The following is a 46,219-nucleotide window of genomic DNA, read 5'->3' as shown; positions in this document are numbered from 1 at the left end:
GTATAGCAGGATTGGATCTCTATATTCAAATTACGAATTGAAGATAGTATAATTATTATTACTTTTATCTAAAATTCAGAATTATATTTATACAAACTAATTTCAATCCACATCATTTAACAAACAGCTCAAAGTCAACAAGCTGTCACTTAAATGAACATCCTCCATCTTCACATCCTCTGGCACAATGAGATCGACAGGAGCAAAATTCCAGATACCTTTCACCCCATTTTTAACCAAAATGTCGCAAACCTTTTGTGCGTTATTACTTGGAACACATATTATGCCTATATCTATAACATTTTCTTTCAAATACTCAGGCAAATAATCAATATCATTTATCTCAATATCTCTAATTCTAAGGCCAATGAGTTTAGGATTTATATCAAATATAGCTTTTAATTCAAAACCTAACTTTTCAAATCTGGTATAATTAGCTATAGCCTGACCTATATTCCCTGCTCCTATTATTGCTGTTCTGTATAATTTTGTAAGTCCAAGTATGTTGCATATCTGACTATACAATTCACTTACATTATATCCATAACCCTGCTGACCAAAATCTCCAAAGCAATTTAAATCCTGTCTTATCTGGGAGGCTGTAAACCCTATTTTTTCACTCAATTCCTTTGAAGATATTCTATCCACATCATTTCTCATTAAATCGCCTAAATATCTATGGTATTTTGGTAATCTTTTTATAACAGCCATCGATATATTTTTCTTTTTATCCATAAAGCACCTCGTATTTATAAAATTTAGTGTATCATCTATTATTGTATCTATTAATAAAATAGTCCTAAATGATTTATTTCTATAATTTATACTATTATTTAATTATAACATATGTCAATAGTTTCTTTTTTATTATTTTTATATTTACTACCATTTAATATATCTATATATTTTAATAAATTAGGGCTACAAAAAAATCATTATACATAGTAAAATGTTAATGATCAAGGAAGGTGTTATTATTCATGATAGTTTTAAGCTGTAAAAATATCCATAAAAGCTATGGGATAAAAGTTATACTCGGAGATGTAACTTTCAATATAAATGAAGGAGATAAAGTCGGCCTCATAGGTCCAAATGGAACCGGCAAGTCTACCTTGTTCGACATTTTAACAAATAAATCAAACTATGATAGCGGAGATCTGTATATAGATAGATCTAAAACTCTAGGGTATTTAACCCAGCATCTGTCTTTAGATTCTTCAAATACAATATATGATGAAATGTATACTGTATTTGAGGATCTTGTTAATCTTGAAAAAAAACTTGATAAATTGGAATCATTAATGAGCAAACCCTATGATACAGCCAGAAAAGAATATCACAATAAGCTGATAAATGATTACACTACCTGCTCAGAGCTTTATTCAAATAGAGGGGGATACACTTATAGGGCGGAAATAGGGAAAACCCTAAAGGGACTCGGTTTTACAGAGGATGAATACAGCACACCTATAAACGTGTTAAGCGGTGGTAAAAAAACGCGTGTGGCCCTTTGCAAGCTTCTCCTTACAAAACCCGATATACTTCTACTTGATGAACCTACCAACCATTTGGATTTAGATGCCATAGAATGGCTGGAAGATTATTTAAAAGCTTATAAGGGCACTGTAATACTGATATCCCACGATAGATATTTTTTAGATGCCATAACACATTCAACCATTGAGCTCATAAATGGTCATATAAATTATTATAACGGCAATTATACCAAATATCTTGAACTTAAAAAAAGAAACTATGAAATTCAATTAAAAGCATATAACATACAGCAGATGGAAATAAAAAAGCAGGAAGAAATTATCAAAAAATACAGATCATTTAATAGGGAAAAAAGTATAAAAGCAGCAGAAAGCCGGGAAAAAATGCTGAATAAATTAGAGAGAATAGCTCCACCAGACAAAGATAAAAAAATTAAAAATGTAATATTTAAAACCCAGCTAAACAGTGGAGATGATGTGCTGCAGGTAAAAGATATGAGTAAAAGTTTCAACAATAATATTTTATTCCAGAATTTAAACTTTAAGCTAAAAAAAGGTGAAAAAACAGCAATTATTGGCGAAAACGGCTGTGGCAAAACCACTCTTTTCAAAATAATTATGGGAGAAATTAAAAAAGACACTGGCATATGTCTACTAGGCAGGAATGTAGAAATAGGATATTATGATCAGGAGCAGTCTGATCTAGATCCTGAAAAAACAGTCTTAGGTGAGATATGGGATAAATTTCCTAAACTAACTGCCACAGAAATACGAAATTCGCTGGCTAGTTTCCTTTTTACCGGAGATGAAGTATTCAAGAAAATTTCATCTTTAAGCGGTGGTGAAAAATGTAGAATAAATTTATTAAAGCTGATATTATCCAAAGCCAATTTTTTGCTTCTAGATGAGCCTACAAATCACCTGGATATAACCTCTCGAGAGGCTCTGGAAGAAGCATTGTTAAATTATAATGGCACTTTACTCGTAATCTCCCATGACAGATATTTTTTAAATAAATCTGTAAATAAAATATATGAGTTAAAGAAAAATGGCATGAAGGAATATCTCGGAAATTATTCCTATTATATTGAAAAAAAGAACAATCCATTGAGATTTGAGAAACAGGAAAAAAATAGAGGTAAAACTAAAACTCAGATACAGCATGATAAAAAAAAGAAAAGAGCTCTTGAAAAAAAACAACATGAAAAAAAAGCTGAAATAGATTACATTGAAGAAGAAATATCAAGTTTAGAGAATTTTTTGTCAAAATTACAAAAAAAATTGTGCCTAGAGGAAGTTTATTCTGACTCCAAAAAAAGCAGCGAGATAAACAAAAAAGTTCTGGACACACAGAGTAAAATAGATGACCTATACAGCAGATGGGAAAAAATGCTATAAGTTATGCCAATTTTTAGATCATTTTTAGGTACGGTATAAAAACCATTTTTCATGAGAGAGCTCTACCGTACCCATAAGATCGACTAAAACTTTTTCAATTAACTTACTTTCTATATTTTCCTATCTTCTCTTCCATAGTAACTCCGGAGGGTCTATAATCTATTTTCACTACAGATGCCACCCTTGAAGCCCCTTGCTCCACACATATGGTTTGGGCAGTTTCCACTATTTTTAAAAGCTGACTCAATTCTCCCTCCATAGTAGTTTCCATAGGTCCTACCTCATATTTTACACCACAGGAATCTATATATTCTATTACTTTATCAACTACACCATAAAGATCCTTCTCTTCAACTACAGGTAAAACCTGTATACTCACATTTGCCAATGCCATAACATCAACCTCCTATTGTCAAATTATCATAGCTCTTACTACATTTTCAAAAGACTTTTTAATTTTTTTACATTGTTTCTGCTTATCGGTATCTCAGATTTTTTCTCATCATCCATTACTAATTTATATGTGCCATTAAACCAGGAATACAATTCTCTAATATTATCTATATTCACTAAAAAACTCCTGTGAGATCTAAAAAAATTAGTTCTTTCTTCTATTTGACCTAAAGTATATCCCACTAAGTAACTATCATTTTTAACCTTCACATAGGTTTTATCATCTTTTATATAACAGTAGTAGATATCCTTTACATTTACCAGTATTATCTTACCCTGCCTCTCACAGGGTATTTTCTTAACCAGTTTTTTTTCCTTATCCATTTTATCTATCAATTCATTCAAAATATCCTTTGATATTCTCCCGTCCTCTGTATTTTTGTCATCACTTTTCTGCATAAGCCTATCTATGGTAATAGCTATCCTTTTTTCATCAAAGGGTTTCAAGACATAATCCAACGCATTTAACTCAAAAGCTTTTACTGCATGTTCCTCATAAGCAGTGACAAAGATTATATCAACATGTTCATCAAATCTTTTAATATTCTTAGCAACTTCCATACCATTTTCCACCGGCATATTTATATCTAGAAATACCGCATCAGGTTTTTTTGATTTTACAAGTTCCATGCCAGTTTTACCATCATATGCAATTCCCTCTACAGATATACCCTTGTGCTGTGATATTATATAATTCAACTCCTCTGCAGCAGGTATCTCATCTTCTACAATAACACATCTCAATTTATCCATTTATTGATGAAACCTCCCTCATCGATATTAAAAAACTAATCTTGGTTCCATTATTTACAGATGTTTTTATATCAAGCCCATGATCCTCTCCATATAACAATTTCAATCTCTCATTTACATTTTTCAGCCCTATACCCGGCCATTTAGTTAAAACTTCATTTAGTCTTTCTTCATTCATCCCCACTCCTGTATCTGTTATACAAAAACGTATTTCATCATTTTCAAAAAATGCCTCAAGGTATACTTTCCCGCCTTCCGGCTTAGGCAATATACCGTGTTTTATAGCATTTTCCACAATCGGCTGAAGCACAAATACAGGCACTTTCTCATCCATCATTTCATCCGGTATATCAATAATTAACTGTAATCTATTACCAAACCTAGCTGTCTCAATGGAAAGGTAGGATTGAATAAATTCAATCTCATCTTTCAGATAAACAAAATCCTCCTGTCTTTTTAATGTTTGCCTAAAATAATTGGACAGATCTATTATAAGCTCTCTGGCCTTTGAAGGATTTGTTCTGCAAAAAGAAGCTATGGTATTTAGTGCATTGAACAAAAAGTGTGGTTCTATCTGAGCTCTTAAAGCTCTAAATTCTGCCGTAGATGCCTCTTTAGCCAATTTATTCAATTTATATAGTTCTATCTGGTTGGATAGGAGATCACTTAATTCTTTCCCAAATTGTATGAAATAGGGATTAATATTTTTCTTCAACCTCACCCCCAATCCAAGCACTCCTTCAAAACCTGAGTTGGGTATTTTAAATGGAGCACAAACAAAAAACATGGATTTACCATCATATTGCAGTTCAATAATTTTATAATCAGGTGATTTATTGTATTTTTGTATCTCCTGTCTTAATTTTTCTTCATGTATACTAATTCCAGAATAAGCTAAAAATCCATTTTTATCTCCTATAAATATGCCATCTGCATTGGTCATCTCATATATTATTTCAGAAACATTTTTTGCCGTTTTTTCGTTAAGTCCCTTTCTCATATAATTTACAGTTTTTTTTGTAATATTAAGAGCTCTCTGTGCTTCTATAGCACCAATTCTATCGTATTCCTCCTTTGCACTTTTTATTATATTTATAAAAATTACTGAACCTAGAGAATTTATGAGAATCATAGGTACCGCTATAATCTCTACTAATTTAAGGGCTGAACTAAACGGTCTGGAAAGTATTAAAATTATAATCATCTGACAGCATTCTGCCGCCACTGCTCCAATAAATACCTTCTTAAGATTAAAACCTTCATCTTTCGAGAGTTTTTTTATAAGTCCTCCAACCAATCCTTCTGCCAAAGTGGCAACTCCGCAGGAAAGGGCAGTAAATCCTCCTAAAAAATATCTGTGAGTTCCTGCTATAATTCCAACTATCACTCCAAATACAGGCCCCCCTATATACCCTGCTACTATAGCTGCTATAGGTCTTGTATTTGCTATGGCATCGTGCAGTCCAATATATCCTGCTTGTATAGAGCCCATTGGCCTGATATTATCCATAGCATAGGGCTCTACATTTACTCCAGTATAATTACCTATAATACCCAATAAACTGAAAAACACTATAAGTGCAATTTTATCTATGAATTTCAGCTCACCTTTAATCATATTTTTTAAAACATGAGATTGATTGTATATATATGCAGATATAGCTATAAGTGCCATACTTTCAAGCAATTGAATATATATCAAAATTTACCACCTCTAAAAACTGCATTAGCCGACTTCTAGCATAACTCTAATACTTTTGTTCCTATAGTGCGCCAAAGTCCAATCTCCTGCATTATTTGTTCAAAACACAAATTATTTATATATAATTATATAACAAAATTAAACTTATAGCTAATAAAAATATCATTTTAAAAAATGTCACTTAACCTTTTATTTCGACTCTTTAATATATTTTTTTATCAATTCGGAGAATTTAGATAGAAAAATTAATAGATTCATACTATCATTATGCATGGAACAATTAGTCACTACATGTAAACCATTAAGTATTATATGTAAACCATTAAGCATTAATTGTATTTATTTATTGAATCTTAAAGGAGGTTGTTTTATGAACTCAATAGTACTTGTAATTATAGGTGCTCTTGTATTAGTTCTAGGTTACAGATTTTACGGCTCCTGGATCGCAGCTAAAGTATTAGTTTTAGATGAGACCAGGGAAGTTCCATCTAAAAAATTTGAAGATGGTCATGATTACGTTCCCACTAACAAGTGGATATTATTAGGCCATCATTTTGCTGCAATAGCAGGTGCAGGACCATTAATTGGACCAGTTTTAGCAGCCCAATTTGGTTATCTGCCAGGTACGCTGTGGATTTTAATCGGCGGTGTATTAGCTGGTGGAGTTCATGACATGGTAATTCTATTTGCTTCAGTTAGACAAGATGGACAATCCATTGCCGAAATTGCGAGAAAAAATTTAGGCGAAAGAATGGGTTTCATCACATCAATTTCAGTTATATTTATATTGATAATTACTATGGCAGGCCTTGGTCTTCCAATAGTGAACNGCGAGAAAAAATTTAGGCGAAAGAATGGGTTTCATCACATCAATTTCAGTTATATTTATATTGATAATTACTATGGCAGGCCTTGGTCTTCCAATAGTGAACTCACTTTACAACAGTCCCTGGGGTACTTTTACAGTTGGCTTTACCATTCCAGTAGCAATTTTTGTAGGTATCTATCTTAAATTTATAAGACCTGGTAAGATAGCTGAAGCTACCGTTATCGGTATGGCACTTATAATATTGGGAGTTGCGTTAGGACCTTATATCCAGCACACAGCTTTAGCTCCATATTTGACATTTAACGTTAAACAGATGTCTCTTATCCTAGCTATTTATGGTTTTTGTGCTGCTGTTTTGCCTGTATGGCTTCTGCTTCTTCCAAGAGATTACCTAAGCACTTATATGAAACTTGGTGTTATAGCACTTCTAGTAGTAGGTATCATACTAGTTAGACCGGTTTTGAATATGCCAGCAGTCACTCAATTTGTATCTGGAGGCGGACCTATAGTACCGGGTAAGGTATTCCCGTTCGTATTCATAACTATAGCCTGCGGTGCACTGTCGGGATTCCACTCACTTATAGGTTCTGGTACTACTCCTAAACTTATTTCAAATGAGAGGGACATACTCCCTATTGGATACGGCTCTATGCTTATAGAATCTTTTATAGCATTGATGGCTCTAATAGCTGCAACATGTCTTCCAACTGCTGATTACTTTGCTATAAACTCTGCACCAGCAGTATTTGCAAAACTTGGAATGATTCCAAAAGAACTGCCTATGCTTTCACAAATGGTAGGAGAGCAACTAGCTGGAAGACCAGGCGGAAGTGTATCCCTGGCAGTAGGTATGTCTTATGTATTTTATAAAATACCGGGCATGAAAGGATTAATGTCTTACTGGTATCATTTCTGCATAATGTTTGAAGCACTATTTATTTTAACAACTATAGATTCAGGTACCAGAATAGGCAGATATCTAATTCAGGATCTTGTAGGTAAGATTTACAAACCACTTGCAAAGAAAGATTCGTGGTTTAACATAATATTCTTTAGTTTTATTATGTCATTTGCCTGGGGATACCTTCTCTACACCGGTAATATATCAACTATCTGGCCTCTATTTGGTGTAGCCAACCAGAGTCTGGCAGCTATAGCCTTTGCCATAGGTACTTCAGTACTCATAAGAATGGGCAAGAGAAAATACATGCCTCTTACAGTATTGCCTATGACCTTTATAAGTATAGCTACTTTAACAGCATCTATTGAAAATATAACAGGAAACTATATTCCAAATGGTAAAACTTTACTTACAGTATTATCCTTCGTGCTTATAGTTATACTAGTAGTTATACTCTATGAAAGCATCAGACACTGGATTTCAGATTTAAAATCCGGAAAATTTGATAAAGTTAGAGAAAATAACGCCGTTTAATAATGATATAGATCATAATATAATTTTACATGCGGGTTGCCCCAAAAATTGTTTTGGGACAACCTTTTTTATAAATAATCTTAATTCTCAATTCTATGCAGCTGAGGTTTTCATATATCATTTACATTGGAATTAATACCGTTCATATATCTTTTTTGTCATTTCACCCCATATTAGCTGAATTGATTGAAAATTCATGTTATAATGACATTAACATTATATGTTAAATAATTTATAAGGGGGAATTTATATGAACTCACTGGTACTGGTAATCATAGGAGCTCTTGTACTCGTCTTAGGCTATAGATTTTACGGTTCATTTATAGCCGCTAAAGTTCTGGTCTTGGATGAGACAAGAGAAGTGCCATCTAAAAAATTTGAGGATGGTCATGATTACGTTCCCACTAACAAGTGGATATTGCTTGGACATCATTTTGCCGCAATAGCAGGTGCAGGACCATTAATTGGACCAGTTTTAGCAGCTCAATTCGGTTATCTGCCAGGTACACTGTGGATTTTAATCGGTGGTGTATTTGCAGGTGCTGTCCACGACATGGTAATCCTATTTGCCTCAGTTAGGCAAGATGGTGAATCCATTGCTGAAATTGCCAGAAAAAATTTAGGGGAGAGAATGGGATTTGTAACTTCTATAGCAGTCATTTTCATATTGATAATAAGTATGGCAGGCCTTGGGCTTCCTGTTGTCAATTCACTTTACAACAGTCCCTGGGGTACTTTTACAGTTGGCTTTACCATTCCAGTAGCAATTTTCATAGGTATTTATCTTAGATTCTTAAGACCTGGTAAAATAGCTGAAGCCACTATTATTGGTATGGCACTCATCATACTGGGAGTTGCATTAGGACCTTATATCCAGCACACAGCCTTAGCTCCTTTTTTAACTTTCAATACTAAACAAATGTCACTTATTTTAGCTGTATACGGTTTCTGTGCTGCTGTTTTACCTGTATGGCTCCTACTGCTGCCGAGAGATTATCTGAGTACTTATATGAAACTCGGCGTTATAGCATTACTGGTAATAGGAATTATATTTGTAAGACCTACTCTTCAGATGCCGGCACTCACTAAATTCATAAGCGGAGGGGGACCTATTGTACCAGGCAAGGTATTTCCATTCCTATTCATAACCATAGCCTGTGGTGCATTGTCGGGATTCCATTCACTTATAGGCTCCGGTACTACACCTAAACTTATTTCAAATGAAAGGGACATACTTCCTATAGGCTTTGGTTCAATGCTCATAGAATCCTTTATAGCACTGATGGCACTGATAGCTGCAACATGTCTTCCAACCGCCGACTACTTTGCTATAAACTCCGCACCGGCCGTATTTGATAAACTTGGAATGATTCCAAAGGAACTGCCTATGCTGTCACAAATGGTAGGAGAGCAACTAGCTGGAAGACCCGGAGGCGCTGTATCACTGGCAGTAGGTATGTCTTACGTATTTTACAAAATACCGGGTATGGAAGGATTAATGTCCTACTGGTATCATTTCTGTATAATGTTTGAAGCGTTGTTTATTCTAACAACTATAGATGCAGGTACCAGAGTAGGCAGATACTTACTCCAGGATCTTTTTGGAAAGATATACAAGCCTTTTGCAAAGAAAAACTCCTGGGCAAATATAGTATTATTTAGCGTTCTTATGTCATTTACCTGGGGATATCTTCTCTACACCGGCAATATATCAACAATCTGGCCGCTGTTCGGTACTGCAAATCAAATGCTGGCCGCTATAGCTTTTGCCATTGGTACTACTATAATTATAAAGATGAAAAAACAGAAATATGCCATGATAACCGTAATCCCGATGATAGCTATATCCATAATAACCATTACAGCTTCCTTCTCAAATATATTTGGTAACTATATACCTAAGGGCGAAACACTTCTAGTTGTACTTTCCATAATACTTCTGCTGCTGCTTGTAGTTATAATCTACGAGAGTACTAAAGTATGGCTAAGGGATTTAAAAAATGTTAAAACTGCCGATAAGGATACCGTAGTATAAAAATCAATCCACAATGTGAATAAAATTTTATTCACATTGTGGATATTTACATATCTATTCAAATAAATTTATCAAATTTTTGAACATGCTTTTATTTTCTTTTATCTTCTGTTCATTTCCAAGAACACATATGTTGTTTTTGATCATTGCACTGGAAATAAGGTCCGAAAATTTTCTTATGTCTTCCACTTTAGTATCCAATATTTCCTTTCTCTCTTTTTGTAAATCTTCGTAAGTTACATGCCTTATATAATTCTCTGCGGCACGTTCCCCTTCCATTGAAGGTGAAAGCGGAAAATCCAAATTAGATATGGTTCCTATTATATATTTAACCATCTGCCTATCATCCGCATTAAAATTTTTGAAAAACTCTCCAGCTCTATCATATATTTCAACAGTATTTCTTAAATTTGGATCCCTGTAAGATGTAAAAAACATATTTCCATTTCTCTGAAAAGAGGCAAAGCTGCCGTAGGCACCTCCTTGAACTCTCACCTGATTCCACAGGTATTCATAATTTGCTATGGATTTCAGGACCTGCAGACTTCCACTATAAGAATATCCAAGATCTATATAATTATAGGCCTTAGCCACATATTGTATTTTGGAAGATGTCATAAGTCCCTCATTTTTGGCTTCTAAATCAAGTTTATATGGAATTTTATCAAATCTATTATTTTTAAATTCAGATATAAGCTCTCCTGCGTTGTCTTCAAAATTATTATAATCTCTTTCATCACAGGTTATATTCAAAAGCAAATTATCTTTAGTAAATATCTCCTTAGAAACTCTTTCTAAATTATGCCTTATTTCGTCTGCTTTACTTTCAAAATTATTTTCCAAATCAGATATAAATTTATAAAATTCCAGTCCATTCAGCATATCTTCATACTTACTTGCAGGTGAAAAATATGAAGATACATGATTTGCAACTACTATATGACCCCTTTCAAAAATAGTCATTTCAATTCTGGACTTAGTCTCCTGAATTATCTCCCTCAACCTTTTTTTCTCATCAAATCCAGTATGATTTATTACTTCCTTTAATATAGAAAGCAATTTCGGCAAATTATTTATAAGAACCTTTGAGCGTACTATAAATTTAGGATAAAATTTCCTGCTGCTCCCATTCTTTGCAAAAGGCTGTGAAAAATAATTTATTCCACCTGTATATATATTTATTTCTTTAGCTAGATCTTCATAATAATAATTTTCTGTACTTACCTTTCCAAGTACAGTACTTAAAAGCGATATATATGGAATAAATTTTTCTTCGACGCCCTCTGTATTGAAATACAGATTTATATAATAGATTCCATTGGTAAATATAGGATAAAACAGTACTTCTACATCCTGTATTTTTTTATTTACAAGCTCAAGTTTTTTGGCATCAGGTTTTATATCTTTCAGGGATAAAAGAGGTATTTTCATAAGATTCTCCCTGCCGTCCCTCTCCATCTGTCTCTTTTTCAACTTCATTGTATCTTGAATTATTTTTTCAATTTCATCTTCTGAAAGACTATCCTTAAAATTTTTTAATTTTTCTTTTAACAGTTCATCCTTTCTTTCTTCAAGACCTCTTTTAGGCTTAATTACCAGTATAGAACTGTGATTGTTTTTTAGGATGTGCCTATCAATAAGCTTTTCAAAATAACCATTATCCAGCTGCGATTTTATCTTATTTAATACTGACTCATAGGTAAGGTGGATCCATGGCTCACTATCATACAGCCAGCCATCCATACATTTCATTCCATATATAAGCCCTTTTGGATACCCCTTATAGTCTGCTTCCCTGAGCTGAAATTCCTTTATATTTATAGAAGCCTCCATCAGCTTTTTATCCATACCCTTATCTACGATATTTTTTAACGTTTTCTCAACTATTTCTTGAAATCTATATTTTTCTTTTTCATTGGAGCCCTTAACTACTATTCCAAACATGGGCTGAAGTATACCAGATTCAAATACACCAAATACATCTTTGCCTATTTCAGCATCAATCAATGCCTTTTTAAGAGGTGAAGATGGAGTTTCCAAAAGCATATGTTCAAGTATATCAAAAGCTAAATACAATTCATTATCCACAGCCGTCCCAACAGAATAATTCAAACTCAAAAAAGTTTTATCTTCTTCTTTTTCCGCACTCGAAACAGGATATTCTGTCACCATCTCTCTACGCTTATGAAAAGGTTCCTGCACCAATACATCAGAATTCACTTCTCTTCTATTAAAATAGTTTAAATACTCACTGTCCAAAAATTTAAGTTTCTCCTCTATATCCATATCACCATATAGATATATATAACTATTGGAAGGATGATAGTATTTACTGTGAAAATCCAGGAACTGCTGCTGTGTAAGCTGTGTTATAACCTCAGGATCACCTCCAGACTCCACTCCATATTGAGTATCCGGATAAAGTGATTCAAGCATTTTCCTGAATAATATAGATTCTGGAGATGAAAAAGCTCCCTTCATTTCATTGTAAACCACACCTTTATAAGCTATATCCTCTTCCTTACTATTCAATTCATAATGCCATCCTTCCTGCATCATGATTTCAGGATACTTATATATATTAGGATGAAAAACTGCATCAAGATAAACATCCATGAGATTTTCAAAATCCCTGTCATTTACACTTGCAACTGGATACATGGTTTTATCAGGAAAAGTCATTGCATTTAAAAAAGTATTGAGAGATCCCTTTACCAATTCCACAAAAGGTTCTTTCACTGGAAATTTTTTTGAACCACAGAGTACAGAATGTTCAAGTATATGAGGTACTCCTCTGCTGTCATCCGGTGGAGTTCTAAAACTTATGGAAAACACCTTATTGTCATCCTTATTTTCTAAAAAGAACAGTTTTGCACCACTTTTTTCATGATAAAAAAACATTCCTATAGAATTTATGTCCTCTAATTTTTTCTGTTCCAGCAGTTTAAAACCACTGTAAATTTCCCCTACATGCATATCACCGATTCTCCTTTACATATACTCGTGAAGCTCTCTGCCCCACGGACTTGATTTTTCCTATTTCTTAATCCAATCCTCTAATTTATCATAGCACTCCAGTGCCTCTCTATATCCCTGATTATACAATTCCGTAAGCTTATGTTTATTTTTTTCTATTCTTTTCACTTTCAAGGGCTGCTTGGGTCTGATCACAAAAACACTTCCCTCTCTTCTAAGTTTTTCTATATACCTTAAAGTATGATTGTATTTTCTATGTCTGTTTATCATGGCTTCTACCAATCCACTATAGTTAGAATATAATCTTCTGGCCAAGAATTTCATCTTGAAAGGCTTTTTCACATAATCTCTATTTCTGGTTAAAATAATTATATTCTTTTTATTGCCATCTTTTATAGATTTTTCTATGGGTATGGGATCAGAAATTCCCCCATCAAGCAAATTCAACCCTTTGAATTTTACGATGGAAGCCATAAAGGGCAAGCTGCTGGAAGCCCTTACGGCATCAAATATATCACCGTCCTGACATTTATTCTTCTCAAAATATACGGGTTTTCCAGTGTCACAGTCTGTAGTGCCAACTATAAATTTTTCTTTTGATTTATTAAATGTGTCTACATCAAATATCTCCAGCTTATTTGGTATTTCATTGAAAATAAAATCCGCTCCAAAAATTCCCTTTTCAAATATAAGATTTCTGCAGCTTAAATATCTGGGATCATCTACATAATTTATATTTATTCTTTTATTTCTTCCCTTTTGTCTTGAAAGATATGAGCACGCATTACAGGCTCCCATGGAGACCCCTATAATATAAGGTAAATATAAATTTTTTTCCATAAATAAATCCAGTACTCCAGCAGTATACAGCCCTCTCATTCCTCCACCTTCCAAAACCAATCCTATATTCTCCATATACTATTTTGCCCCTCTTTCGCCCGTTATTATATATATTTCCCAGGTAAAATTTTATTATTAATATATTATTTTAGCACATATAGGTGAGTTAGTGAAGGCGTAAAAAAACAAAGTAGACTGTAAATTGTGAACTAAATAGGAAATGGGCACTCCTGAGAAATTTCAGTGGTGCCCATTACATTATAGAAACATCTTTTAGAATTGTGTTATTTCAATTTGACTAAAAGCTCACCGGTTCTAACCCTCTGGCCTTCTTTTACAAACACACCTTCAACTACTCCTGAAGTAGTTGCTGTAACATTTGTTTCCATTTTCATAGCTTCTATTACAATCAAACTCTGTCCTTCCTTAACTTCACTTCCGGTCTTTACAAGTGTCTTAACAATATTTCCCGGTATACTTGCTCCTATTTCCTTATCATTATCCGGATCTGCCATCACAGATGAATTTTCCTGAATTACAGATCCCGCAGAGAATGATTTATCTTTTATTCTTATGTCTCTCTTATTTCCATTTATTTCAAATACCAAAAATCTATATCCCTCAGAATCAGCTTTTGTAATATCCAGTAATTGTACATATAAACTGCGTCCTTGACCCATCTCAACTTCACAAAATTCACCTTCAGAAAGTCCATAGAAAAATGTGCTGCTTTCCATATGACTGAGATCCCCAAACTTGTCTACATAGTTTAAGTAATCTTCAAATACATCAGGATAAAGAGCGTAGCTGATAATTTCATTTCCATCAAATTTTCTCTTGTATTTTTTACTCAAGTGTTCTTCTATCTTCTTAAAATCTTCAGGCGGTAGAAATTCTCCTGGTCTGCCAGCTAAAGGTTCTTCTCCTTTTAATACCAGTTTTTGAAGTTTCTTGGGAAATCCTCCCATAGGCTGACCCATCATACCTTTGAAATAAGAAACCGTAGAATCAGGAAAATTTAAACTCTTTCCCTTTTCATATATATTTTCCTCGTTCAAATTATTTTGCACCATGAATATAGCTAGATCACCTACCATTTTAGATGATGGGGTCACTTTGACTATATTTCCAAGCATCTTGTTTACTCTGGTATACATATTCTTTACGTCTTCAAAACGATCGCCTAGTCCAAAACTCTCCACTTGAGGCTTTAAATTAGAATATTGACCTCCAGGGATTTCATATTTATATATCTCTGCAGTACTGGATTTAAGACCTGATTCAAACTGGCTGTATACAGGCCTTACATCCTGCCAATAATCTGATATTTTTTGAAGTTTATCAAGATCAAGCCCCGTATCCCTTTCCGTATTTTGAAGTGCTGCCACTACGGAATTAAGTGACGGCTGGCTTGTAAGTCCCGACATGCTGCTGAAAGCAGTATCCACAATGTCAACTCCTGCCTGAGAAGCCATTATAAGCGTTGCAACTCCATTTCCCGTAGTATCGTGAGTATGAAGATGTATCGGTATGGATATCTCATTTTTAAGGGCTTTTATGAGTTTATAAGCTGCATAAGGTTTCAAAAGCGAAGACATATCCTTTATTCCCAGGATATTAGCTCCCGTCTTCTCTATATCTTTAGCTAAATTTACATAGTATTCCAATGTATACTTGTCTTTATTACTATCTAACACATCTCCCGTATAGCACATGCAGGCTTCAGCTATTTTACCTTGATTTAAAACTTCATCTACAGCAACCTCCATACCTTTTAGCCAGTTTAGAGAATCAAATATTCTAAACACATCAATACCTGAATTAGCAGACTGCTTTATAAATTCTCTTATTACATTGTCAGGATAATTTTTATATCCAACTGCATTTGCTCCCCTTAAGAGCATCTGGAATAATATATTAGGTATTTTTTCTCTTAATTTTTCAAGCCTTTCCCAGGGTGATTCCTTCAAAAATCTGTAGGCTACATCAAAAGTAGCTCCACCCCACATTTCCATGGAAAATAGATCCTTTGTCAATACTGATTGGGCATCTGCTATCTTTAACATATCCCTGGTTCTCATTCTCGTAGCCATCAATGACTGATGAGCATCTCTCATAGTGGTATCAGTGAGCAAAAGCTTTTTTTGAGACTTTATCCAGTCAACAAGCCCCTTCTGACCCTTTTCATCCAATATCTGCTTGGTTCCGGTAAGCTTCAGTCCTTTTTCTACAACTGGTACAGTTGGAACATTAAAGCTTGGCTTTTTACCATGTGTCCCATTTATCACTTTTTCCCCTATAAACTTCATTATTCTAAGATCTTCATCAGGCTTTGGATCTATGTTAAACAGTTCAGGAGTATTTTCAATGAAATTAGTATCACATTCACCTCTGTGGAATTTTTCATTGTTCAGTACATTTATCAAAAATCCAGCATTTGTCTTGACACCAGATATGACAGTTTCCTTTATGGAACGTATTGATTTTCTTATCGCATCTTCAAAGGTTCTTGACCAGGATATATTTTTTACAAGAAGGCTGTCATAATATGGGCTTATAACTGCTCCTGTAAATCCACTTCCACCATCCAATCTTATTCCAAAGCCGGACCCTGTCCTATACATGTCTATTCTTCCAGTATCCGGTGCAAAATTATTCAGTGGATCCTCTGTAGTGACCCTGCACTGTATGGCATAGCCATTTAATTTAATATCATTCTGAGAATTTATACCTATTTCTTTTGAATTAAGCGGATAGCCTTCAGCTATAAGTATTTGGCCCTGGACAATATCTATTCCTGTAACCATTTCACTCACTGTATGCTCTACCTGAATTCTGGTATTCATCTCTATGAAATAGTGATTACCGCCTTTATCTACTAAGAATTCCAGTGTTCCTGCACTTCTATATCCTACAGTTCTTGCAATTTTCAGTGCATCTTCACATATCTCATTTCTCTTTTCCTTTGACAGAGCTATAGCCGGTGTAAATTCTATTACCTTTTGATGTCTTCTCTGTATGGAACAATCCCTTTCATACAAGTGCACTATATTGCCATATTTATCACCAAGTACCTGAACCTCAATATGTTTAGGGCCTTCAATATATTTTTCAATAAATATGTTTTCTGAGCCAAAAGCCTTTTTTGATTCACTCTTTGCACTGTTGTATGCCTCTATAAGATCTTCTTCTTTTCTGACTATTCTCATGCCTCTTCCGCCGCCGCCAGCTGCTGCTTTAATCATGACAGGATACCCACAAAATTTTGCAGATTCCAAAGCTTGCTGTTCTGTTCTTATGGGTTCTTGAACTCCGGGTATGGTTGGCACTCCGGCTTTTTTTGCTACAATCTTGGATTTTATCTTATCACCAAGCATCTCCATCATATTTGAAGTTGGTCCAATAAATTCTATACCAGCTTCCTCACATTTCCTTGCAAATTCAGAATTTTCTGCAAGGAACCCATATCCCGGATGTATTGCATCTACCTTTTTCTTCAGAGCTATATCTATTATCTCATCAATATCCAGATATGCCTCTACTGGATTTTTATCTTTCCCTATCAAATAGGACTCATCAGCTTTAGTTCTAAAAAGAGATCTCTTGTCCTCATTAGAATATATCGCTATGGTAGTTATCCCTAATTCCTGACAAGCTCTGAATATTCTTATAGCAATTTCCCCTCTATTTGCCACAAGTACTCTCTTAATTTTTCTCATAGATTACTCATCCCCTTTATAAAAATTATATATTTTTGTATATTTATTAGCTTATACCATTAAATTTGAGCGATACAATATTATTATATATAAGTAATAAAATTATTTCAATTGAATTATTCCTATTTTATTCATTCATATATTAATTCCGACAAAATTCTAGCTAATGTGTATTTCATTCTATAACTGCCGTAGATTACAGCATGTTTTCTTTTATAAAACCAAGTGCTCATCTGCAATTCTTTTAGATTCAAAAAATCAGTGTCAATACAAACTATTATATATCCTACTAGCAGTTTTGTAAATAGTATATTATATATATTATTTATGTTACTTTATATCATGATAAAATATCCAATAGTGTGTCACAATTAAAATTTACTACATCCACCGCAAATCGAAGATTTGGGCTCCAAACTTAGGAAACTCCACCTCCCTTCGGTCCGGCGGAGTAAGCGACTCGCACCAAATCGAAGATTTGGGCTCCAAACTTAGGAAACTCCACCTCCCTGCGGTCCGGCGGAGTAAGCGACTCGCACCAAATCGAAGATTTGGGCTCCCTGCTTATCTTTCTCCCAATTTTAGATTGGGAACTGCATTTAAACTCAAGGGACTTGTATTTCCTTTGATATATTCAAAATAAGCCGCACTTCCTATCATAGCTGCATTATCAGTACATAATACAAAATCAGGAAACATGACCCTTATATTATTATCATTTCCTCTTTTTATCAAGGTTTCCCTAAGGCAAGTATTGGCTGCCACACCCCCTGCTACAGCTATTCTATCTACATGCTTTAAACTACATGCCTTCAATGCATTATCCACTAAAAAACTCACCACAGCTTTCTGAAAGGAAGCTGCTACATCAGCCCTATTTATGATCTCTTTTTTCATTTCCTTTCGATTCAAATAATTTAACACAGAGGATTTTAATCCACTGAACGAAAAATCGAGGGAACTGTCATCATGAAAATTTGCCCTTGGAAATTTAATAATTTCCGGATTACCTTCTCTGGCCAATCTATCAATTTTAGGTCCTCCCGGATATCCCAGTCCAATAGCTCTTGCCACCTTGTCATAGGCTTCCCCGGCAGCATCATCCCTAGTTTGGCCTAATACCTCAAATTTTCCATAATCTTTCATATAAACTAAGTAAGTATGCCCTCCAGATACCACCAGACACACAAAAGGCGGTTCTAAATCCTTATACTGTATAAAATTAGCACTTATATGGCCCTCTATATGATTCACTCCGATCATAGGCCTATGCAATGCATAAGCCAGTCCCTTCGCATATTGAAGACCCACAAGGAGTGCACCTACAAGCCCTGGACCATAAGTAACCCCTACAGCATCTATATCCTTGAGCTCAATTTTAGCTTCTTCCAATGCCTGTTTTACTACTATACTTATAACCTCTATATGCTTTCTAGATGCCACCTCCGGCACCACACCTCCAAATTTTTTATGAATATTTATTTGCGAAGATATTATATTTGAAAGCACCTGTCTTCCGTCAATCACTACAGCTGCAGAGGTTTCATCGCAGCTGCTTTCAATAGCCAATATTTTTATACCCTTATCCATAAACATTTTTACCTTTCCATTTAAATTATCTCATATTTATATCTATATCATTGAATTATACTACTTATTTTTTTTACAGTATAGTAGGTTTTAAATTTAATTCTTCTAGCATTTCCACTTCAGATTAGAACACATATGATATAATATATAATAAAGATTCATACAATCTTTAAATCTTACTAATATACCGAGGAATAAAGTATGAATAAATCCTATGCTAAAATTATAGTAAAAGGCTCTCCCATAACTAAGTCCAATTTCAAATTATTCAATATAAAAGGAAGAGCTATTTTACCTTATAATTCAGGTAAATACCACGACAGATATGCACTGTATGAAGAACAGATAGCTTATGAATGCAGGAGTCAAAATCCCGGAGTGATTATATCAGAATCTCTAATAGCTGTATTAAAGGTGTATTACAAAAGTAAAAAAAGGCACCCTGATACCAGCAATATAACTAAAAGTATATTTGATGGAATTGAAAAGAGCGGCCTTATAATAAACGATGCCCAGATTCGTAAAATAATTACAGAGGAGTTCTATGATAAAAATAATCCCAGATTTGAACTAGAATTATTTGGTGAAAGCCATTATAATCTAAAATATTCTATTTGTGAAAATGACTTTATAGAGGAAAAGATAAATTATTCACCTCCTCCCAATAGAAAAAAAATTTATAAGAACAGCATTAAAATACAAAATCCCAAGGAGAACACCTCAGTGCCCAAATGTCAGATCTGCGGCAAATCACTTCAGCATGATGAAATTATATCTGCCAACAAAGGTAAAACCTTAATATGTAAGAACTGCTTCAACAAATTGTTCAAATAGCATTAATAATAATCAAGAAACCAATAGAGCTTTTCACTGAACAATGAAAAACTCTATTTATACTATTTTTTGAAAAAATTGTCGATTATTTTTTCCGCCATTCTCTTTTCTATATTGGCTTTTACAACCAACATAATTACAATCACTATGAGTTCATCTAACTTTTCCCCTGAATTCTCACCAGAATTATCACAACCTCCATCTAAAATATTCTGTTTTTCAATTTTACTCTCAAAGTCCTCTACAAAGGTCTTTACTTGACTGTCTTCTATCTTTAAAAACGTCTTATATATATTATTTAGATTCTCTTCATCATATTGTCCCGACATTATAGAATCTACTATAGGGGAAAATAAGCTCTGGATATCACCTATGGATAGAATTTGTTTTAAATAATAAATCAATATGATTAAGATCATATGCTGCCTGGAATATTTTTTCTTCTCAGGAGGCATAAGTATACCTGCTTTAGTATAGTTGTTTATCATAGTTTTAGTAATAGTTCTGTCTTTTTTATCTCTTTTCAAATAGCCTAATTTATCTTCAATAAAAGTAGTAACCTGATCCATATATAGATCTATATCCGGTATGTTTTCAAGCTTTAACTGTTTAAAATTTCCAAGTTCTTCTATCAATTTTTCCAATGTTTCTCTACCCACATCAAATCCTCCTACTTTATAAGTACTAAATGCAATATACATGTAAAAGCCTCTCGATAGCTAATAACATTATTATAACATAGAAGAACTACATCCTTAATTTAAAAAGTTATATTACCGGCCTTAATCTAAAAAAGCGTAGAAAATTTCTACGCCTTCTAGCTTATGCTGTCTTATCATTTGCACTGTCAACTTTTTTAGTTGCTATAATATTCACCCCCGAATCTGCTACATTTTTAAGTATAACATCTCCTATATTTATAGGGGCTTTAACCACTATTCCCTTCAATGCTCTTATGCAGTCGAATATCTTTTCCTTTGGTATGTCTCTTTCCGTCTTTACAGGGACAACATCTATTTCTCCGTCTTCTACATATACGGAAGAAGTAACTATCCTGGTAGGACTAGTACATTCCTTTTTCCCGTATTCTTCTCCTCTTTTACAGGTATTCCCCGTAACTTCTATGACTTTATCTCCCTCTAATTTAACCAAAAGCTGACATCCCATAGGACAACCTATACAGGTCAATTCTCTTTTATTCATATTCTTACTTCCTTTCTACCTTTATGGTTATTCTTTTACAATTAGGATATTTATCTAAAAGCTCTCTGGTAAGTTTGACTTTCTCCATTTCTCCCGGGGTGAGTATTCTCTTTTTTATATGCATCTCTCTAACATCATCAAAATACACCGATATAAAGCTATCCTTAAACACATCTCCCACTCTAAATCTAACATCTATTGATTTTTCCACATTCTCAGGGTTTATAAACTGAGGAACTGTGTATCTAATCCCATCTACAGCCAAAACTTCTATTTTATTACCTTTAAAACTTTCTCCCCTTACATATTTAGCAGCACTTTTACCTGCATTCAAACTCTCTGCAGTAACATTGTCAACTAGGTCATGGACATGAAGTACATTTCCACAGGCAAATATTCCGTTTACATTGGTTTCCAAGCTCTCATCTACTACAGGACCTCCTGTTATATTTGACAATTTTACTTCAGCTTTTCTGGAAAGTTCATTTTCAGGCAGAAGTCCTACAGATAAAAGCAGGGTGTCACAGGGTATATATTCTTCCGTGCCCTTTATGACCTTTCTATCTTTTCCCACTTCGGCAATAGTTACGCCTTCAACTCTTTCCTTGCCTTTTATATCCGTCACTGTATGACTCAGCTTCAGCGGGATTCCAAAATCATCCAGACACTGAACTATATTTCTCTTAAGCCCACTGGAATAAGGCAAAAGTTCTACTACAGCCTTAACCTTTGCACCTTCTAAAGTCATTCTTCTGGCCATTATAAGTCCTATATCACCAGATCCAAGTATTACTACTTCCTTTCCCGGCATATACCCTTCCACATTGACAAATTTTTGAGCTGAACCAGCTGTATATATACCAGCACATCTGCTTCCAGGTATATTTATCGCTCCTCTTGGCCTCTCCCTGCATCCCATGGATAGGATTATGGATTTAGCTTTTATCTCAATTATGCCCTCTTCTTCATTTACTGCTGTTATAATTTTATCCTTATTTAAATCAAGTACCATGGTATTTAATTTATATGGAATGTTCATGTTTTTCACTTTGTCTATAAATCTCTGAGCATATTCGGGGCCTGTAAGTTCCTCCTTAAAAACATGAAGTCCAAATCCATTGTGAATACATTGGTTCAGTATACCCCCAAGCTGATTTTCCCTTTCAAGTATCAATATATTATCTATGCCTTCTTCTTTAACCGATATAGCTGCTGCAAGTCCTGCAGGACCGCCGCCTATTATTACTACGTCATATTCTCGCATATTTAAAACCTCCAAATCATCCTAATTTATCCAATTCACAATTTACAATGCACAGTTTACAATTTAAGAAGATTTTTGACTGCACCGAAAGTCAAGCAAATTTGATATTTAAGCTCTGATATTTAGACTGATACATTCTCTTTATCTTTTCCCACCAGTAAGTTCGAGTGCTCTCCCGATTTAGTCACTTCCTGAGGCGAAATTCTAAGCTCCCGTGCCAGAATTTCAACCACTCTAGGTCCACAGAAGCCTCCCTGACATCTTCCCATACCTGCCCTGGTCCTCTTCTTTACACCATCCACACTTCTTGCTCCCAGCGGTCTTCTTATAGCATCTACTATTTCACCTTCTGTAACAGTTTCACATCTGCATATTATCCTGCCATATTTAGAATTCTTGGCAATTATTTTCTTCCTTTCCTGATTAGTCATCTCTCTAAATTTAGGTATTCCCTTCCTTATTGGATTAAACTTGTCATTTTTTTCAGGTTTCAACCTATTTACTATAATGTCTTTAATCACAACTGCTATGGCAGGTGAACTGGACAATCCTGGTGATTCAATACCCGCTGCATTTATAAAATTAGGAGCATCTTCTACTTCTCCAATCACAAAATCACCTGTACCATGGGCTCTCAATCCTGAAAACGATGTTATAACCTGCCTCATAGGTAATTGATTTACACTGAGAGATGCCTTTGAAATTATGAAATCAAGCCCTTCGCTGGTAGTATTTAAATCCTCCTTGTCATCTATATCTTCTGCATCAGGACCTATCAAGAGATTTCCATCTACTGTAGGGGTAACCAAAACTCCCTTTCCCATTTTAGTAGGTAACTGGAATATTGTCCTGGAAACGGTATCTCCCACCGCCTTGTCAAACAGACAGTACTGTCCTCTTCTAGGAATTATACTCAATTTATTTTCACTTACCATGTTATTTATTTCATCGGAAAATACTCCTGCTGCATTCACTACAATTTTACTCTCTATATTGCCTTTATCAGTTTTTATTAAATAGTTTCCCCCACTTTTAACTATAGAAGTCACTTTAGTATCCAATTTAAACTCCGTTCCATTTGTAAATGCATTTTCAGCCAGTGCGATGGTCATTTCATAAGGGCAGACTATTCCACCTGTTGGAGCATACAGTGCAGCAGTTACATTCTTTGATAAATTAGGTTCCATCTCCCTCACTTTATCTCCATCTAATATTTCAAGATCAGGTACTCCATTCTCAATTCCCTGCTGTTTTAATTTTTCAAGATCTGCAATGCCCTCTTTATCGAAGCAAACTACTAATGAACCTATTCTTTTAAACGGAAAATCCAACTCTTTAGAAAGTTTATCGAACATTTTATTTCCCCTGGAATTCAATTTTCCCTTCAAAGTACCAGGCTTAGCATCAAACCCTGCATGAACTATGGCACTATTGGCTTTGCTGGTTCCGTTTCCAACATCAAAATCTTTTTCTACAACACATACATTAAGTTTATATTTGCATAACTCTCTTGCTATGGAACTTCCGATAACTCCGGCCCCTATAATGGTCACATCAAACATAAGACAATACCTCCTTAATAAAGTAACTTTCAGATTCAGGTGAATTTCACCATAGAAGTAGTTAAAAAGAAAAAGAGCTAACCTCAAGATATATTATAATATATCTTAAAATTTGGCTCTCTTTTTACTCTGCCATTTATTATATTTTCTTATACGCCTTCAGTATATCATACAAATATCCAATATTCAATAGCAAAAAATAACAAATTCATTGTAATCAAGTATTACTTGTAAGCAATGCTTTTTTTCTCATAAGCTCTGTGGTGCTTATATACTATAAAATAAGACATTGCTACCAATACAGCTCCTCCAACTATATTCCCAAGGGTTACAGGTATGAGGTTATGTACAACTCCCATTCCGCTTATTATTTTATCCTGTGACAATCCTGAAGCTGCGACAAAAGAAGGATTGGATTTTGCAAAAATTCCCGCCATTAAGAAATACATATTTGCAACACAATGTTCAAAACCGCAGGTTACAAAAGTCATTATGGGAAACCATATTATCATTACTTTACCCACTATATCCTTGGCTGCAAAAGCCCCCCACACAGCAAGGCACACTAAAAAATTACACATTATTCCACTGCAGAAGGCAGTTCCAAAAGGCAGTGCAGCTTTTGCAGATGCTACCTTTATAACCGTTCCTCCTAATTTCCCACTGCTCAGCCCAAAAACCCCGCCTTCAAATACCAGAAAAGCTACCAGTACTGATCCCACAAAATTAAATATATAAACAACTATCCAGTTTTTAATCATAGATTCAAAATCTATTTCTCCTCCTGCTAAAGGTACCACCATAAGACAATTTCCCGTAAAAAGTTCTGCTCCGCATATAACTACCAATATAAGTCCCACAGGAAAAACAGCACCCCCAGCAAATTTTGCAAGCCCGACATTGGTTATGCTGTGAGATACTACTGCGGAAACAACTCCTCCTACTGCAATAAACGCTCCTGCCAGCGTCCCCAGTATAGCTTGCTGGGAAATATTGAGGCCTGCCTTGGTACATCCGGCTCCTACTGCAGCATCACATATTTCATTAGGCTTTAACATATTACTTTCCATACAAATTCCCCCTCTTTTAAACCCCTGTATTCAAACTAAATATCCAACTTCATCATAGTTCCTATAGCTACATCTCCTACTACTGCCAAATCCTCTGCTGTAAAGTAAAAAAGTACATTGCTATTAAACAGTATCTGGGAAGAGGCTGGGAACTCTTCATCATCCTTCCAGATCGCAAAGATCACATATATATTATTTAAAAATTGAAATTTATAGGCAGCATCACCCATCTCCACTTTTTCTGCTCCTAATTTTTCAAATATTTCTTTAAACCTTTCTACATTCTTTCCAAAAGTTCTGGATAATCGTAAAATACACCTTCCATAGAAATTATTATAGTATACATTCCCACCTTCTATTTCCCTATAGGTAATGTATTTACGGGAAGGCTCCACTCCCTTGCCATGAATTAGATACCGCAAAATTAAAGTTTTTGGAGGATAGGCTTCAAATTTAGAACCATTTTTACTATATATATCTCCAGAAGGATACCTCACTATCAAATCTTGTCCCATTAATTTCACAGTTATCTCCTCCGCAGCTTTATTAAAAGTGCATCCTGTATTTTTAGCCATTATTTCAGGGTTAAAATTCTTAAATACGGTCTTATAGTGATCATAGGGTATTTTATCCTTCCTATTTTTATCTGTATTAATCTTATCTCCCATCTATTTGCACTCCTTAAACTAAACCTTATTTGATTTCGGCATAATGTGCTCCAATTAACAATTTAGATAAACTTGATTTTGAAATCAGTTTCAAAATCAAGTTTATCTAAAATTATACAATACATCAACCTTACATATATTCCTTTGCTTTTTGCAGCATATCATCAGCTTGTTTCATAAATTTCACTGCTTTTTCAATATATTGTGAAGTCTCAATTTTTCCCATACTTCCGGCCTTATTCACCCATTCTGAAAATCCTTCTTCGTGGGACTTATTATGTTCTATCCAATGATCCAACAGTATTTTCAATGTTTTTTCCTCTTTGCCCTCTTCAACTTCCAATGTACTGTCCTGAGCATGGATATGGTGATGCTCCCCGCTGTGGCAATGCGCATGGGTATGTTCATCTTTCATAGTAAACCCCTCCTCAATATTATATTTCACTGCAAAATTATACAGCTTTCTCTATGACTATTTTATTTTTCAAAAGATCTACCTCTTTTAACATTCCCTCTATTATTTTTTCTTCTCCCAAAATATCCGTTAAAAACAACTTGCCATTTTCCTTCGGAATTATATTCACCACATAATCCATAACTTTGCTTTCACCTTCGGGTGTTACCAAATATGCCGTCGATTCACACATATCAATTACCTCCTTTTTAACTCACACAAAAAATTTCATATCAATCTACAGGATTATAAAACACTTCCTTAAATTTAAGTATACTCTTTCTAATATGCTATTAAAACAACCACCAAAAAGTTTTTAAACAGACTTATTGAAGCACCTCTTAACAGTAGGAAATTTGTCTATATCCGTATGAGGTAAAAAGCAGGCTGATACAAATTCATCCATATACTCCGGTTCAACACTTAGTTCCACATAAGTCATGCTGTTGGCTATCTCTTCCAATTTATGCCTCGCATCTTCACTCATAAGGGTCAAATAGCATCCCATGAGTGAACTATTGCCTATATAATGGATTTTATTCTGATCTATATCCGGCAGCATCCCTATCTTAACCGCATTGCCTATGTCAAGGCTATTTCCTATACCACCTGCTATATATATCCTGTCAATGTCAGTAAAATCCATGGATAGATCCTTCAAAAGCGTGGTAATCCCAGAATATATAGCTGCTTTTGCCCTTATAAAATTATCTATATCAACTTCCGTTATGCTGACATCCCTTTCTAAATCATACTGTTCCTTAAATGCCAAAATATATCTCCCAATTCCATGTTCGTCAAATCTAATTCTATTGGTATCCAGATCTTTTACAATTTTCCCCTTTCTGTCTATGATTCCGGCAAACATCATCTCACATATAAGATCTATAATACCAGAACCACATATTCCAAGGGGTTTTTCCTGGCCAATGACTCTTAAAACAGGCTCATAACTGTCGTCAATGCTGACTTTCTCTATGGCACCACTGGATGCCCTCATACCGGAGCTTATCTCTCCGCCTTCAAAAGCCGGTCCTGCAGAGCAGGCACAAGCCATGAGATACTCACTATTCCCAAATACTATCTCTCCATTGGTCCCCAGGTCTATAAAAAGTATATTTTCCTCGCTGTTCCACATCCCTGAAGACAGCACCCCTGAAGATATGTCTCCACCTACATAGCTTGCTACAGAAGGTACCAGATATATAAACGTTTCGGGATTAACATCTACTTTAAGCTCTGAAGCCTTTATAAAAGGTGTCTTCACAAAAGCAGGTATATAGGGTTCCATTCTCAGAAAGTTCGGGTACACTCCCAGAAAAAGATGGGACATGGTAGTATTTCCCGCTGCCACAAAAGATACTACCTGATCTCTTGATATCCCCGAATCTATATACATATTATTAAGCAGCGGGTTTATAGTTTCCTGTATTACAGCATGATTCAATTCTTCAAGCCCGCTGCCTTTGGTAGAATATATTATCCTATTTATAACATCTGCTCCATACTTCATTTGGGCATTTCCCGAAGAAGCCTTTGCAATCAATTCGCCGTTGTATAAATCCACCAGGCAGGCTGCTACAGAAGTAGTTCCTATATCCACCGCCGCTCCATAGAGTTCTTTAGTTTTGTCTCCTTCTTCTATATTTATGATTGTAGTCTTTTCCCTTCCTCTGGGTATATGAGTTATTGTAATTTTAAAATCTGCTTTTCTCAAAAGTTTAGGTATTTTCCTCAATATGGGAAGCCTGCAAAATACACTACTATAATTCAGCTGTTTTTTCACATGCCTTTTCAGTCTTTCAAAATCAGATATATTGTCATCCAATGTAGGCGGATCAAGTTCCAGATATTCTTTTTTTACATAGGTTCCAAATTTCATACTGCTTTTCAGCATACGTTCTTTTAAATCATTAAATATATCTTTCTCCCTGCTGCTGGAAAAATCCTCTATCTTCATACCATGCATTGAAGATGACTCGGTTTCAGGTATTTCAACAACTGCATTGTCCCTGACAACACTTTGGCAGGCAAGTATATACCCATTTTTTTTCTCCGTTTCGGTGATGTTTTTACTGCTCACCGAAATGATATTGCCGCTTATTACCCTGACCTTACATTTTCCACAAGCTCCACTTCCATTACATGGAGTGTCCATAAATATACCAGCTTTTCTTACAGCTTCCAAGAGATTTTCTCCATCTGGTACTTCTATTTCCCTGCCATAAGGATTAAATTTTATTCTCACCATATCTTGCAAATACCTCCTTTACAAAAAGCAGCAAATTATCTATTCCAGTCCTGATTCATATTCAGAAGAACTCAACAGGTCTTTGATCTCGCTCTCATCCTTTATCTTTATTTTTATTATCCACGCATCATAAGGATCTTCATTTATATATTCAGGCTCATCATCCAGCTTCTCGTTGATTTCAATTACTTCACCGGATAATGGAGATATCGTATCCGATGCCTTTTTAGACGATTCAACTACTCCAAAAGAGCTGTCCTTTACGACTTCGTCCCCCACTTCCGGCATTTCTACAAATAGTATTTCCCCCAGCTGTTCCTGGGCAAAATCACTTATTCCTATAAGCGCTGTATCGCCTTCTACTTTTGCCCATGTATGTTCCTTACTATAGTACAATTCTTTCGGAAAATTCATAGATACCACCTCTTTTATAATTTTAAACATTTGGAGATAACAGAAACAATAATCTCCTGTTTCCGTTATCCTTCTATCAAATTCACTACATTATAGGGTCCATAGTAAGTGCAGGATGCCCCTTTTCCTCCAGGAACTTCAGTACATCTTCGGATTCAGTAGCAATGGTCTCATCACATATCATGTCTGAAAAATTATCTATATCATAGAGTTCTTTAGCTGTCTTATTCAATTTTTCTGCTACAAAGTCCTTTAACTCCTTAGGCATCCAGACTATTCTGGAAATCCCGCCTTCAGCCTTCATAAACTTCTTGGAAGATATAAAAGGCCTGCCGTGTCCCATGAATCCCGGAGTCTGAACTCCGCCGCCGGTCATGGATGCCAGTTCACCAAAGGTCATTCCAAGAGGAGTTATGGAAGCATATTCTCTGTTGACTATTACAACACCGTTGGCCTCCGGCATTATACCCGTGATGCATTCAAAACATCCGCAGGAAGTCATAGGATCCTGTAAGATACTGTACAGTGTAACATTATTTACGGCACCTTGAGATATTTTTGAAACAGTTTCATTCACTTTCTCCCAGATGCCTGCATTCTCATCAATCACACCTTCTTTAGGTACTGCCTGACATGGTCCTGTAGGATTTAACTCAAGTGTAGCTTTAGCATCCAGCCAGGAAACTGCCCCGCAGAGTCCAAGTCTTTCAGGCGTTATTATACATACATGTGCAGGTGCAAAGGACTGACATAGATTGCAGGAATAAAAAGTATCAACTTTTTCATCTACCAAGGATACAAGTCTAGCATCCCTTTCTGCATATCTTGGCATAGCATATTTTTCCTTCAATTCCGAAGTCTTAGCTGGATCTGTAGTTATAATAACTTCACATTTATCTACAACAGATCCAAACTCATCCAGCATCTTAGCATATATCACTTCTCCAAAATGCTTCAGCCTAAACCCTTTGTCGTAAGCTTCCTTGCCTATTCTAACCCAGGTCAGATTTCTCTGTCCTACATGCATTACTCCCTCTATATAATTCAGAAAATAATGAAGCCTTCTTTCAAGTACCGGTTCAAAGTCCTTCTGCATATTAGCTCCCGCTACCTTTACAAGCATTCCGAGGGGTAATCTTCCAGGGGCTTTGTCTATAGTGTCAATATCCGGACCTATAAGTTCTATTTTATGATCTTCAATTTCTCCAGGATCTACATTCATTACCAATTCCCAGGCTTCAGTTTTGCCTCCTCCAAATTCCGCAAGCATATCGTTCTTTCTTATTCTCTCGCCTTCAAAAGCTGCAGCAAAAGCAACTGGAATTGGGATCTCAGTTACCTTTATCTTTATTTTTCTAGCTTCTAAAGAGGTTCTGACAAATTTATCATAATCTTTTTGAGTCAATAAAAGTGTAGGAACTTCCGTTATATCCTGATCAGTTATTACAGGGAATCCAAGAGCTATAGCCCCCGCTCCGGCAGAAACCACAAGTTCACTCAACGGTCCAAAAGCATTTACAAAAGCAGGCACTCTTTCCGCAGTATACTGCAGCATTTCCTGAAGCGCACCGCCTTTGATTCCTCCAAATATAAGTCCGGCTCTTATGGCTACAGTTACAACATGTATTACGGAAGTAACATCGTATCCAAGTGGAATAACTCTAAGATCAAGTCCCATCTTAACTTTCCCTTCTACGGCCTGATCTATTACCTTTCCCACTAAAAACGTAAGCAGTCCCTTTGACTGATAATCTTTTATGATCTTAGATGCAGTATCAACATCCGGACATTCTCCCAGCACAACTGCCACACCTGGTATATCTCCTGTAACAAGCGGTACTCCGAGGGATCGTATTATTGGATCGGATATAAATCCAACACAGGGTTCAGTATAAGGAGCATCCGACAATACATATTTAGCTGCTTCTATTATCTCAGCTGCCACGGCCGTCGCAAGCCCCGAATTTAAAGCTTTGTCAAGAGTTTCTTCTTCCACTATAAGGCTTCTGACTATGTCCAGAGCCCCTTCTAATTCTCCCACGTTGGTTATCTTTTTTCCTGTAGCTGCAAAAATTACTGGAAGTGAATATGCAGTATCCGGAAAGGCCACTTTATAATCTTTGCCCTTTTCATCCACAGCTTGTTTAACTATGCCTTCAGCTGCTGCCAAAGCCTGTTTTGAACCAGTGAATATAGTTTGAAATAAATTCATTTTTAGCTCCTCCTATTTTTAAATATTAAAAGACTATAATTCTAAGTAGGAATCTGCATACAACACAGCTCCATTTATAACATCACAGGTCTTTATTGTTTCCATCAATCTCTTATCACAAGGATTCATTATTGCGGAAGTCAGTCCGCTTTGTATTGCCATAGCTGCATAAGTGGAATCCATTATAGGTCTTATTTCCTTTGGCGCTCCATTGGATACATTGCTGAGTCCGCAGCAGGTCCTGAGTTCCATTTCACTTATCAACTTAATAGCTTCCAATACTTCTTTCTGTTTATCCTGCATACCCTTTATCACTAAAAACAGTGGATCAAATAGTAAATCAGTAGGCTCCATTCCAAGTTCCATGGCTTTTTCAAGCATTTCCGTACAATATGCTATTCTCTCATCATTATCTTTTGTAATTCCCTCTTTTGCACACAATGCTATACACATGGCACCATATTCTGCAGCTAGATCTATGTTCCCAATTCTCTCTCCTGCATCTGCAGAATTTATTATAGGTTTACCTTTTTCCCTATTGTATACTTTAAGACCTGCTTCAATTGCCTTTTTATTTGTAGTATCAAGCGCCAGTGGAACATTGTCGAATTCGCTTTGAAGTGCCTTAACAGCCCACTGCATTATTTCTTCTCCATCTTTTCCTGCAGGTCCAATATTCAAATCTAAATAATCAGCTCCTGCATCCAATTGTTCTTTAGCTCTTTTAAATATAGGTGCAGTATTTCTTTCCTCAATAGCCTTTCTGATTGTCGGAGATATACAGTGAATTCTTTCACCTATGATCATAAATTTATCCATTATTAGACGACCTCCTAATTTTTATATTTTCAGCTGCTGGTTAAGCTTTCTCAGCCAGCAACTGTTTTATTAAAAATTTACTATTTTACCGCCATTTCCTTTAACAATTTAGGGATATACATAGCTTCAGTAGTGCCCACCACTATGTTCCAGTCTGGAAGATTTTCTTCCAATTCGCCTTTTAAAACTGCAACTTTTCCAGGAATTATAAGGGTCCTGTTCTTAGTTTTTTGTTCTATTCCACTATTTTTCACCATATCAGCTATCACACTGCCGGTAAATTTACCAGCAGCCCAGGAAGTCAAAACCGAATATCCTCCTGCATCTGGAATAACCATCCACACGGGCATCTTGGATCTTTCAACTTCTCCTGAAACTATAAAGTAAGTCAATGCAAAGTCAACAGTACACATTACAGGTGAATTATCATCTGCATTGTTGAGTCCGTATACTCCAACTTCTACCCTCATTGGTTTCTGAGGATCCGTAAATATGTTCTGTCTTATTCCATACAGCGGCAGCGCCCTGCAATAATCCATGTCGCTTAAAACAAGTATTGAACCATATTTCATAGTAAATAATGTGGATAAGGTAACCTCCTGGAATTTATCTCCCTTTGCAAGCTCATTTAAAAACAGTATGGAGGGATATCCAAAAGTCCTATCCTGTCCTTGAAGATTTATTCTCCTTATCTGAACTGTATTTTCAAAAGTTTCCTTTATGGACTTTGAACCAGGATCCAAAACCAGATTCTTATATCCTAATTTTTGAATTCCTTCTACCAATGTATAGAGTTCCTCCAGATTATCTGCTTTTACTCCCAAAGGTATATTGTCCTGTTTTACAAGTTCTACCATATCCTTAAAATTGTCTTTGTTTGCACCATAGGCCAGAGGGTTTTCGTCTTTTACTATGGGCAGTGCTTCCTTCATAACTGCTGCGTCCTCGCAAACTAATATATAAGCCACCTTTAATCCGCTGGATTTTACTCTGTTTATCAGTGCAAGATATTTATCTTTATTTGAAACATATCTCAAGGCAACAAATTCAGTTTTCATCTCTTCACCGATTCTAACATACTTCACATCTTTCATATGCTGAATCTTAGTATCTATTTCCGAATCTTCCATATTCTCTGATAAAAGTACTGCAAATCTATTTCTATTTACAAGTGTTTTTTCATGCCTGAATAGAACAGTTTCTCCACCTAATTTATATTCCGTATCCCCTTTTCCTACAGTTATTGTCTTCATAAGGGGTGCTGTAGCTTCTGCTAATTTTTCTATAGACTCTTTGCTCATGTGGGGGCATTTACTTATTTCCACCGCTCCAGATGCCACCTTCATTGAAAAAGCCAGGCAAGTTGGGAATCCACAATCCTTACAATTTTTTTTGGGTGTTAACTTAAATATACCTAATCCTGTTAAAGCCATTTTGAATCCTCCTTAATTTAAATACAAGTATAGTTTTCTTATTATCCCAATAGTTCCTTAATAAAACTTCTCATTATCTCCACAGACTTAGGATGGCGGAGTATTATAGCATTACTTCCTGAAGCCAATACTCCTGAAGCTGCTGCAACTTCCATAGAAACTCCCCTGTCGTCCTGGTTTCCCCATTCTGGAGTGTCTGCTTCCGGCTCTATCGATTCCTTTACCTTCCAGGTCTCGAAAGAAACCGGAGTGATGATTGGAACTTGAAGTGTTTTATCATTTTGAGTTAAAGCTGCAAGCTTTACTCTGTCCAAAGTTGATATAACATATTCATATCCATACCCGCCTGCCGAACATCCTACATTATCTACAAGCTTTTCATTATCAATTCCAAGTTGATTTACTAAAATGTTTATCTGCTTTGCCAGATTTATATCCACTGAAGATTCAGCTACAATTTTGTTGTTATAAGCTAATACACCAGCTGCTCCTATGGTTTTATAATTATCCTCTACAGCAGACATTAAAAGCACATTGCGTCCTTCCGTTTCCTGTGCAATTTTTTCAAATAATTTTGCATCCTTTTCATGGTTGCCAGTACCTGCAATTACCAAAGGAGTCTTTATGGCTTCAACTACCGCTTTAACTTTTTGTGCACAATCCTCTGGTGATGCATCCTCTCCATTGGGATCTGCACTTATAAGTCTTAAGCATATGAAATCTGGGCTGTATTTTTCTTCAACAAATTGCGCCCATTTTACAGCATCACTTGAAACATCCTTATACAGTTCTTTCAACGCGTCTGTCCAATCCTCTGGATAAATATCTGAAATCTCCATACCAATTTTTGGTGCATTTCCAGTATTCCCATCAAAGCTGTAAAATGGCAATACTGCTTCACCGCCCAATTTTATAGCTTTTTCTCCAGTTCCAATTTCAACTTCACCAATTTTACCTGAATATTTTTGTGCTGGTTTTTTTAACATAATGTTGCCTCCTTATAGTTACTTAGTTACTTTTTAAATTCAATTTTCGATAATATTTCATTCAATGCTTTCCTACATGGGGAATTATCTGGCAGGTCTACCAGCGCCTTGCCATCCGAGTCATAGTCATACACCATCTGATCCATAGGCACAACTCCGATTAAATCCAATTCTTGCTTTTCTATTTCTTTCTTTATCCCGGCATTTAATTTGCCTCCTGGAGCTCTGTTGACTATGAGAAAAATCTGACCAACTTTTAAATTTAATTCTGAAACCAGCTGCCTTATTCTTCCTACAGCCTGTATACCTCTTCTGGAACAGTCACTTATGAGAAGTAGGGTATCAATGGGATCTATAAGCTTTCTGCTAAGGTGTTCCATACCGGCCTCATTGTCAACTACTATGTAGTCATAATTTCCTGAAAGTGAATCTACCTCCGCTTTGAGTATCCCATTAACATAACAATAGCATCCTGGTCCCTGAGATCTTCCCATGACAATAAGATCGTATCCATCACCTTCAGTCATTGAAGCATTTAATTTATACTTCAGATAATCTGCCTTTCTCATGCCCCCCGGAAAACTATCTCCTGAAAGTGATCTTTGATTTACATCCTCTTTTATTTCCCCTATAGTTTCTTCAATTTCTGTTCCAAGCACTTCATTTAAATTGGAGTTTGCATCGGCATCGACTGCCAGAATAGGCCCAGCGCCTTTTTTTATAAGATAGTCAATTAAAAGACCTGTCAGTGTAGTTTTGCCCGTGCCTCCCTTACCTGCTACAGCTATTTTGTATCCCATAGTTCAACCTCCTTATATTGCCATGATAAAAATTATCTATAAACATTTTAATTTAAAAATTCTACCAGTACATATATCCCCAGAGACATGATCCCTATTTAATAGAGTGAATGCATTGATTATGGACATCATGGAGTGCTTCCATTATTCCCTCAGAAAGTGTGGGATGGGGGTGAATAACTTCCCCTATCTGCTCTGCAGTCAACCCCAATTCACAGGCAACAGTGAGTTCACCAATCATATCTGTAGCCCGTTCTCCTACTATTGCAGCTCCAATAATAACATCTTTTTCATCTGTAATTATCTTTACAAATCCCTGGAATTTGCCCATAGCCTGGGCTTTCCCAAGACCTCTAAAATCGAATTTCCCAATCTTATAGTCTATTCCTCTATCCTTTGCTTCGCTTTCCTTCATTCCTACAGATGCCACTTCAGGTTCTACAAATATACAACCCGGAACAGCTCTATAGCTCATTTTCTTCTTTTTATTCAGTACAGCATTGTAAACAGCTACAATACCCTCCCTAGAAGCAACATGTGCAAGAGCCGCACTGGGCAGTAAATCACCTATGGCATAAATGCCCTTTACATTAGTTTCCAAATACTCATCTACAATTATTCTACCTCTTTTATCAGTTTTAATTCCAACATTGTCCAATCCTAAACCATCAGTATAAGCCCTTCTTCCAACAGCTACCAGCATGGTTTCCGCTTCCAGAACTTTTCCACTTTTCAGTACAGCAGTTACTCCATTTTCCTTAACTTCTACACCGGATATGCCATCTCCTACAAAATACTTTATTTTTTCCCGTTTAAAAGCTCTTTGAAGTTGTTTTGCCACATCTTCATCTTCAAGAGGTGCCAGGTGAGGCAGCATTTCCACTACTTTGACTTCAGTTCCCACGCAGTGAAGGAAATATCCTATTTCACAGCCTATAGGGCCTCCTCCTACTATAATCATGGATTTTGGAAGCTTATTTAAATTAAGTACCTCATCAGAGGTTATAACCCTTTTACCGTCATATTTAAAAAATTTAGGTGCCACAGGTACGGAGCCAGTGGCAAGCACAATCTTATCTGCCTTTACAGTCTCCTTGGTTCCATCTTCTCTATCTACTTCTATTTCACTGCTATTTAAAAGTTTTCCCGTACCTTTTACAATTTTTATTCCCCTGTATTTTAATATCGCTTCTATTCCTTTAACCAGCTGAGCTACAATTTTATTTTTTCTCTTCATAATAAAGTCAAAATCAACTTTTGCTTCTCCCTCAAAATCAATTCCAAATTTCGATGCATCTCTTGTTACATTTAAGACATCTGAACAAGCAAGCAGTGCTTTAGTAGGTATACATCCTACATTTAAACAGGTACCACCCAGATATCCCTTTTCAATCACAGTTACATCTGCCCCTAAAATAGCAGCCTGGACAGCAGCTACATATCCGCCTGGTCCTCCTCCAATCACAACTAATTTCATTATAATCGCTCCCCCTATTTTATAATCCTGCTTCATCCAATATCAAAGGCACATTCTCTTCAGCCCCAATGGCCATTATATGAACTCCATCAAATAATTTTTCTTCTTTTATACGTCTTATAAATTCTGCTGATATCTTTATACCTTCTTTAACCTTGTCTTCAGCATTTTTCATTCTGTCAATAAGTTCCTCAGGAACAAATATTCCCGGTACATTTTTATTCATATATTTGGCCATGCCAGCTGATTTCAAGGGTATTATGCCAATCATGATCTTGGCGTTTAAATCTTTAGTTTTTTCTTTAAATTCCCTTAAAATATCTATATCATAAACAGCCTGAGTTTGAAAAAATTTAGCTCCAGCTTTAATTTTTTTCCTCATTTTAATAATCTGAAGCTCCAGCGGCTCATACTTAGGAGTAACACAGGCTCCTAAATAGAATTTAGGAACTCCATTTAAATCATTTCCACTCATATCTTTTCCAGCAGCTAAAGTATTGGCTACCTGTAATATGCCAACACTGTCAAGATCATAAACCGGCTTAGCTCCCGGATGATCTCCTACACCAGTATAATCTCCCGTAAGTGCCAAAACATTTTCTATTCCAAATACACCTGCAGATAAAAGTTCTCCCTGAATTGCTATCCTATTCCTGTCTCTTCCCGTTATTTGAAATACTGGTTCTAGTCCTGCATCCTTTAGAACTTTACAAGTAGCAAGAGATGTGGCTTTTAACGTAGCAGATTGAAAATCTGTAACATTTACTCCGTGAACCCTTCCCTTCACATTATTGGCGCACTCAATTAAATGCGAAAGATCCGTTCCCTTGGGAGGTGCCATTTCAGCTGTAACTGCAAAATCACCTTTTTTAAAAGCTTCTTTTAGCAAGCTCATTTTTTAAATCCTCCTTTTGATCATTACTTAGCTCTCAAGTTTATCTTCCTAGGGTGTGAGCTTATCTGATAATCTCTTGGTTCTCTTAATTCTTCCAGATTATCAAGCTGCCCCAATTCCTTCAACCTATTATATATTAATATCCAGGCACAATCATTCTCGGGATTGACTTCACATTTGCCGTCTCTTGCCCCGCCGCAGGGACCATTTAAAAGCCCTTTTGCACACAGAGTAACAGGACATATTCCGCCAGTCCACCCGAGCTGACAGTTCCCACAAGCTCTGCAGGCTTCAGAATATTGCCCTACCCTTTCCACTTCGCCTATAAACATGGTATTGTTTCCCGGATAAACAGGGATATCGACCAGTTTGGCTACAGTCTGCGTCCCATCCCCGCAGGACAGAGACAAAATCGCATCTGCTTCTTTTAACTCAGATTTCAATGATTTTAAATCTTTTCTCGTCTTCAGGAAATTGCAGGAAGGATCAAGTATTTTGCAGCCTAGAACTTTTTTACCGTTTTCCTCCAGCCTGGTTTTCATTTCCAATACTTCTTCCTCTCCGCCTACTTTACAGGTAGAAGCACAAAGTGAACATCCTGTAATTATTACTTTTTTACTGTCCTTGAGATAATCCAGCAACTCCTCAAAAGGTTTTTTTTCTGAAATAATCATATCCTACCCCTCCATTTATTTAAAGGCCTATAAGCTGTTCTGCAATTTGCAGGCTTTTATAATATGCTGTGCCAAAATGGAAGACGTTACCGAGCCCACTCCTGCCGGCACAGGTGTAATCATTGAAGTCTTTGGCTCACAATCTGCTGTATTCACATCTCCACAGATCTTTCCATTTTCATCTACATTTATACCCACATCTATGACTACGGCACCATCTTTTACATACTTTGAATCTATCATTTTGGCTCTTCCTATACCTACTACAAGTATATCCGCTTCCGAACAAACCTCTGGCATATCCACAGTTTTGGAATGACATATTGTAACCGTAGAATTCTCATTTAGAAGGAGCATGGCCATTGGTTTCCCAACTATCATAGATCTTCCTATTATAACTGCACGTTTGCCCTGCATAGGTACCTTATAGTACTTTAATATCTCTATAACCGCAGATGGAGTACAAGGGGCAAACCCTGTCTTATCATTTTCCATCACCTTTGCAACATTTACAGGACTAAAACAGTCCATATCTTTTTCAGGGGCAATTACATATTTTATAACATTTTCATCCAGCTGCTTGGGGAAAGGTCTAAACACCATTATCCCGTTTACACTCTTGTCTTCATTTACTTTTTTCAGTTCTTCAATAAATTTATCCTGTGCTATGTCTTCAGGTAACTCCTTGACAGCTGCGTCTATTCCAATTTTACTGCATCTTTTTAAAGCTCCTCTTTCATAAGCAAGGTCACTTCCGTTTGCTCCAACTCTCACTATTACAAGTTTTGGAGTAATACCCTTTACCTTTAAATTTTCAACTTCTTTAGTTAAAGTTTCACTTATGGCATCTGCCACAGGTTTACCTTTAATTATCTGACCCATACTTATAATCTCCTTCACATTTAAAATTAACTGCATGTCAAACTAGAATTGATTGATAAATGTCTTCGCAAGAAATACAAATATTTCCTGCGAAGCTCTCATATTTCTCACTTACAAAGCTTATCTAGAACTTTTTTGTACACTTTATCTGCAATTTCGGCACCCTTATCAACTAAGGGTTCTGTTTCTAATTTTACTTTTTTTACGTATTCCTCATCTTTAATAGAATTTATGTTTATTACTACATTGAGCTGTGCTCCAATAATAGCAGCTTTAAGACACTGAACTCCTACTCCCACATCACTTATGGCAAGCTTTGAACAGTTGTCTACAAGTGCCTCGTGAAGTTCAATGGCTTCATAGGCTTTCTTAACAATATTTACCGGAACGCTGCAGGCTTCCTTTAAACACCTTTCCAAAGTCTCCGATTTCAATTTCCTTTCCTGTTCAGTATTTTTAGGCATTCCATAAGCCCTGGAAAGCGGGAGAAAACACTCTGCATCCTCATCTGTCAATTTTAAAAGTTCATCCTGTAAATCAGCAGCCTTTTTCAATATTCCCTTTACCTTTTCATCATACTGGGCATATTTTTTCTTGCCTATAGTAAGATTGCACACCATACTTCCAAGTGCCATACCTATGGCTCCTACAATTGCAGAAGCTCCGCCTCCACCTGGTGTGGCCGATTTAGAAGCTAAAACCTCCACAAAATCCCTGCAGGTTTTATCTGCCAATTTCATATTGCCACCTCCTAAAACATCCTAGAATAATCCACTTATCACTCCATTTTCATCCACATCTATTTTTTCGGCAGATGGAACTTTTCCAAGCCCTGGCATCTTCATTATCGAACCAGTTACTGCAACCACAAAACCTGCCCCTGCCGAAATTGTAACCTGTCTTACTGTAATCTTGAACCCTGTAGGTCTTCCAAGTTTAGTCTGATCATCAGTAAGGGAGTATTGAGTTTTAGCTATACAAACTGGAGTCTGTCCAAAACCTAGTTTCTCCAATTCATCAATTTCCTTTTCTGCCTGACTTGTAAAATTAACATCATCGGCACCATATATTCTTTGAGCTATAGTTCTTATCTTTTCTCTAATTGGAAGTTTTTCATCATAGGCAAACTGAAAATCGTTTCTGCCGTTTTCTATAAGATTCAGTACTTCTTTGGCAACTTCTATTCCACCTTCGCCGCCTTTTGCCCATACTTCCGACAATTTAACATTTACGCCCAATTCCTTACACTTATCTTCCACCAATTTAAGTTCAGCTTTTGTATCAGTAGGGAAAGCATTCAACGCAACAACTGCAGGCAGTTTATATACCTTAGTTATATTCTCTACATGTTTTAGCAGATTAGGAAGTCCCTTTTCAAGCGCTTCCAAATTTTCACTATTTAATTCAGCTTTTGGAACTCCACCATTGTATTTCAGCGCCCTTACTGTAGCAACTATTATTACTGCATCCGGTTTTAACCCTGCCATTCTGCATTTGATATCAAGGAATTTTTCAGCACCGAGGTCAGCACCGAATCCTGCCTCTGTAACTACATAATCGCCAAAATGCAGTGCCATTCTAGTAGCCATTATCGAATTGCATCCATGAGCTATATTTGCAAATGGTCCACCATGTACAAATGCAGGCGTTCCTTCAAGAGTTTGAACTAAATTTGGCTTTAATGCATCTTTAAGAAGTGCCGCCATAGCTCCCTCAGCTTTTAAGTCGTGAGCCGTTACAGGTTTGCCATCTCTAGTGTAGCCTACAACTATTTTAGCAATTCTGTTTTTCAAATCAATTATGTCACTTGACAGACAGAATATAGCCATAATTTCTGAAGCAACTGTTATATCAAATCCATCCTCTCTAGGTGTACCATTTGCCTTTCCACCCAATCCATCTACAACAAATCTAAGTTGTCTGTCATTCATATCCACGCATCTTCTCCAAGAAATTCTTCTCGGATCTATGTTAAGTTTATTACCTTGATATATATGATTATCTATCATTGCTGCCAGTAAGTTGTTAGCAGCAGTCAATGCATGTATGTCTCCTGTAAAATGCAGGTTTATATCCTCCATAGGTACTACCTGGGCATATCCACCACCGGCAGCTCCGCCTTTTATTCCAAATACAGGTCCCATGGACGGTTCTCTAAGTGCAACAACTACTGATTTGTTGAGTTTTGCCAGTGCATCTGCAACGCCTATTGCTGTGGTAGTTTTTCCTTCTCCTGCTGGAGTCGGGTTTATAGCTGTACAGAGTATAAGTTTTCCATTTTTACTAGGAGTAGTCTTTAACAGGTTATAATTCACTTTTGCTTTATACTTACCGTATAATTCAATGTCATCTTCGGAAATATCAAGTTTTTTAGCAATGTCTTTTATGTCCTCCATTTTACACTCCTGAGCTATTTCTATGTCTGATTTATAAGTCATTTATTATACCCCCATCTCTAATTTTTGTTTTATTTTTTTTACCTCCTCCACGGTTTCCTTATCGGAATCATAGGGAGATTTATTAACTCTGTCAGAACTTCCTACCGCGCCACTGTAATGCATAAAACCAAGACATTCTTTTTCGTCTATATTTTTAAGTACAAAATTTTCATCCTCTTTATTTTTAATTTTATTAGCTACTACAAATATCTTCTCAATACCTATATCCATGGCCAATTTTTTTACATGCTTAAAAGTCTGTATACTCCTTATGCCAGGTTCTACAACAACAATAAATACATCTACACCCTGGGCCGTTCCCCTTCCCAAATGTTCAATTCCAGCTTCCATATCCATTATTACAATATCTTTATTCTGAAGAAGTAAGTGAGAAGTCAGTTTTTTCAGCAGTACATTTTCAGGACAGAAACACCCTGTTCCACCGGTGTCAACTGTACCCATAGTTAAAAGTCTAACACCATTATATTCTCTGCAATATCTCTCTGGTATATCATCTACTTTAGGATTTATTTTGAACATCTTTCCAAAAGCTCCCGGTGTAGATTTAGTTCTTTCAGCTACTAATTTTTTCATTTCTGAAATTGGCACAATTTTTTCAGTTATCTCAGGGGGAAATCCTAGAGCCAGTGCTAAATTGGGATCAGGATCCGCATCCACAGCTAAAACCTTATATCCTTCTGATGCATATATTCTGCTCATTACTGCTGCAAGTGTAGTTTTTCCCACACCACCTTTACCTGTTATAGCCATCTTCATCTTCATATGCAATCCCCCTCTTTCATTAATATTTGACATAAGCTGCATCAATTGTTATAAAAAATTTCCTCAAAGTGATACACAGATATTTCAGTGTATCACTTTGATAAAATATTTTGTATCATTTTAAGCCATTACGAATTAAAACCCGTTATTAACTTATTTTCAACAACTGTATTTAAATTCCTATTTTCTTGCGTTTTACATTCATTCTATTTACAATCTGTTCAACTGCCTTTTTAGGATCTGTTTCTATAAAGAATTTAGCCCCTACCCAATCCTCAATTTTATTGGTAAGAATGTCCACTACTTCCGGCCCACCTGTTACAGGAGGAACTATCCCAAGCCAAACATCAATACCTGAAGTTACTACATAGGTACCTATTGCCACAGCCTTTTCAGACATCCATTCCGGCGCTATACCTGCTACTGGAAGATCGCTCATGTCAACTCCCAGGTGGTTTGCCACTCTTCCAACCAGATCCAGTATACGGCTTATATCCACACAAGATCCCATATGAAGGACAGGTGGTATATCTACAAGTTTACATACAGTAGCTAGTCCAGGCCCAGCATATTTTACTGCTTCCTTCTGTAATAATCCATATTTTGCCGCTGCCTGAGCTGCACACCCAGTAACAACAACGATAACATCATTTGCTATTAATCCCTTTATAGTTTCAATATGGCTGTAGTCCTGAGTAGTCTTAGGGTTGTTGCATCCAACTACAGCTGCAGCCCCTCTCAATACTCCAGATACTATAACATCTGCCAAAGGTTTTACAGTTTGCATTGGTCCTATCTCGGTATTTACAACTTTATCTAATTTATTTAAAATTTCCTCTACACTATATCCTACAATTGCATTTGACTTTAATTGAGGAATCATTACTTTGCTCTGGTCTCTATTTTTGAAGTTCAATATTGCCTCTCTTAAAATCTTCTTGGCCGAATCCAACGGGTGTTCTTCATCCAGCTCAATATAAGTTGAATCTTTAATATGCGCCTTTGGTGAAGTAGTTATAAACTTAGTATGATAAGATTGTGACAACTTCGCCAGTGCTGGCATTATACACTGCACATCTACTATCAATGCATCCACTGCTCCCGTAACAACTGCCAGTTCCTGCTGCATAAAGTTTCCTGCCAGCTTTATTCCATGCCTCATACTAATTTCATTTCCAGTACAACACATTCCACACAGGTTTATTCCATCAGCACCCACCGATTTAGTTAGTTCTATCAGCTCCGGATCGGAGGCTGCTTGTACTATCATTTCTGAAAGAATTGGTTCATGTCCGTGTAAAACCACATTTACAGAGTTCTTCTCAAGTACTCCAAGATTTGCTTCAGTATCTACCGAGTGAGGAGTTCCATACATTATGTCGCTGAATTCCGTACCCATGTATGATCCAAGCCATCCATCCGTCAATGAACATCTCATGGACATTTTGATCATGCTCTCTGCATCCGCATTGCATCCCATGTGGGTTGAGTGCATAACTGCCGTTATCTCTCTATCAACTGCCCTTGGAAATATACCAAGTTTTTTCCAAATTTCTTTTCTTTTTTCCGGAACAGAAGGTGGTAAATTTACTTCTCCAAGCTGTCTCCCATAATCATTCAATCCTTCCTTTGCTACATCATGTGCTATATCATATTTATCTCTTTCTTTAGTTTCAACATTAAATCTCCCTGCAACTCTCTTTAATTTTTCCTCATCTTTAACTTTTATATTTCCATCTTCACTAGTATGATACAAAGTAAGAGCTATACTTCTGCCATGATCCGAATGTGCCGCCGTACCTGCTGCAACCATTCTTGCAAAATTTCTAGAAACTATTACATCTGCCGTAGCTCCACATATGCCCCTTGAAACTCCCTTTCCAGGTACGGGACTTACTCTACAGGGTCCCATAGCACAATTCCTGCAACAGACTCCAGCTGAACCAAATCCGCAGGGTGTCTTTAGTGCAGACTTTCTATCCCAGGCCGTTTCCACTTCATCCTTCTTCGCTTTTTCCAGCAGTTCCAATGTAGCCTTGTCAATTGAGATCGTCTTCTCTTCCATTTTAATAATTCCCTCCTTCTCAAAATAAAAGCTTTACAACAGCAATTATTTCTCAAGTCAACTTAATTACCTAAAACCCATATTATACTTATAAAATAATTGTATTTGACTACAATTATAGATATAACTTACTATTTTCACAAAACAACTTTTTTTATTTATCTACTAACTATAGTATACAGAAAAAATGTTAAGAAATAAACATGCAAATTTAAATAATTTTTATTTTATAACTTATTAACAAAAATTTCTTATCTAAATTTAATCTTAAAAAAGTATCAATAGTAAAGATTCTCTGATTTACAAATTTTCTAAGTGGCATTTTAGTGGCATTTTAAGAGATATGTTAGTCAATTTTTATAAATATCGGCTTGTATATACTTATTATATATTATTAAAATTATATACCTGTACTCTTATTTTGTCAACGATTTCAGATAATTTATAGGAAGTTCCCCTCTCATATATTTATTGAATATATTTTTAGTCTTAATTCCTTTTTTGTAAAATATATGTACATTAGTTTGGTATATATTTAACAAACATAGATATACTAAAAGGATCTTAAAACTCTTATTTTATTCTGAATAACTAAATTTATATCAATTTGTCATTATAGTACTATAAAATACCTACATTACCATTAAAATTCTACTTACTACAAAACTACAAAATGTAACCAAAGCCTATATAATTCCATATATTATAATTAACCAAATATTAAACTATACAACTTTTTCATTACAACAGAATAATACTCGAAAATGAGGAGGCAATCTTATGGCTATTTTTACAGTTTATCCTACTGATGATGTATATATATCAGAATTTTTTCCAAATACAAATTTTATCTCATCACCAGCTTTATATAGCGGAGAGTACACCCAATATAATGGATGTCCAGATGCATATGCAAGTTTACTAAAATTTAACATTGAAGATTCAATACCAAACGGATCTGTAATATCAAATGCCTATCTAAATATTTACGTAAATAGAAAAAATAAGCTTGATTGCAAGTATCCCTGCCAATCCATAACTGTCTACAATAACTTAAATAATTTTAGAGGAAATACGGTTACATGGAATACTGCACCCGATATTTCTATAACTCCATATAAAAAAACAATATCTGATACAGATGTGGGAACATTCATAAAAATAGATATAACAAATTTAGTAATTAATTGGCACAACAACACTCTTGCAAATAATGGTATAACTTTAGTTGGAATAGAAAATATCGTAGATAGCTTAATTGGATACGATAGTAGTAGAACTCCTAATTCACCTTATATATTAATAAAATATACCTGTAATTCACCATCTCCAGACTATAAACCTTGCCCTCCTGATCCTGAATGTAAGCCTGGATGTCCTGGTCCTCAAGGCCCTAAAGGTCCACAAGGTGATCCTGGTTGCCCTGGTCCACAGGGTCCTCAAGGTAAGCCCGGATGTCCTGGCCCTCAGGGCCCGCAAGGTCCGCAAGGTGATCCCGGTTGCCCTGGCCCTCAGGGCCCGCAAGGTCCGCAAGGTGATCCCGGGTGCCCTGGCCCTCAGGGCCCGCAAGGTCCGCAAGGTGATCCCGGGTGCCCTGGCCCTCAGGGCCCGCAAGGTCCGCAAGGTGATCCCGGGTGCCCTGGCCCTCAGGGCCCGCAAGGTCCGCAAGGTGATCCCGGGTGCCCTGGCCCTCAGGGCCCGCAAGGTCCGCAAGGTGATCCCGGTTGCCCTGGCCCTCAAGGTCCTCAAGGTAGACCTGGATGTCCCGGCCCACAGGGTCCGCAGGGTCCTAAAGGTGATAAAGGTGAT

Annotated in this window: 35 protein-coding genes and 1 pseudogene; 5 read left to right on the top strand and 31 right to left on the bottom strand. The window is 36.1% G+C overall.

Annotation, left to right across the window (positions count from 1 at the left end; translation table 11 throughout):
* Nucleotides 1-102: 102 nt before the first annotated feature.
* Entirely contained in the window at nt 103-735 is a 633-nt protein-coding gene (locus tag ACFHWD_RS16700; RefSeq protein ID WP_150358868.1) for a redox-sensing transcriptional repressor Rex, read from the bottom strand.
* A 245-nt stretch (nt 736-980) separates the two neighbouring features.
* Here ACFHWD_RS16700 and abc-f point away from each other — a divergent pair, with 245 nt between their 5' ends.
* Nucleotides 981-2,894 carry a ribosomal protection-like ABC-F family protein gene (abc-f, locus tag ACFHWD_RS16695; protein WP_150358867.1) on the top strand — a complete coding sequence of 638 codons (1,914 nt, stop codon included), beginning with the start codon at nt 981-983 and terminating at the stop codon, nt 2,892-2,894.
* A 103-nt stretch (nt 2,895-2,997) separates the two neighbouring features.
* Here abc-f and ACFHWD_RS16690 read toward each other — a convergent pair whose 3' ends face one another.
* From ACFHWD_RS16690 to ACFHWD_RS16680, 3 genes are read right to left on the bottom strand one after another with little or no spacing between them, the layout of a single operon-like run.
* Nucleotides 2,998-3,288 carry a thiamine-binding protein gene (locus ACFHWD_RS16690; protein WP_150358866.1) on the bottom strand — a complete coding sequence of 97 codons (291 nt, stop codon included), beginning with the start codon at nt 3,286-3,288 and terminating at the stop codon, nt 2,998-3,000.
* 38 nt (nt 3,289-3,326) lie between these two features.
* Nucleotides 3,327-4,100: a LytTR family DNA-binding domain-containing protein gene (locus ACFHWD_RS16685; protein ID WP_150358865.1), complete on the bottom strand. Its 774-nt coding sequence runs from the start codon at nt 4,098-4,100 to the stop codon at nt 3,327-3,329.
* Entirely contained in the window at nt 4,093-5,802 is a 1,710-nt protein-coding gene (locus tag ACFHWD_RS16680; RefSeq protein ID WP_150358864.1) for a LytS/YhcK type 5TM receptor domain-containing protein, read from the bottom strand. Before ACFHWD_RS16680 ends, ACFHWD_RS16685 begins: the two co-directional genes overlap by 8 nt.
* A gap of 370 nt (nt 5,803-6,172) precedes the next feature.
* On the opposite strand from ACFHWD_RS16680, the pseudogene ACFHWD_RS16675 reads away from it, so the two are divergent.
* Nucleotides 6,173-8,066, top strand: a pseudogene (locus ACFHWD_RS16675) (carbon starvation protein A).
* 250 nt (nt 8,067-8,316) lie between these two features.
* Nucleotides 8,317-10,101 (top strand): carbon starvation protein A, encoded by a 1,785-nt coding sequence (locus ACFHWD_RS16670; protein ID WP_150358500.1) that lies wholly within the window; start codon nt 8,317-8,319, stop codon nt 10,099-10,101.
* A gap of 54 nt (nt 10,102-10,155) precedes the next feature.
* Here ACFHWD_RS16670 and ACFHWD_RS16665 read toward each other — a convergent pair whose 3' ends face one another.
* From ACFHWD_RS16665 to tsaD, 4 genes are all read right to left on the bottom strand, one after another.
* The gene (locus ACFHWD_RS16665; RefSeq protein ID WP_378062725.1) at nt 10,156-13,077 is read right to left on the bottom strand and encodes an insulinase family protein; all 2,922 of its coding nucleotides are present in this window, start codon (nt 13,075-13,077) and stop codon (nt 10,156-10,158) included.
* Between the two features lie 60 nt (nt 13,078-13,137).
* Nucleotides 13,138-13,992: a patatin family protein gene (locus ACFHWD_RS16660; RefSeq protein ID WP_150358498.1), complete on the bottom strand. Its 855-nt coding sequence runs from the start codon at nt 13,990-13,992 to the stop codon at nt 13,138-13,140.
* A gap of 209 nt (nt 13,993-14,201) precedes the next feature.
* Nucleotides 14,202-17,636: a pyruvate carboxylase gene (locus ACFHWD_RS16655; RefSeq protein ID WP_229981312.1), complete on the bottom strand. Its 3,435-nt coding sequence runs from the start codon at nt 17,634-17,636 to the stop codon at nt 14,202-14,204.
* Nucleotides 17,637-18,200: 564 nt separating this feature from the next.
* Nucleotides 18,201-19,226 (bottom strand): tRNA (adenosine(37)-N6)-threonylcarbamoyltransferase complex transferase subunit TsaD, encoded by a 1,026-nt coding sequence (gene tsaD, locus ACFHWD_RS16650; protein WP_150357390.1) that lies wholly within the window; start codon nt 19,224-19,226, stop codon nt 18,201-18,203.
* A gap of 201 nt (nt 19,227-19,427) precedes the next feature.
* Here tsaD and ACFHWD_RS16645 point away from each other — a divergent pair, with 201 nt between their 5' ends.
* Complete coding sequence (locus tag ACFHWD_RS16645) at nt 19,428-20,060, top strand: RusA family crossover junction endodeoxyribonuclease (RefSeq protein ID WP_150357388.1); 633 nt, start codon at nt 19,428-19,430, stop codon at nt 20,058-20,060.
* 62 nt (nt 20,061-20,122) lie between these two features.
* On the opposite strand, the gene ACFHWD_RS16640 is transcribed toward ACFHWD_RS16645, so the two are convergent.
* The 23 genes from ACFHWD_RS16640 to cooS form a co-directional block, all read right to left on the bottom strand.
* On the bottom strand, nt 20,123-20,761 hold the full coding sequence (locus tag ACFHWD_RS16640) for a DUF1836 domain-containing protein (RefSeq protein WP_378062724.1): 639 nt from the start codon (nt 20,759-20,761) through the stop codon (nt 20,123-20,125).
* A 121-nt stretch (nt 20,762-20,882) separates the two neighbouring features.
* Nucleotides 20,883-21,263, bottom strand: a complete 381-nt coding sequence (locus ACFHWD_RS16635; protein WP_378062723.1) for a DUF1667 domain-containing protein — start codon at nt 21,261-21,263, stop codon at nt 20,883-20,885.
* A 4-nt stretch (nt 21,264-21,267) separates the two neighbouring features.
* A complete protein-coding gene (locus ACFHWD_RS16630) occupies nt 21,268-22,527 on the bottom strand; it encodes an NAD(P)/FAD-dependent oxidoreductase (RefSeq protein ID WP_378062722.1) in 1,260 nt (419 codons plus the stop codon).
* Nucleotides 22,528-22,649: 122 nt separating this feature from the next.
* Nucleotides 22,650-24,089 (bottom strand): NAD(P)/FAD-dependent oxidoreductase, encoded by a 1,440-nt coding sequence (locus tag ACFHWD_RS16625; protein WP_378062721.1) that lies wholly within the window; start codon nt 24,087-24,089, stop codon nt 22,650-22,652.
* A gap of 224 nt (nt 24,090-24,313) precedes the next feature.
* Nucleotides 24,314-25,159 carry a formate/nitrite transporter family protein gene (locus tag ACFHWD_RS16620; RefSeq protein WP_378062720.1) on the bottom strand — a complete coding sequence of 282 codons (846 nt, stop codon included), beginning with the start codon at nt 25,157-25,159 and terminating at the stop codon, nt 24,314-24,316.
* A gap of 35 nt (nt 25,160-25,194) precedes the next feature.
* Nucleotides 25,195-25,827 carry a DUF3786 domain-containing protein gene (locus ACFHWD_RS16615; RefSeq protein ID WP_150357376.1) on the bottom strand — a complete coding sequence of 211 codons (633 nt, stop codon included), beginning with the start codon at nt 25,825-25,827 and terminating at the stop codon, nt 25,195-25,197.
* A gap of 130 nt (nt 25,828-25,957) precedes the next feature.
* Nucleotides 25,958-26,242: a zinc transporter gene (locus ACFHWD_RS16610; protein WP_378062719.1), complete on the bottom strand. Its 285-nt coding sequence runs from the start codon at nt 26,240-26,242 to the stop codon at nt 25,958-25,960.
* Between the two features lie 37 nt (nt 26,243-26,279).
* A complete protein-coding gene (locus ACFHWD_RS16605; protein WP_378062718.1) occupies nt 26,280-26,474 on the bottom strand; it encodes a CooT family nickel-binding protein in 195 nt (64 codons plus the stop codon).
* Between the two features lie 123 nt (nt 26,475-26,597).
* Nucleotides 26,598-28,532 carry a corrinoid activation/regeneration protein AcsV gene (acsV, locus tag ACFHWD_RS16600; protein ID WP_378062717.1) on the bottom strand — a complete coding sequence of 645 codons (1,935 nt, stop codon included), beginning with the start codon at nt 28,530-28,532 and terminating at the stop codon, nt 26,598-26,600.
* Nucleotides 28,533-28,571: 39 nt separating this feature from the next.
* Nucleotides 28,572-28,946, bottom strand: coding sequence for a glycine cleavage system protein GcvH (gcvH, locus tag ACFHWD_RS16595; protein ID WP_378062716.1), 375 nt, complete (start codon nt 28,944-28,946; stop codon nt 28,572-28,574).
* An 85-nt stretch (nt 28,947-29,031) separates the two neighbouring features.
* Nucleotides 29,032-31,158, bottom strand: a complete 2,127-nt coding sequence (gene acsB, locus ACFHWD_RS16590) for an acetyl-CoA decarbonylase/synthase complex subunit alpha/beta (protein ID WP_378062715.1) — start codon at nt 31,156-31,158, stop codon at nt 29,032-29,034.
* Between the two features lie 33 nt (nt 31,159-31,191).
* Nucleotides 31,192-31,977: a carbon monoxide dehydrogenase/acetyl-CoA synthase methytransferase subunit gene (acsE, locus tag ACFHWD_RS16585; RefSeq protein ID WP_378062714.1), complete on the bottom strand. Its 786-nt coding sequence runs from the start codon at nt 31,975-31,977 to the stop codon at nt 31,192-31,194.
* A gap of 80 nt (nt 31,978-32,057) precedes the next feature.
* Complete coding sequence (acsC, locus tag ACFHWD_RS16580; protein ID WP_150357363.1) at nt 32,058-33,410, bottom strand: acetyl-CoA decarbonylase/synthase complex subunit gamma; 1,353 nt, start codon at nt 33,408-33,410, stop codon at nt 32,058-32,060.
* Nucleotides 33,411-33,451: 41 nt separating this feature from the next.
* The gene (acsD, locus tag ACFHWD_RS16575; protein WP_378062713.1) at nt 33,452-34,396 is read right to left on the bottom strand and encodes an acetyl-CoA decarbonylase/synthase complex subunit delta; all 945 of its coding nucleotides are present in this window, start codon (nt 34,394-34,396) and stop codon (nt 33,452-33,454) included.
* A gap of 26 nt (nt 34,397-34,422) precedes the next feature.
* A complete protein-coding gene (locus ACFHWD_RS16570) occupies nt 34,423-35,196 on the bottom strand; it encodes an AAA family ATPase (protein WP_229981308.1) in 774 nt (257 codons plus the stop codon).
* 94 nt (nt 35,197-35,290) lie between these two features.
* Nucleotides 35,291-36,673 carry a dihydrolipoyl dehydrogenase gene (gene lpdA / locus ACFHWD_RS16565; RefSeq protein ID WP_229981307.1) on the bottom strand — a complete coding sequence of 461 codons (1,383 nt, stop codon included), beginning with the start codon at nt 36,671-36,673 and terminating at the stop codon, nt 35,291-35,293.
* Nucleotides 36,674-36,692: 19 nt separating this feature from the next.
* Nucleotides 36,693-37,568 (bottom strand): methylenetetrahydrofolate reductase, encoded by an 876-nt coding sequence (locus tag ACFHWD_RS16560; RefSeq protein ID WP_378062712.1) that lies wholly within the window; start codon nt 37,566-37,568, stop codon nt 36,693-36,695.
* Between the two features lie 23 nt (nt 37,569-37,591).
* Nucleotides 37,592-38,242, bottom strand: coding sequence for a methylenetetrahydrofolate reductase C-terminal domain-containing protein (locus tag ACFHWD_RS16555; RefSeq protein ID WP_378062711.1), 651 nt, complete (start codon nt 38,240-38,242; stop codon nt 37,592-37,594).
* A gap of 27 nt (nt 38,243-38,269) precedes the next feature.
* Nucleotides 38,270-39,124, bottom strand: coding sequence for a bifunctional 5,10-methylenetetrahydrofolate dehydrogenase/5,10-methenyltetrahydrofolate cyclohydrolase (locus ACFHWD_RS16550; RefSeq protein ID WP_378062710.1), 855 nt, complete (start codon nt 39,122-39,124; stop codon nt 38,270-38,272).
* A 107-nt stretch (nt 39,125-39,231) separates the two neighbouring features.
* Nucleotides 39,232-39,864, bottom strand: a complete 633-nt coding sequence (locus tag ACFHWD_RS16545) for a cyclodeaminase/cyclohydrolase family protein (RefSeq protein WP_378062709.1) — start codon at nt 39,862-39,864, stop codon at nt 39,232-39,234.
* A 21-nt stretch (nt 39,865-39,885) separates the two neighbouring features.
* Nucleotides 39,886-41,562 (bottom strand): formate--tetrahydrofolate ligase, encoded by a 1,677-nt coding sequence (locus ACFHWD_RS16540; protein ID WP_378062708.1) that lies wholly within the window; start codon nt 41,560-41,562, stop codon nt 39,886-39,888.
* 3 nt (nt 41,563-41,565) lie between these two features.
* A complete protein-coding gene (locus tag ACFHWD_RS16535) occupies nt 41,566-42,339 on the bottom strand; it encodes an AAA family ATPase (protein ID WP_179978551.1) in 774 nt (257 codons plus the stop codon).
* A gap of 178 nt (nt 42,340-42,517) precedes the next feature.
* Entirely contained in the window at nt 42,518-44,410 is a 1,893-nt protein-coding gene (gene cooS / locus ACFHWD_RS16530; RefSeq protein ID WP_378062707.1) for an anaerobic carbon-monoxide dehydrogenase catalytic subunit, read from the bottom strand.
* 780 nt (nt 44,411-45,190) lie between these two features.
* On the opposite strand from cooS, the gene ACFHWD_RS16525 reads away from it, so the two are divergent.
* Nucleotides 45,191-46,219: DNRLRE domain-containing protein (locus ACFHWD_RS16525; RefSeq protein WP_378062706.1), on the top strand; the 1,029-nt coding region annotated here is incomplete at its 3' end.

Origin of the sequence: Clostridium sp. MT-14 (assembly GCF_042436595.1) — a bacterium.
Taxonomy (GTDB): Bacteria; Bacillota; Clostridia; order Clostridiales; family Clostridiaceae; genus Clostridium_B; species Clostridium_B aromativorans.
This window is presented reverse-complemented; position numbering and strand designations above follow the sequence as displayed.

Excerpts from the sequence above, each read along its gene's own strand:
- ACFHWD_RS16700 (WP_150358868.1), bottom strand. The coding sequence starts at position 735 with ATGGATAAAAAGAAAAATATATCGATGGCTGTTATAAAAAGATTACCA.
- abc-f (WP_150358867.1), top strand. The coding sequence starts at position 981 with ATGATAGTTTTAAGCTGTAAAAATATCCATAAAAGCTATGGGATAAAA.
- ACFHWD_RS16690 (WP_150358866.1), bottom strand. The coding sequence starts at position 3,288 with ATGGCATTGGCAAATGTGAGTATACAGGTTTTACCTGTAGTTGAAGAG.
- ACFHWD_RS16685 (WP_150358865.1), bottom strand. The coding sequence starts at position 4,100 with ATGGATAAATTGAGATGTGTTATTGTAGAAGATGAGATACCTGCTGCA.
- ACFHWD_RS16670 (WP_150358500.1), top strand. The coding sequence starts at position 8,317 with ATGAACTCACTGGTACTGGTAATCATAGGAGCTCTTGTACTCGTCTTA.
- ACFHWD_RS16665 (WP_378062725.1), bottom strand. The coding sequence starts at position 13,077 with ATGCATGTAGGGGAAATTTACAGTGGTTTTAAACTGCTGGAACAGAAA.
- ACFHWD_RS16660 (WP_150358498.1), bottom strand. The coding sequence starts at position 13,992 with ATGGAGAATATAGGATTGGTTTTGGAAGGTGGAGGAATGAGAGGGCTG.
- ACFHWD_RS16655 (WP_229981312.1), bottom strand. The coding sequence starts at position 17,636 with ATGAGAAAAATTAAGAGAGTACTTGTGGCAAATAGAGGGGAAATTGCT.
- tsaD (WP_150357390.1), bottom strand. The coding sequence starts at position 19,226 with ATGGATAAGGGTATAAAAATATTGGCTATTGAAAGCAGCTGCGATGAA.
- ACFHWD_RS16645 (WP_150357388.1), top strand. The coding sequence starts at position 19,428 with ATGAATAAATCCTATGCTAAAATTATAGTAAAAGGCTCTCCCATAACT.
- ACFHWD_RS16640 (WP_378062724.1), bottom strand. The coding sequence starts at position 20,761 with ATGTATATTGCATTTAGTACTTATAAAGTAGGAGGATTTGATGTGGGT.
- ACFHWD_RS16635 (WP_378062723.1), bottom strand. The coding sequence starts at position 21,263 with ATGAATAAAAGAGAATTGACCTGTATAGGTTGTCCTATGGGATGTCAG.
- ACFHWD_RS16630 (WP_378062722.1), bottom strand. The coding sequence starts at position 22,527 with ATGCGAGAATATGACGTAGTAATAATAGGCGGCGGTCCTGCAGGACTT.
- ACFHWD_RS16625 (WP_378062721.1), bottom strand. The coding sequence starts at position 24,089 with ATGTTTGATGTGACCATTATAGGGGCCGGAGTTATCGGAAGTTCCATA.
- ACFHWD_RS16620 (WP_378062720.1), bottom strand. The coding sequence starts at position 25,159 with ATGGAAAGTAATATGTTAAAGCCTAATGAAATATGTGATGCTGCAGTA.
- ACFHWD_RS16615 (WP_150357376.1), bottom strand. The coding sequence starts at position 25,827 with ATGGGAGATAAGATTAATACAGATAAAAATAGGAAGGATAAAATACCC.
- ACFHWD_RS16610 (WP_378062719.1), bottom strand. The coding sequence starts at position 26,242 with ATGAAAGATGAACATACCCATGCGCATTGCCACAGCGGGGAGCATCAC.
- ACFHWD_RS16605 (WP_378062718.1), bottom strand. The coding sequence starts at position 26,474 with ATGTGTGAATCGACGGCATATTTGGTAACACCCGAAGGTGAAAGCAAA.
- acsV (WP_378062717.1), bottom strand. The coding sequence starts at position 28,532 with ATGGTGAGAATAAAATTTAATCCTTATGGCAGGGAAATAGAAGTACCA.
- gcvH (WP_378062716.1), bottom strand. The coding sequence starts at position 28,946 with ATGAATTTTCCGAAAGAATTGTACTATAGTAAGGAACATACATGGGCA.
- acsB (WP_378062715.1), bottom strand. The coding sequence starts at position 31,158 with ATGAATTTATTTCAAACTATATTCACTGGTTCAAAACAGGCTTTGGCA.
- acsE (WP_378062714.1), bottom strand. The coding sequence starts at position 31,977 with ATGGATAAATTTATGATCATAGGTGAAAGAATTCACTGTATATCTCCG.
- acsC (WP_150357363.1), bottom strand. The coding sequence starts at position 33,410 with ATGGCTTTAACAGGATTAGGTATATTTAAGTTAACACCCAAAAAAAAT.
- acsD (WP_378062713.1), bottom strand. The coding sequence starts at position 34,396 with ATGTTAAAAAAACCAGCACAAAAATATTCAGGTAAAATTGGTGAAGTT.
- ACFHWD_RS16570 (WP_229981308.1), bottom strand. The coding sequence starts at position 35,196 with ATGGGATACAAAATAGCTGTAGCAGGTAAGGGAGGCACGGGCAAAACT.
- lpdA (WP_229981307.1), bottom strand. The coding sequence starts at position 36,673 with ATGAAATTAGTTGTGATTGGAGGAGGACCAGGCGGATATGTAGCTGCT.
- ACFHWD_RS16560 (WP_378062712.1), bottom strand. The coding sequence starts at position 37,568 with ATGAGCTTGCTAAAAGAAGCTTTTAAAAAAGGTGATTTTGCAGTTACA.
- ACFHWD_RS16555 (WP_378062711.1), bottom strand. The coding sequence starts at position 38,242 with ATGATTATTTCAGAAAAAAAACCTTTTGAGGAGTTGCTGGATTATCTC.
- ACFHWD_RS16550 (WP_378062710.1), bottom strand. The coding sequence starts at position 39,124 with ATGGGTCAGATAATTAAAGGTAAACCTGTGGCAGATGCCATAAGTGAA.
- ACFHWD_RS16545 (WP_378062709.1), bottom strand. The coding sequence starts at position 39,864 with ATGAAATTGGCAGATAAAACCTGCAGGGATTTTGTGGAGGTTTTAGCT.
- ACFHWD_RS16540 (WP_378062708.1), bottom strand. The coding sequence starts at position 41,562 with ATGACTTATAAATCAGACATAGAAATAGCTCAGGAGTGTAAAATGGAG.
- ACFHWD_RS16535 (WP_179978551.1), bottom strand. The coding sequence starts at position 42,339 with ATGAAGATGGCTATAACAGGTAAAGGTGGTGTGGGAAAAACTACACTT.
- cooS (WP_378062707.1), bottom strand. The coding sequence starts at position 44,410 with ATGGAAGAGAAGACGATCTCAATTGACAAGGCTACATTGGAACTGCTG.